The sequence below is a fragment of the Streptomyces sp. NPDC023541 genome (assembly GCF_055559995.1).
Window position 1 is genome coordinate 108844 of the sequence record NZ_JBVHJO010000005.1, and the last position, 55830, is coordinate 164673.

Consider the following 55830-nt stretch of genomic DNA (forward strand, 5'->3'; position numbering starts at 1 on the left):
ACGGCCCACTACCCGCTGACGCTGCTGACGTCGGCCCCGGCCGGGGCCCGCGATGCGGGGCGGGCGCTGACGGACTACCTGCGCGGCGCCGAGGCGCAGCAGGCGATCACCGGGCAGACCTTCCGCCGCCCGGTGGCGGCGGGGGTGGCCCCGGCGGCCGGGCTGGACCAGGAGAAGCGGCGCGAGCTGCCTTTCCCGGGGTCGCGTGTCGTCGCCGACGGGCTGCTGGCCTCGTACGAGAACGAGCTGCGCAGGCCGTCGCGGACGGTGTACGTGCTGGACACCTCGGGGTCGATGAGCGAGGAGGACCGCATCGGGCGCCTGAGGTCGGCGCTGACCGATCTGACGGGCAGCGGCAGTTCGGGTACGGGGCGGCGCTTCCGGGACCGCGAGGAGGTCACGCTGCTGCCCTTCGGGTCGAAGGTGAAGGGGGTGAACACGCACGTGGTGGAGCCGGGCAATCCGGGGCCTGCCCTGGACGCGATCCGCCGGAACGTGAAGGCGCTGGAGCCGGAGGGCGGTACGGCGATCTACGGCAGCCTGGAGGCGGCGTACCAGCAGCTGGGCAAGGGCGGCGCGGACGCCTTCACCTCGATCGTGCTGATGACGGACGGCGAGAACACCGAGGGCGTCGGGGCCAAGCACTTCGAATCCTTCTACGCGGGGCTGCCCGAGGCGCAGAGGCGGACGCCGGTGTTCGCGGTGCTGTTCGGCGACTCGGACCGCAAGGAGCTCACCCGCATCACCGAACTGACCGGCGGGCGGCTCTTCGACGCCACCGGCACGGGGGTCCCCCCAGCGGTGGCTGGGGGCGGTTCGCTGGCCGGAGCCTTCGAGGAGATCCGTGGCTACCAGTAGGGCGACCGGGGCCTTGCAGTACCTGGAGTCGAAGAAGAACCTGGCCGGCTCCGCCTGCGGCGTGGCCGGCCTGGCCCTCACCCTCGCGGGGGTGGCCGGTGCGTACTGGCCGGTGGTGGTCGCCGGGCTGTACGGGGCGGGCGCGCTGATCGCCCCGCCGGAGCGGACGGCACCGCCGCCGTTCGATCCGCGGGAGGAACTGGGCGTGCTGCGCGAGGACTTCGGGCGGCTGCGGGAGTACGTGGCCGAGGTGGAGGTGCCGTCGGGGGCCGGGGAGGCGCTCGCGGAACTGCTGGAGCTGTACGGGGCGCTGCTGGAGCCGGGGTGGGTGGCCGATGTGCTGGTCACCGATCCGGAGGCGGTGCACGCGGTGTCCCGGGCGGTGCGGCAGGACGTGCCGGAGAGCGTGGACGCGTACAACCGGACCCGTTGGTGGAGCCGGATGGCGCCGGGCGGAGAGTCGCCGGAGCGGCACCTGGAGCGGCAGCTGGCGCTCCTGGACGAGGAGGCGCGACGCGTAACGGCGGGCCTCCACGAGGTGGAGGCCCGCCGTCAGCAGACGCACACGACCTACCTGGAGGAGCGCGGACGCTCCTGACAGGGCGGGTCGGTGCTGCGGTGGGCGCCGCTTGGTCGGGGGCTCCCACAGCGGTGGGACGCCGCTTGGTCGGGGGCTCCCACGTTCATCGGCCCTTCTTCAGGGCGTGTCCTGGCTCAGCCCAGGCGCTCCACGAGTGCGTGGTACTGCTCCCACAGCTCCTTGGGAGTGTGGTCGCCGTAGGTGTTGAGGTGCTCGGGGACCAGGGCGGCCTCTTCGCGCCAGACCTCCTTGTCGACGGTGAGGAGGAAGTCGAGGTCCTCGGCCGGGAGGTCGAGGCCGTCGAGGTCGAGGGACTCCTTGGTCGGCAGGATGCCGATGGGGGTCTCGACGCCCTCGGCGGTGCCGTCGAGGCGGCCGACGATCCACTTCAGGACGCGGCTGTTCTCGCCGAAGCCGGGCCACACGAACTTGCCCGCGTCGTTCTTGCGGAACCAGTTGACGTAGTAGATCTTCGGGAGCTTGGCCTGGTCCTTGTCGGCGGCGACCTTCACCCAGTGGGCCATGTAGTCGCCCATGTTGTAGCCGCAGAACGGCAGCATGGCGAAGGGGTCGCGGCGCAGCTCGCCGACCTTGCCCTCGGCGGCGGCGGTCTTCTCGGAGGCGATGTTCGAGCCGATGAAGACGCCGTGGTTCCAGTCGAAGGACTCGGTGACCAGCGGGACGGCGGAGGCGCGGCGGCCGCCGAAGAGGATCGCGGAGATCGGGACGCCCTTGGGGTCCTCCCACTCGGGGGCGATCGTCGGGCACTGGGAGGCCGGGACGGCGAAGCGGGCGTTGGGGTGGGCGGCGGGGGTCTGCGAGGCCGGAGTCCAGTCGTTGCCCTTCCAGTCGACGAGGTGCGCGGGCGCCTCTTCGGTCATGCCCTCCCACCACACGTCGCCGTCGTCGGTGAGCGCCACGTTGGTGAAGACGGTGTTGGCGTACATGGTCTTCATGGCGTTGGCGTTGGTGTGCTCGCCGGTGCCGGGGGCGACGCCGAAGAAGCCGGCCTCGGGGTTGATCGCGTAGAGGCGGCCGTCCTCGCCGAAGCGCATCCAGGCGATGTCGTCGCCGATGGTCTCGACCGTCCAGCCGGGGATCGTGGGCTCCAGCATGGCGAGGTTGGTCTTGCCGCAGGCGGACGGGAAGGCGGCGGCGACGTACTTCGTCTCGCCCTCGCCGGCCGGCGGGGTGAGCTTGAGGATCAGCATGTGCTCGGCGAGCCAGCCCTCGTCGCGGGCCATGACGGACGCGATGCGCAGGGCGTAGCACTTCTTGCCGAGCAGGGCGTTGCCGCCGTAGCCGGATCCGAAGGACCAGATCTCGCGGGTCTCGGGGAAGTGCGAGATGTACTTGGTGGTGTTGCAGGGCCACGGGACGTCGGCCTGGCCCTCGGCGAGCGGAGCGCCGAGGGTGTGGACGGCCTTGACGAAGAACCCGTCGGTGCCGAGCTCGTCGAGGACGGGCTTGCCCATGCGGGTCATGGTGCGCATGGCGACGGCGACGTAGGCGGAGTCGGTGATCTCGACGCCGATCGCGGAGAGCTCGGAGCCGAGGGGGCCCATGCAGAACGGGACGACGTACATCGTCCGGCCCTTCATGGAGCCGCGGAAGATGCCCTTCTCACCGGCGAAGATCTCCTTCATCTCGGAAGGAGCCTTCCAGTGGTTCGTGGGGCCGGCGTCCTGCTCCTTCTCGGAGCAGATGAAGGTCCGGTCTTCGACGCGCGCGACGTCGGAGGGGTCGGAGGCGGCGTAGTAGGAGTTCGGGCGCTTCGTCTCGTCGAGCTTCTTGAACGTTCCCTTGGCGACGAGCTCCTCGCACAGGCGCTCGTACTCGCCCTCGGAGCCGTCGCACCAGACGACGCGGTCCGGCTGGGTGAGGGCTGCGATCTCGTCCACCCAGGAGATCAGCTCCTGGTGAGTCGTCGGGATGGTGGGAGCCGCGTTGTCGCGCGCCACGATTGCTCCTTGTTGAGGGGTTTGTTTGGTGTAGGCCCCGTGGGGGCTGCGACCCGGACGCTTCGCGCTCCGCTCATCCGGTGTCGACCGCACTCATCTGATCATCCGGTGGATGTGCGCATATGTCCAGAGGGCCTCTCACGTGAGCATTGCCACGTCCGTCAATCTTCCGTAAAGAGGATGAGCGGAAACCTACGGACCCGTAGGTAGCATGGCGCGCATGACTTCTGACGCCGCCGCCGTCCCCGCCGCCGAGGCCGCAGCGACCCGTGAGGCCTCCCCGGTCGTCGAGGCCGCGGAGGCCGTCGAGTCCGCCATCGAGGCCAAGCCCCTGCTGCGCGGCTGGCTCCATCTCGGAATGTTCCCCGCCGTGATCGTCGCGGGCCTGGCACTGATGGCCTTCACCGACTCGACCCGGGCCCGCGTCGCCTGCGGGGTCTACATCCTCACCGCCTGCCTCCTCTTCGGCGTCAGCGCGGTCTACCACCGCGGGACCTGGGGCCCGCGCGGCGAAGCCGTCCTGCGACGGCTCGACCACGCCAACATCTTCCTGATCATCGCGGGCACCTACACCCCGCTGACCGTCCTGCTGCTCCCGCCCTCCACCGGCCGGACCCTGCTGTGGGCGGTGTGGATCGCGGCGGCCGCGGGCATCGCCTTCCGCGTCTTCTGGGTCGGCGCCCCGCGCTGGCTCTACACCCCCTGCTACATCGCCATGGGCTGGGCGGCCGTCTTCTTCCTGCCCGACTTCATGCGCACCGGCGGCATCGCCGTCCTGGTCCTCGTGATCGTCGGCGGTCTCCTCTACAGCGCCGGCGGCGTCATCTACGGCATGAAGCGGCCCAACCCCTCCCCCCGCTTCTTCGGCTTCCACGAGGTCTTCCACTCCCTGACCCTCGCGGCCTTCGTCGCCCACTACGTCGGCATCTCGCTCGCCGCGTACCAGCACTGAGCCCCACCAGGAGGGGCCCGGCCGCACGCTCGCGGCCGGGCCCCTCCTGCGATGGGACGCGTTCAGCAGGCCAACCCGTCACCGTCGGGGTCGAGCCGCAGCGGATCGCTGCGGTTGACCTTCAGGCGCCCGGGGTACTTTGGCGGCACTCCCGTCCCTTCAGGGACGAACCGCACCCAACTGCTCCGCCAGCTCCACCGGGTCCGTCGTAGGCCGCGCGCAGACGAAATGTCGACACACGTACGCCGCCGGAAGGTCACGCACGAGCGTGCGCTCGGCCAGAAGCGGGAACTCCCCCTCGCCACCCTCGCCACCCTCCGCGGAATGCGGCAGCCCGACCGCGACCACCGCACCGGGGGCCGTCCCCAGCAACGCCGCCCGGTGCAGCGCCGCACGCGCCGGATCCTCCGGATGACCGACGACCGCCACCTCACGCGGCCCGTCCAGCAGCGCCTCGGCCACCGCCAGCCCGTGCCCGATGAAGCGCGGCACGCGCGGACCGAGCGCGTGCACCACCCCGAGCGCCCGCTCCGCCGCCGTACGGTGCGCATCGGAACCCGTGTGCGCGGCGTACGACAGCAACGCGCCCGCGGCGGCCGTCCACCCCGACGGCGCCGCCGTGTCGGTCGGATCCTGCGGCCTGCGGATCAGCTTCTCCGCGTCGTGCGCCGTGTCGTACAGCGACCCGTCCTCGGCGGTGAACCGGTCCAGGACCAGGTCCGCGAGGAAACCGGCGAACTCCAGCCAGACCCCCTCACCGGTCACCGCGGCCAGGGCCAGAAACCCCTCCGCGACGTCGCCGTAGTCCTCCAACACCCCGGCGTTGGCCCCCACGTGACCGTCCTTGCTGGTCCGTGCGAGCCGGGGGGCCCGGCCGACGGCCGCGTCGAAGTGCACCCGCACCAGCAGATCGGCGGCCTCGGTCGCCCGCTCCACCAGGTCGGGCCGCTCGAAGTACGCCCCGCACTCGGCCAGCGCGGCAATGGCCAGGCCGTTCCACGCGGCGACGACCTTGTCGTCCCGCCCGGGCGCGGGCCGCTCCGCCCGCGCGGCCAGCAGCCGCGCCTTGATCCCGGCGATCCGCTCGGCCTCCACCGACGGCCCGTCCTGCGGCAACTGGAGCACGGACTTGCCGTGCTCGAAGGTCCCCTCCTCCGTCACCCCGAAGTACCCGGCCGCGAGCGCCCCGTCGTCCTCCCCCAGCACCTCCCGCAACTGGGCGGGCGTCCAGGCGTAGTACGCGCCCTCCACGTGCTCGCCGGTCGCCGGATCCTCGCTGTCGGCGTCGAGGGCGGAGGCGAAGCCGCCCTGACCGGTCCGCAGCTCCCGCACCATGAAGTCGGCGGTCTCCAGCGCGACCCGCCGCGCGAGCTCGGAACCGGTGGACCGCCACAGGTGGGCGTAGACCCGGCAGAGCAGGGCGTTGTCGTAGAGCATCTTCTCGAAGTGCGGCACCACCCACTCCCGGTCCACGGAGTACCGCGCGAACCCGCCGGCGAGCTGGTCGTAGATCCCGCCGCGCGCCATCGCCTCGCAGGTGTCGGCGGCCATCTGCAGCGCGCCCTCGGACCCGGTGCGGGCGTGGTGGCGCAGCAGGAACTCCAGCACCATGGACGGCGGGAACTTCGGCGCCCCGCCGAACCCGCCGCGCGTGGCGTCGTACTCGCGCGTCAGCCCGAGCAGCGCCTGCGCGAGCTCCTCGGGGCCCGGGGTCCCGGCCCTCCCGTAGTCCAGCTGCCGGCCGGCCAGGTCCCGCGTGATGTTCTGCGCGACCTCGGCGACCTCCGCGCGCCGCCCCACCCAGGCGGCCCGCACGCCTTCGAGGACCTGCATGAAGGAGGGCATCCCGTGCCGCGGCTCGGGCGGGAAGTAGGTCCCGAAGTAGAACGGCTCGGCGTCGGCGGTGAGGAAGACCGTCATGGGCCACCCGCCCTGCCCGGTGGCGGCCTGCACGGCCTCCATGTAGACGGCGTCGACATCGGGCCGCTCCTCGCGGTCCACCTTGATGTTGACGAAGTGTTCGTTGAGATAACCGGCCGTCAGTTCATCTTTGAAGCTTTCGACTTCGAATACATGGCACCAGTGGCAGCTTGAATAGCCGACGCTCAGATGGACGGGCACCCCCCGCTCGCGCGCCTCGGCGAAGGCCTCGGGCGACCACGGCCACCAGTCGACGGGGTTGTCCGCATGCTGGAGCAGGTACGGCGAGGTCTCGTTCGCAAGGCGATTCGGCATGGCCCCATCCTGCCGCACCACCCCGTGTACGGCTCGTGACCTGGCCATCAGACCGCCGGTTCGGCGGGCACCAGCCGATCCGCCCACTTCCACACCGGGACGACGCGGGAGTGGTCCCAAGTGCCGACCCCTTTGCGCCCCGGCGTGATCACGAAGTGGGTGAAGACCGAGGCGATCACTTTTCGCTTCTCGTCGAACCCCATCCCGCCCGACTGCCATCGGAACCGCATCGGCTGGGGCAGCCGGACCCGCCCCTGTCCGTCAGCAGGAAAGAGAAGCCGCTCGATCGCGTCCTCCACGAGAGGTCCGCTGATGGCGCAACGACCACAGCCGCGCCCCGACGCGCAGACGTAGTTGTAGGGGCTGCTCCGGCTGTCGGCCTTGGCGCCCCCCATGAGCTGATCGCACGCGCTGCCGTCCTCACGCTCGGTTCCGCAGCGCACGAATCCGGCGGCGAGACACTTGGGACCTCCCCTCCTCCCCGTGAGGCGTGGACTGAGCGGTCCGCGGTGCATGTACAAGCTTCCGGCGGAGAACGTCGCGCAGACTTCCGTCCACTGGTCGGGCGTGACGATGGCCTGCCATGCCCCGACCAGGGGACTTCCGGTATCGGGGTCGATCAGCAGTTGTCCCCGGTTGGCTCGGAAGCCGCACACCCGCGGAGCCGTGATGATCTGTGTGACGGTCTGCGGGTTGGGGCGCCCCCCTCGCGTTCCCGTGATCCCCTGCGCTTCCCACTCACGCGCCACCCGGCCCATGGAGGCCCCGCCGATTCGGTCCTCGATCGCCTTGCGGACGAGTTCCGACTCCACCGGATGCAGGGTCCGGCGGTCCGCCAGCCAGCCGAACGGCCTCGGGCCGCTGTGCGGCAGCCCGTCCATAGCGCGTGACCAGTGCCAGTCCTGGACCCGGCGGCTGCGCATCTGCCCTTCCACGGCGGCACCTTGCAAGCATGCGGCGCCTTGGAGCAGCCCGGCCTCGGTGTACGGATCGCGCAGGCCCTCCCGTGCCACGTAGACACGTCCCGGCGCCGAGGTGAGTGCCGCCATGAAGCGGATGAAGTCTTCGGGTCTGCGGTACAGGCGGTCGTCCGCGACGGCGACGACGCCTTGCAGCGGTCCGGCCGCGAAGGCGTGGCCTCGGTGGAGGTCGGCGAGGAGGTGGTCGAAGGCGGGGCGTTGCCGGTCGTCCTTGGTCGCATTGCGTGCGTTGTCCGTGTAGGTGGCGACGACGGCGCAGCCGTGTTCGAGGGCCGTGCGTTCGTTGATGCGGTGCTGGTGGCGTACGCCGCGTGCGTCGCGTTGTGCGGTGTCCTGCGAGGTGCGGGCGTACGAGGCGACCGGTATCCGTTCCATGGAGCGTTCCCTATCGAGAGTTGGTGCGACGTTCGCTACAACTCGCTAATGAGGCGTCGGGTTACGGCCTGAGTACGGGGGCAAGGTCCTGCAGCCAGGCGTCGCGGGTCGTGGTCCAGGTGTGGGGGCACGGGGTGCGGGGCGGGGTGGCCAGGGCCGGGTGGCGGGTGGGGGCGGCGCCGTAGGTGGCGCAGCGGTGGGATTCTGCGCGGGCGGGGTCGGGGGCGTGTTCGTCTTCGGTGTCCGGTTCGGGATGGGCGGAGGCGGCCAGGTCGTAGGCGCGGGCCGCGGCCAGGAGGGTCTGTTCGCCGTCGGGGCGGCCGTCGCGCAACAGCATCAGCTGGGCGAAGCGGTCGGCGGCGTCCTCTTCGGTGCGGTCGTCGGGTACGGGGAGGCCGAGCGTGTCGATGAGGGCGTGGCCCGCTTCGTGGTAGAGGGTTTCGCGGGCCACGGCGGCGACGGGGTCGTCCGCCGGAGTGTCGCCGGCTTGCTCGAACAGTTCGCGGTCCTCGGTGAGGTCGTCGTAGCAGAGTTCGATGCGTCGGGAGTCGGGGTCGTAGCCGCTGCCTTCGCCCTCGCAGGAGCGGGTGGTGACCTCGATGCGGTGGGGGAGGTCGAGGTAGGTGTTGAGGTCGGCGGTGACGGTCTGCGTGATGCGGTGCCGCTCCAGGAGGGTGGCGGTCTCGCGGTCGGCGGGGGCGGGTTCTTCGCCATGTGGGACGAAACCCCTTGCTGGTGGCGCCTGTTGGCAGGAGGCGAGGGATGCGCTCAGGAGCAGTGCGGCGCAGAGGGCTGCGGCGGCGGGGATCTTGTGCGTCGTCATGGAGCTTTGCCCTTGGGGGAGTTGGGTTCTTCGCCCCGACTGTATGGACGAGTGACCGCTTCCCTCTGAACTAGCTCAGATTCCCTCGCGAACGGGAGTGTCCCGCAGGACACTTGTGGCACGTTGCCGGAGCTCTCTGAGGGGGATGCCGATGCGGGACAGCCATCGCGGTGAGGCCGAGCGCCTGTTGGAGCGGGCTGTGGACGAGGCGGTCCGGCGGGGGGCCGGCCCGGCGGATGCCGCGGGCGGGGCGGTGGACGGGGCGGCGCTGCTGGCGCGCGGCAGGGAGGCCCTGGACGCGCTCGCCGCGAGTGCGGCGCCCGAGTACGAGGCGTACGTGCGGGCGCTGGACGAGGCCGCGGCCGGGGAGCAGTCGCTGGGTGAGGCGTTCCGGCGGGGCGATACATCGACGGCGGTTCTGGTGACGGCGGTGGCGGCGGTGGCCGCCGTCGGGGCGGACCTGTCGCTGGGCGTCGCGGCGGGTACGGCGCTGACGGCGGGTGCGGTCGTGGGGATCGCCGGTGCGGTGGCGACGGTGGCGAAGGTGACGGCCCTGCACGTGCCGGCCGCGAACCGGCGGGCGGGGGAACGGGGGCGGCCCGGCGGGGCGGAGCAGCTGAGGCTGCAGTGGTTGTCGGCGCTGGAGGTGCGCGGGATACGTCCGTTCCTGGAGCAGCAGCGTGCGGTGGCGGCGGCGGCGCGGGCGCCCCGGCCGGTGGCGGTGTCGCCGGTGCGGGCGGCCGGGGATCTGCGCAGGGTGGACCGCAGTGCGGAGGCGAGGCGGCGCAGTGCGCTGGAGCACTCCTTCGGGCAGTTGCCGGACGTGGCGGATCGATTCGCGGGCCGCCGGTCGGAGTTGGCGCGGATCGCGCAGTGGGTGCAGGCGGCCCGGGCGAGTACGGAGACCCGTCCGGTGGTCGTGGTGCTGTACGGGGAGCCGGGGGTGGGGCGGACGGCACTGGCGCTGCGGGCGGCGCACGCGTTGCGGGACCAGTTCCGGGGTGCGTGCGTGGTGGACATGCGGGGTGGTTCGCCGAGTGGTGAGCCCGGCGAGGCGCCGCTGTCGACGCGGGAGGCGCTGCTGCACCTGATGAACCGGTTGGGTGCGCCGCGCGAGCAGTTGTTGTTCCGGGAGGGCGCGTCGGCGGAGCAGCAGGTGCGGCGGCTGGGTGAGCTGTACCACCAGCACCTGCGGGGGTTGCCGGTGACGGTTCTCCTCGATGACGCGGTGGATGCGGCGCAGGTGCGGATGCTGGTGCCGGAGCGTTCGGAGAGCCTGGTGCTGGTGACGGCGCGGGAGCCGTTGGAGTTGCCCGGGGATCTGGCGGCGTGGGTCCACCAGCTGCCGGTGGGGCGGCTCGACGGGGACGAGGCGGCGGAGCTGGTACGGGCGGTGGCGCCGGAGGCTGCGGCCGGGGAAGGAGCCGCCGACGGCGTGGCTTCGGTGGTGGCGGTGGGTGGTGGGCTGCCGCTCGCGTTGCGGATGCTGGCTCCGTTGGTTCAGGGCGGCGCCGTTGCCGCCGCTGACGGGGCCGAAGGCGCCGAAGGGGCTGCAGGCGGGGCGGACGGGGTGCATCCGGTGGAGGCAGCCCTGCGGGCCGCGGATGCCCGCTTGGCCGAGCCCACCCGGCTGCTGTTGCGGCGGTTGCCGCTGGCGGGGCGGGCTTCGCTGGGCGGTGCGGCCGCGGCCGCGCTGGCCGGCGTACCGGAGCAGGCGGCGCTGCGTACGTTGGAGGAGTTGTGGGAGGCGGGTCTGATCGAGCGGGTCCGGGGTCAGCGGTTCCGGATGCATGACGCGGTGCGGGCGTACGCGGCGGCCCGGCTGGCGGCGGACGAGGACCGGGCGCAGGTCGTGGCGGCGCACGAGCGCTTGATCCGCGACTACGCACAGCTCGCGGACTCGGTGATCCGGATGGTCGACGGGAAGATGTCGACGCGGGCGAACCAGTTCGGGGGGCACGGCTTCGTTTCGCTGGACGCCGCGCTGCGGTGGCTGGACGACGAGTCGAGCTTCATCACGGCGGCGCTGCGGCATTCGGAGGGGGTGGATCAGCAGGCGGTGCTGGACCTGCTGGGGGCGTTGTGCGATTTCTGTCTGCTGCGGGGTGACCTGTACCGGCTGGGTGAGATCGACGAGCTGACGCAGGCGGTGGCGGCGGGCGGGCAGGACCAGGCGGTGCAGCAGGGTCGGCTGGTGCGGTCGGTGCAGTGGCGTACGGGTATCGCGGCGCGGCAGCTGGGTGAGCTGGACAAGGCCCGTACGACGCTGACGTCGGTGGTGGACCAGTACATGGAGGCCCGTCAGGAGGCGGGGGCGGCGATGGCGCTGGTCTCGCTCGGGATCACGCTGCACCACCAGGGGAATCTGCCGGAGGCCGCGGTGCGGATCCGGGAGGCGCTGGTGCTGCAGGAGCCGGCGGAGCTGGCGGGTGACCGGGCGTGGGGTCTGCACGCGCTGGCGGCGGTGGAGCGGGACATGGCGCATCTGGCGGAGGCGACGCGGCTGCTGGAGACCTCGCTGGCGCTGCACCGGGAGAGCGAGAGCGTGCACGGGGAGGCGTGGGCGCACTTCCAGCTGGGGCAGGTGCACCTGCGGTACGGCGAGGTGGAGCAGGCGGAGAAGGAGCTGGACCTGGCGCTGCAGCTGTACGGGCGGACGCGGGACGACCGTGGTGAGGCGTGGGCGCTGACGCAGCTGGGCCGGGCGCGGGTGGTGGACGGGGATCCGGGGCCGGCGGTGGAGCGGCTGCGGGAGGCCCTGTCCCGGCACCGGGAGGCGGAGGACGCGCGCGGTGAGGCGTGGACGCAGTACTACCTGGGGCAGGCGCTGGAGGTGGGCGGCGAGCGGGACCGGGCGGTGCGGGAGCTGGAGCGGGCGCGGACGATGTTCTCGCGGATGCGGGACGTGTACGGGCTGGCGCACGCCCGGCACCATTCGGGCCGGGTGACGCGGGACCAGCGGGCGGCGCAGACGGGGAACCTGAAGAACTCGGGCTTCGCCCGGCAGCTGCTGGTGGACGCGCGGGCGGATTTCCAGCGGATCGGGCTGGCGCACGGTGAGGCGTGGACGTGTCTGGAGCTGGCGGTGGTCGACGCGGGCAACGGGCGGCTGTCGCAGGCGCTCGGGCTGTGCGAGGAGGCGGTCCGCTTGTTCATCTCGTACGGGGACCGGCGTGGGGAGGACTGGGCGCGCTTCCTGCGGTGCACGCTGCTGCCGTACGGGGGGCTGGCGGGGCCGGGGGTGCCGGAGGAGGCGCGGGCGGAGCTGGCGCGGCTCGTGGAGGCGCCGCATCCGGCGCGTGACGGCCGGCTGGAGGACTGCCTGGAGACGTACGGGGTGATCCTGGGCCGGGGCGTGGACCCGGCCGAGGGCTGGCAGGCGTGGCGCCTGGGCCTGGTCCCGAACCTGCACTCGCGGGAGGTCATGGGCGTGCCGCGGGCGTGAGCCGCCTGCCCGGGGGCGGCAGCCTCCCCGGCGGCTTCGCCCCGCGGGACCGGGCGCCCGCGCCCGTGCGGCCGGTCCGCGCGAAGCCGCCGCCCCACCGGGCCGGGACGGGCGGGCCCGTCGGGGTTGCCCGGCTGCCACCCGGAGCGCGGCCTTGGGCGGGCCCGCGGAGAGGTGCCCGGGCTCGGCGCGCGCTGCGCGGGGGCGGGCAGTGCGGGCCCGGCAGGATCCGAAAGGCGCGCGCTAGCTGGTCGGCTTCGGCGTGGGGGCGGTGGGGGCGGCCGGGTCCGGGGCTTCCTCGAAGTCCACCCGGCCCATGTGCCGGTTCATGGACTTCATCAGGGCCCACACGCCGACTGCGAGGGCCGCGAACACGATGAAGCCCAGGATTCCGGGGGTCACCTTGTTCTTGTCGAAGGTGTCACCCGCCAGGGGAAGGAGCTGGGTCAGTGCTGCCTGCGTAGCGCTCATGGCTATGCATTCTCCCGGATGCCCGCGAAGAGGTCGGACTCGGGGAGGGAGGTGTCGACGAGCGACTTCGCCAGCTCGTACTCCTCGGTGGGCCAGACCTCCTTCTGGACCTCCATGGGGACGCGGAACCAGCCGCCGTCCGGGTCGATCTGCGTGGCGTGCGCGATGAGCGCCTTGTCACGGATCTCGAAGTAGTCCGCGCAGGGGACGTGGGTGGTCAGGGTCCGCTCCTTGCGCTCGAACTCCTTCCACCGCTCCAGCCACTCGCCGTAGGGGGATTCCAGGCCGCGCGCGAGCATCGCCTCGTGCAGGGCGATGGTGCGCGGCTTGTTGAAGCCCTGGTTGTAGTAGAGCTTCTGCGGCTGGTGGGCGGGGCCGTACTCGGCCTCGGGGTACTTCTCGGTGTCGGCCGCGCCGTCGAAGGCCACCATCGAGATCCTGTGGGTCATGATGTGGTCGGGGTGCGGGTAGCCGCCGTTCTCGTCGTACGTGGTGATGACCTGCGGCTTGAACGCGCGGATCTTCTTGACCAGCTCGCCGGCGGCCTCGTCGACGTCCGCGAGGGCGAAGCAGCCGTCGGGGAGCGGGGGCAGCGGGTCGCCCTCGGGGAGGCCGGAATCGACGTAGCCGAGCCATTCCTGCTCGACACCGAGGATCTGGCGGGCTTCCTCCATCTCCTTGGCGCGGACCTCGTGGATGTTCTCCTCGATGTACTTGTCGCCCTGGAGCTTGGGGTTCAGCACGGAGCCCCGCTCGCCGCCCGTGCAGGTGACGACCATCACGGGGACCCCCTCGGACACGTACTTGGCCATGGTGGCCGCGCCCTTGCTCGACTCGTCGTCGGGGTGGGCGTGGACGGCCATCAGTCGAAGCTGCTCGGTCAAAACAGGATCCTCTGCGATTCGGCGCGACACTCGGCTTCTATAGTGACCGAACTGGGGGACGGAAAATTCCAGGGGTGATCCGGTGACCCGCCCTCCCCAGCGAGAGGAAAAGACCATGAGCGCGGTACGCGAGGGACTGCCCGAGGGCCGGTACGGCCGGTCGGCGGACGAGCGTACGGATCGCAAGCTCAAGGTCGTCGGGGCGGCGCTGGGTGCCGTGCTGCTGGGCGTGATCGGCTGGATCGGCTGGGACTACGTCGCCGGGCGGAGCGTGAGCGCCGAAGTGATCAAGTTCCAGGTGATTTCGGACACCGAGGTGCAGGTGCACCTGGAGGTCCGCAAGGACGCGTCGGTCACCGGTGTCTGCACCATGGTCTCGCAGGACGAGCAGCACGCCGAGGTGGGCCGCGGCGACTTCACCTTCGCCCAGTCCGCGTCGCGGGTCGACGAGGTCGTCTCGCTGAAGACCACCGGCCGCGCCACCATGATCGAGCTGGTCGGCTGCCAGCCCGCGGCTTCCGCCGGCTGAGGCGCGGCGCCGGCTCGGCCGCCCCGCCGGGCGAGGGTGTTCCGCCGGCTGGGCATCCCCGGCCGCGCCACCGCCGCGGGGCTTCGGAGGGTGGCCCACGGGGCAATGGACCTCTGGGGTCCTCCCCCTTTTCTTCCCGAATTGTTAGGCTCGTGGTTTCGTCCGCCGCTGGCGGCCATGTAGTCCCCTGTACCGACGAGGAGCACCCGTGACCCAGACGAGCGAGAGCGTCACCTGGCTGACCCAGGCGGCGTACGACCAGCTGAAGGCGGAGCTGGACTACCTCTCTGGTCCCGCCCGCACGGAGATCGCCGCGAAGATCGCAGCCGCCCGTGAGGAGGGCGACCTGCGCGAGAACGGCGGGTACCACGCGGCCAAGGAGGAGCAGGGCAAGCAGGAGCTCCGGGTCCGCCAGCTCACGCAGCTCCTGGAGAACGCCAAGGTCGGGACCGCACCGGCGTCCGACGGCGTGGTGGCGCCGGGCACCCTGGTGAAGATCGCCTTCGACGGCGACGAGGACGACACGATGGAGTTCCTGCTGGCGTCGCGCGAGTACGCGTCCGGGGACTTCGAGACGTACTCCCCGCAGTCCCCGCTGGGCACGGGCGTCATGGGCAAGTCGATCGGCGAGGACGCCGAGTACGAGCTGCCGAACGGCAAGAAGGCCTCGGTCAAGATCCTGGACGTCAAGCCCTTCACCGGCTGATCACCCCCGATCATCTCGATCGACCCGATCGACCCGATCCTTCGATCACCCTGGATTCGCACGTGATGCCCGGCCGGTTCTCCGGCCGGGCATCACGCGTGTACGGGCGGTACGGGGTACGGGCGGCCCTACGCGGTCGCCGAGCGGTACTTGCGGACCGAGAGGGTCCGGAAGACCACGATGATCAGCAGCGACCAGAGGACCGACGCCGTGACCGGGTGCTGCATGGGCCAGGCGTCCGGGACCGGATAGCCCGGGGGCAGGTTCCCGAAGAGCTCGCGGCACGCCTGGACGGTGGCGCTGAAGGGGTTCCACTCCGCGATGGTCCGCAGGAACGGCGGCATGTTCTCGGAGGGGACGAAGGCGTTCGAGATGAAGGTCAGCGGGAAGAGCCAGATCAGCCCGCCGGAGGTGGCTGCCTCGGGGGTGCGCACCGACAGGCCGATGAGGGCGCCGATCCAGGAGAAGGCGTAGCCGAGCAGGAGCAGCAGGCCGAAGCCGGCGAGCACCTCGCCGGGGCTCGTGTGGGTGCGCCAGCCGACGAGCAGGGCCACGACGGCCAGGACGACGAGGGTCAGCGAGGTCTGGACGAGGTCGGCGAGGGTACGGCCGGTGAGGACCGCTCCGCGGGCCATGGGCAGGGAGCGGAAGCGGTCGATCAGGCCCTTGTGCATGTCGTCGGCGATGCCCGCGCCGGCGCCCGCGGTGGCGAAGGTGACGGTCTGGGCGAAGATGCCGGCCATCAGGAATTCGCGGTAGGCGGCGGGCGAAGTGCTGCCGCCGACGCTGATCGAGCCGCCGAAGACGTAGCTGAAGAGCACGACGAACATGACCGGCTGGATCACGCCGAAGATGATCATCTCGGGGATCCGTGACATCCGGATCAGGTTCCGCTTGGCGATCACCAGGGAGTCGTTGACGCCCTGGGTCAGGCCGCCGCGCGGTCGCGGTGCCGCGAGGTCCCGGTTCGGGGAGGTGAGGGTCACTTCGCCGCCTCCTTCCGGGCCGCCCTGCGGCCCTCGGCGTCGGCGGCGGCCCCGCCGCCGCCGCCGTTCTCCTCCTCCGCCGCCCGTTCCGCCGCGTGGCCGGTCAGGGAGATGAACACGTCGTCGAGGGTGGGTCGGCGCAGGCCGATGTCGTCGATCTCGATGCCGCGGCCGTCCAACTCGCGGATGACCTCGGCGAGCAGCTTGGCGCCGCCGGCCACCGGCACGGTCAGTTTGCGGGTGTGCTCCTCGACCGTGGTCTCGCCCTTGCCGAAGCCGGCGAGCACCTCCCGGGCGGTGGCGATGTGGCCGCGTTCGTGGACGACGACCTCGACGCGCTCGCCGCCGGTGCGGGCCTTGAGCTGGTCGGAAGTGCCGCGGGCGATGACCTTGCCGTGGTCGACCACGCAGATGTCGTCCGCGAGGTGGTCGGCCTCCTCCAGGTACTGGGTGGTCAGCAGCAGGGTGGTGCCGCCGGCGACCAGTTCCTTGATGATGCCCCAGAGCTGCTGGCGGTTGCGGGGGTCGAGTCCGGTGGTGGGCTCGTCCATGAACATGACGGGCGGGCTGACGACGAGCGCTGCCGCGAGGTCGAGGCGCCGTCGCATGCCGCCGGAGTACGTCTTGGCGGAGCGGTCGGCGGCGTCGGCGAGGTTGAAGCGGTCGAGGAGCTCGACGGCCCGCGCCTTGGCCGCCTTGGCCCGCATCTGGTAGAGCTGGCCGACCATCTGGAGGTTCTCGCGGCCGGTCAAGTACTCGTCGACGGCCGCGAACTGGCCCGAGAGGCCGATGGCGCGCCGGACCTCGTTGGGGTGCTTGAGGACGTCGATGCCGGCTACGACGGCCCGGCCGCTGTCGGGGCGCAGGAGGGTGGTCAGGACGCGTACGGTCGTGGTCTTGCCCGCTCCGTTCGGGCCGAGCAGGCCCAGGACGGTGCCTTCCGGGACGTCGAGGTCGACGCCGTCCAGAGCCCGTACGTCGCCGAAGGTCTTGACCAGACCCTCGGCGTAAATAGCGCCTGGCATATGGATTCTCCCCATGTGAATCGGGCCAGTGGGATCAAGCTATTCAGGGCATTTATGCGCAAATCCTATGGGCGGCGGGCGGGGCCCGCTCGGCCGGACGAGTGATGGACCGCGACGGGAGCGGGCGGCGTGGGCCGTGGAGCCGAGGGGAGAGGGGCGTGGGGCACGTCCGCCAGGGCGGCCCAGCTAGCCCATCACCTTGTATCCCGCGCCGTGCAGCGTCCGTGCGACCTCCGCGCAGTGCTCCGGCCCCTTGGTCTCCAGGTGCAGCTCCACCTCCACCTCCGTGAGCCCGAGCATCGGGTCGGTCCGTACGTGGCTCACGTCCAACACGTTCGCATCCACCACTGACAACACCCCCAGGAGCCCGGCCAGCGCCCCGGGCCGGTCGGCGACGCGCAGCCGCAGCGACAGGTAACGGCCCGCCGCCGCCATGCCGTGCCGCAGGATCCGCTGGAGCAGGAGCGGGTCGACGTTCCCGCCGGACAGCACGGCCACCACCGGGCCCGAACCGTAGAGCTCGGGCTCGCTCAACAGGGCCGCCACCGTACTGCACCCGGCGGGCTCGACGACGAGTTTCGCCCGTTCCAGGCACAGCAGCAGGGCGCTGGAGAGGGCGTCCTCGGAGACCGTGCGCACGTCGTCGAGGAGTTCGCCGATGATCCTGAACGGGACGTCGCCGGGCCGCCCGACCTTGATGCCGTCGGCCATGGTGTTCGGGTCGTCGATCGACACCGGGTGGCCGGCCCTGAGGGAGGGCGGGTAAGCGGCCGCGCCCGCCGCCTGCACCCCGACGACCCGTACGTCGGGCCGCAGCGCCTTCACCGCGACCGCGACACCGGCGGCGAGACCGCCGCCGCCGATGCCGACGAGGATGGTGCGCACCTCCGGGCACTGCTCCAGGATCTCCAGGCCGACCGTGCCCTGGCCCGCGATGATGTCGCGGTGGTCGAAGGGGTGGATGAACACCGCGCCGGTGCGGTCCGCGTACTCCTGGGCGGCCAGGAAGGTCTCGTCGACGACCTGCCCGTGCAGGCGCACGTCGGCCCCGTACTCCTGGGTCGCGGCGACCTTCGGCAGCGGCGCCCCGACCGGCATGAACACGGTGGAGCGGACCCCGAGGAGCGAGGAGGCCAGCGCCACGCCCTGGGCGTGGTTGCCGGCGCTGGCGGCCACGACGCCGGCGGCGCGCTGCTCGGGGCGCAGGCCCGCGATGCGCACGTAGGCTCCGCGCAGCTTGAAGGATCCGGTGCGCTGGAGGTTCTCGCACTTGAAGTGGACCGGCGAGCCGGTGAGTGCGGAGAGGTGCCTGCTGCCTTCCATCGGCGTGACCCGGGAGACGCCGGAGAGCATCTTCTGAGCCCCCCGTACGTCGTCGAGGATGACCTGCGGGACGGGCTGGGGCACACGGTAGTTCATGCCGTCAGTCTCGCAGCCCGGGCGCGACCGGGCCCGGAGCGTCCACGAGGGCCGAGAAGGAGGGGGCTACGGGCGAGTACGGGAAGGACTGCGGCGAGGGGTACGGACGGTACGGCGGCGAGGGGCGAAATCTCGCCATCCGGGACGGCCGTGGGACGCCCGCCCGCGCGGGCCGTATCAGTTCTCGTACGAGGCGTACGAGCCGCCGCAGGGCCGCGTACTCTGTCCCCCATCCTTGTCGGACCCACGCGAAGAGAGCCCACGGCCATGCCTTCCTCCCCGGCCAATTCCGATCTGCCCGTGCCGGCCGATGCGCCTGCCGGAGCCGGTCTCCTCGACGCGCTCCAGCACCAGGTGGCGGTTTTCGCCCGCCGCGCCGAGCAGACCCGTCTGGGCGGCGTGGGCCAGGCCCGCAACTCGATGGACCGCGCCGCCTACCTGCTGCTCAACCGGCTCGACCTGGAAGGCCCGATGGGCGTCAAGGCGCTCGCCGGAGGCATGGGTATCGACTCCTCCACGGTGACCCGGCAGGTCGCGCCGCTGGTCGACGGCGGTCTGGTCAAGCGGACCTCGCACCCCGAGGACGGGCGGGCCGTGGTCCTCGCGCTGTCCCCGCGGGGGCTGGCGCGGCTGGAGGAGGTGCGCTCCTCGCGGCGCGAGCTCATGGCCCGGGTGACGGAGGGCTGGAGCGAGGACGAACGCGAGTCCTTCACCGGTCTGCTGACGCGCTTCAACCTGTCGCTGTCGGAGCTGATGGCGGCCGTGGCGGAAGCCGGGCCCGCCTCCTGAGCGGAGTATGTCCGTCCTCTTGACCTGACCGGTCCCCCCGGCCGCACTATGTGAATATGCGGGCGGTTGATCAACAGGCGGGCTCCTACGGGGAGTTCGAAGCCTTCGTCGCGGGTGCGGCCGGGCGGCTCCTGCATGTCGCGGTACTGCTGACCGGTGAACCCGAGTCGGCACGCCGGCTGCTCGCGGGCGCGCTGGCGCGTACGTACGCGAACTGGCGGCGGCTGCGCGCGGACGACCCCTACGACTTCACGCGCCACGAGCTGTGCGCGGCCTTCGCGCGGACCGGCTGGCGCCACCACGGCGGGGCCGGGGTGCTGGCGCGGCTGAGTCCGCCGGAGCGGCTGGTGCTGGTCCTGCGGCTCTACGAGGGGGTCGCGGAGGAGGTCACGGCGGCGCAGCTCGGGATGCCGGCCGAGCGGGTCCGGGTGCTCTGCAACCGGGCCGTGTCCCTGCTGAGGGCCCGGGAGGCGGCGTGAGCGGGCTCCCGGACCGGAAGGAAGCCCAGGTCAAGCAGCTCCTGGCGGGCCCGTACCCGGTGGTGCCGACGGGTCTGGCCGCGGGCGCGGCGGCCCGCGGGGACCGCCTGCTGCGCCGGCGCCGGGCGTTGCGCAGGTTCGGCTGGGCGGTGCTGTTCGCCGCGGCGGTGGCCTTCACGGTCTGGGCGTCCCTGACCCGCCCCTGGGCGGGCCCCCCGAGCGGCATCTCCCCACCGCTGGAGGGCTGGTAGCCGAACGGCGGATCTGTGGGCCGCGACACCCGCACCCGTGCGGCCGCGCCCGGCAGAATCCAGCCTCGCCGGGGGGGGGGGGGGGGGGGGGGGGGGGGGGGGGGGCGGGCCGCCCCCCCCCCCCCCCGGGCCCGCCCCCCGCCCCCCCCCCCCCCCCCCCCCCCCCCGCGGGGGCCCCCCCCCCCGGGCGTGTGAGGCGCGGGGTCTGGGGCGGCGCCCCGGGAAACCCGGCTCCGCCGTGCACCGGGCCCCGTCCGGACCCGCGCCTCACACGCCGGCCGGGCTGGAACAGCCCGGCGAGGCCGGCAGGCCCCACCGGGCCCGGGCGGAGCCCGGCGGGGGTGCGGCGGTGGGTCAGCCCAGCGCCTGCGTCAGGTCCGCGATCAGGTCGTCGGCGTTCTCGATGCCGACCGAGACGCGGATCAGGTCCGCGGGGACCTCCAGCGCCGAGCCGGCCACCGACGCGTGCGTCATGCGGCCCGGGTGCTCGATGAGGGACTCCACGCCGCCCAGGGACTCGGCCAGCGTGAAGATCTTGGTGCGGCCGCAGACCGCGACGGCCTCTTCCTCGCCGCCGGCCACCTGGAAGGACAGCATGCCGCCGAAGTTGCGCATCTGCTTGGCGGCGACCTCGTGGCCCGGGTGCTCGGGCAGGCCCGGGTACAGCACCTTGGTGACCTTCGGGTGCCGCTTGAGCACATCGACGATCTTGGCCGCGTTCTCCGCGTGCCGGTCCATGCGCACGGCGAGGGTCTTGATGCCCCGCAGCACGACCCACGAGTCGAACGGTCCGGCCACCGCGCCCATCGCGTTCTGGTGGTAGGCCAGTTCCTCGCCCAGCGCCTCGTCGGCGGTGACCAGCGCGCCGCCGACCACGTCGGAGTGCCCGCCCATGTACTTGGTCAGCGAGTGCACCACCACGTCCGCGCCCAGCGCCAGCGGCTGCTGGAGGTACGGCGAGGCGAAGGTGTTGTCCACGACCAGCTTGGCGCCGGCCGTCCGCGCGATGTCGGCGACGACGGCGATGTCGGTGATGCCGAGCAGCGGGTTGGAGGGGGTCTCGACCCAGATGACCTTCGTCTTCGGGGTGAGTGCGGCCCGTACGGAATCGGCGTCGGAGGTGTCGGCCACCGACCACTCCACACCCCAGCGGGAGACGACCTTCGCGAAGAGGCGGAAGGTTCCGCCGTAGGCGTCGTTCGGGATGACCACGTGGTCGCCCGGGGAGAGCAGCGTGCGCAGCAGGCAGTCCTCGGCGGCCAGGCCGGACGCGAAGGCGAGGCCGCGCCGACCGCCCTCCAGCGCCGCGAGGTTCTCCTCCAGCGCGGTGCGGGTCGGGTTGGCGCTGCGGCTGTACTCGTAACCGCCGCGCAGGCCGCCGACGCCGTCCTGCTTGTATGTGGAGACCTGGTAGATCGGGGGCACGACCGCGCCGGTCAGCGGGTCCGCCGTGTTGCCCGCGTGGATCGCGCGGGTCTCGAAGCTCTGGTGCTCGTGGCTGTCGTCGCTCATGGTCAGATGCTATGCCCAGGCCCGGTGTGCACCCCCCCTATTGGCCTGTCGCCCCCTCGGTCTGGTTCGCTGGAGGCATGGAGATTCTGTGGTTCCTGTTCGCGGTGCTCATGATCGTGTTCATCGTCGGCCCGTTCGTCCGGCGCAGGCGTGGCGGCATCCGTCTGGTCGCGCCCGGCAGCCCTGACGCCGCCGACCCGGCGAACTACGGATTCGACCGGCAGGAAGACCTCGACATCCGCGTCCCCGGGCCGGACCAGGACCTGATGGACGCCCTCGACAACGTGCGGCGCACCGGGCAGTGGCAGGCGGCCTCGCAGCTGCTCGCCGGGACCCCGCGGGAGGGCGAGCGGCGCTGGCAGCGCGTACAGGCCTTCGGCGGCGCGGCGGCGCTGGAGCTCGTGGCCCAGCCGGGTGTGGGCGCGCAGTGGCTGAAGGCGTGGCGGCTGGAGGCGGACAAGGACGCGGGCGGCGCGCAGGTGCACGCGGAGCTGCTGGTGCAGCAGGCATGGCGGCACTCGGGCGGCGTCGGGTCCGAGGACCACCGGATCATCTTGGAGGAGGCCCGGGAGGCGTGCCGCAAGGCCGCGCTGCTGGCGCCGGGGGACCCGGTCCCGTACATCACGGAGCTGGCGATCGCGCGCGGGCTGGCGTACCCGGAGGCGCAGTTCGACGAGCTGTGGGCGAAGGTCATCGACCGGGCGCCGGAGCACATGGGCGCGCACCTGGCGGCGTTGCACTACTGGTGCGCGAAGTGGCACGGCTCGCGGGAGAAGGCCGACGCCTTCTCGCACGCGGCCGCGGCGCGTGCCCCGCGGGGCTCGCTGCTGGCGGCGCTCCCGCTGTTCGCGCTGTACGAGAACCTGCCGGACGTGATCCTGAGCAGCGGTTTCTACCGCAGTGAGGCCGTGACGCGGGCGGTGGAGGGCGCGCTGTACGCGGTGAACACGGCCCGGCAGGACGACCCGATGCTGGCGCACGTACGGCACCTGCTGCTGCTGTTCCTGGTCAACATGGAGCGGTGGGCCGAGGCGATGGAGCAGGTCCGCCACGTGGACGGGTACGTGGGCGCGCTGCCGTGGTCGGCGGCGCAGGACCCGGCGGCCCAGTACGCGGTGTACCGGGCCCTGGCGGTCGCCGGCTACGAAGCGAACGGCGGGTCCCCGGCCACGCTCCCCCAGTAGCGGGCGGTCGCCCTCGGTGCGGATCCGCGCCGGGGGCGGCACCGTCCGCAGCCACCCCGCCGGTCCACCTACCCACGGGTACCCCCCACGACCAGCGGCGACGAGCGGCGAATAGGGTTGCCGTCAACAATCTCTGAGCCGCATCATGCGGCGTGGCGGCCATCGGCCCTCGCCACGCACCTCAGCACCGCTTTCATCCCGTGGGGGGATCTGTCCATATGGGCGCTTCTCTGCGTGCCGTGCGCGCGCTCGTCCTGCTCGCAGGCTTCTACCTGCTCGGCGTCGTCCTGCTCGCCGCCCTCGTCGGCGTCGACTTCGCCGTCGTCACCTGGCTGCACGGCCCGGTCGCTTTCAAGATCATAATCGTATCGGTCGTCCTCTCCGTCCCGATCGTCCGGGGCCTGTTCATGCTCCGCACCCCCAAGGGCGAGCCGCCGGCCGGCATCACCGTCACCGAGGCGCAGGAGCCCCTGCTGTGGCAGACCGTGCGCGAGATCGCGCAGCAGGTCGGCACCCGCGCACCCGACGAGATCGTGCTGATCGACGAGGTGAACGCGGCCGTCGCCGAGGACGCCGGGCTGCTGGGCCTGCGGGCCGGAACCCGCCGCCTCTACCTCGGCCTGCCCCTGATGACGGGCCTGGACGAGATGCAGCTGCGCGCGGTGCTCGCCCACGAGATGGGCCACTACGCCAACTTCGACACCCGCCTCACCCCGCTGATCGCCCGCGGCCGCGCCCAGCTGATCCGTACGATCGGCCACTTCCACGAACGCGCCGACAAGAAGGTCGCCAAGGAGCGGGCCCGCCAGGAGAAGCGGGACGAGAAGCGGGTCGCCAAGGGCAAGGGCGCCAAGGGGGTCGACACCGCCGGCGAGGGGGCGACGTACCGCGCCATGGCCAAGATCTACATGGCGTACGGCAACTTCTACATGCGTGCCACCCGCACCACCTCCCGCCGCCAGGAGCTCGCCGCCGACCTCGCCTCGGTGCGCGTCGCCGGCCGCGACTCCGCCGCGTCCGCACTGCGCGAACTCAACGCCCTGGACTCCGCGCACGACTTCTACATGAGCTCCTACGCCACCCTCGGCGTCGGCGCCGGCCTGCTGCCCCGCCCCGGCGAGGTCTTCGGCGGCCTGCGCAAGCTCCTCGACGCCCGCGCGGAGGACCTGGACGACCTGCGCCGGGAGCTGTCGACCGAGCCCGCCTCCCCGTACGACTCCCACCCCCCGCTCGCCGAGCGCGTCGCCCGTATCGAGGCCCTGCCCGACGACGGCCGCGCCGGGCAGAGCGCCCGTCCCGCCCTGGAGCTGCTGTCCGACGCGGACGCCGCGCTGGCCGCGCTGGAGCAGGTCGTCCTCACCCCGGAGGCCCTCGCGCTCAAGCGGGTCGACTGGGAGGACCTCGTCCACGAGTCGATGACGCAGTACGTCGGCCAGGGCGCGGAGGAGATCCGCGAGGCCTTCGCCGCCGAGGGCGCCGGCCCGGGGCTGCCCGCCCTGCTCGACGCGGTCGACGCGGACCCGGCGGTGCTCTGGCGCATCGCCGACCGCTTCCCGAAGTCGGAGGAGGCGGCGGCCGCCACCGGTCGCACGGCCCGCGAGTTCGCCCGCCCGGTCGTCCGGCGCGCCCTGAGCCAGCTGGTGACCGTGGAACTGACGGGCCGCGGCGCCGCCCGCTGGCAGCTGTCCTGGTCCGACTCGGCGTCCCTGCGCTACCCGGCCGACGGCTTCGAGGAGCAGCTGCGCCTCGCCCTGGACTCGGCCGTCGCCGACCTGCCCGACACCGAACCCCTGCGAAAGCTGGTGTCTGCCCCGTGATCGGCCTCTACATCCTGGGCGCCGTGCTGCTGTTCGGCGCCTTCAAGCTCCTGCGCGGCGTCTACTACATCCGCAAGGCGAAGCGGCTGGAGGCGGAGGTCACCGCCATCGAGGCACGGACCGAAGCCCTGAACGCCGAGACGGCCGGCATCAAGTCCGAGCGGAAGGCGCAGCAGGCCGCGGCGGTCGTCGCGCTGGGCTTCGTACCGGAGGCCGAGCTCGACACGGACAACGCGCGGCCCGTGTCGCCCGAGCAGACCGCCGCCGTCGCGGCGGTCAAGGCCGGCGACTGGGAAGCGGGCGCGGCCTATCTCGACGCGGCCGGGCAGGACTGGGAGGAGCGCTGGCAGCGCCTGCGCCCCCTGTCCGAGCTCGCTGCCGAGGACGACGCCTGGCTGCTGGCCTGGCGCAGGGCCAGGCCGTCCGACCCGTCCGCGGCGCTGGTGAACGCGGACACGGGCGTCCTGGTGGCGTGGAACGTGCGGGGCTCCGCGCGGGCCAGCCACACCACCCAGGAGCAGTTCCGGATCTTCCGCGAGCTGCTGCTCAAGGCGCAGGAGCAGGCGCGCGAGGCGCAGCGGCTGGCGGATCCCGCGGACCCGGTTCCGTACATGGTGGAGCAGTCCATCAGCCAGGGCCTGGGCTATTCGCACGAGGAGTACCGGCAGCTGTGGTCGCAGATCGTGGAGCGCGACCCGAAGAACCTGTCGGCCCACACGAGCGCCATGCAGTACTGGAGCCAGAAGTGGCGCGGCTCCCACGAGCTGGCGCTCGCCTTCGCACACGAGTGCGCCGCCAAGGCCGAGCCGGGTGAGCTGCTGTCCCTGCTGCCGCTCATCGCCTACGTCGAGCAGGAACTGCACGAGTCGGACCTGAAGCCGGAGACCTTCTTCAAGGAGCCGGAGGTCCTCGCGGCGGTGGAGAGCGCCCTGGCCGACCTCGCGGCGGCCGACCCGGACGACTGGCGGTCGATCCGGCTGCGCCACATGCTGGCGTGGTTCCTGTTCTGGCAGGACCGGGACGCGGAGGCGGTCGAGCAGTTCCGCCACATCGACGGGTACATCGGGGCGATGCCCTGGTACTACTGGTCGCCGTCGCGCTACGTGTACGCGCGGGACTGGGCGGTGCGCGAGGTCACGCCGGGCCTGTGAGGCGCTGAACGGGGCAGGTCGGAGCGGACCGGGGCGGGTCGAGGGGAATCCCGGCCCGCCCTCCGTGCGTTGTCACTCCCACAAGGAGGGAATCCATGTTCTCGTACCGCCGCACGCCCGAGCTCCCCACCCGCGAGGAGGCCCTGACGGGCCGCGCGGAGCCGCTGTTCGATCTTCCCGAGAAGCACACCGTGCTGGGCAACCCGCTGGCCGGCCCGTATCCGGCCCACCTGGAGGTCGCCGACTTCGGCCTGGGCTGTTTCTGGGGCGCGGAGCGCAAGTTCTGGCAGACCCCAGGGGTGTGGACCACGCTGGCCGGCTACCAGGGCGGTTTCACCGAGAATCCGACGTACGAGGAGGTGTGCTCGGGCCTGACGGGCCACACGGAGGTCGTCCGCGTGGTCTTCGACCCCGCGCAGGTCTCCTACGCCACCCTCCTGAAGCTCTTCTGGGAGTCACACGACCCCACCCAGGGCTTCCGCCAGGGCAACGACGTCGGCACCCAGTACCGCTCGGCGGTCTACACCCACTCCCCCGCCCAGCAGGCGACGGCCGAGGCCTCCCGCACGGCCTACCAGCAGGTCCTGGCCTCCTCGGGCTACGGCCCCATCACCACGGCCGTCCTCCCGGCGGCGGAACGCCCCTTCTGGCCGGCCGAGGCCCACCACCAGCAGTACCTGGACAAGAACCCGGGCGGCTACTGCGGCATCGGCGGCACGGGCGTGGCCTGCCCGATCGGCGTGGCCCCGGCCCCCGCCGAGTGACCGTCCCGCTCGCCGACCCGGCGCACGAACGGCTGACCCGGCTCTGGGGGGGCCCACAGGCCTCCCGGGCCGATTCTGCCTGTGCCCGGGAACGGAAGAGGGTGCAGGAGGGGTTTGACCTGGGCCGCGCTGGAGGCGTTGCCGGCGAGCAGCCGCTGTTCCGGCTGGGCCGGCTGGAGGTCGTAGCCGCGCAGGTCCACCAGGAGCACCCCGCTCCTGCCGTTGCGCTTGTTGCCCTTGCTGCCCTTGGCCCCCACCGGATCCGCCCCCGTCGGTCAGTTGAAGGTGTTGTGCTGCGTTCCGCTGCCCAGCACGGCGGACTTCTCGAACGTCGAGCCGCTGAAGTCGTTGTGCACGGAAGGCTGCTTCCCGCTCCGCCTCCGGCAGCTCCTCCAGCAGCATCTCCAGCCGGCTCTGCCACACCGCGGCCTGCGCCGTCCGGGACAGCTCGGCCTCGCCGCCGGCCGCGGCGGCCAGCACGGCCCGCGTCCGGTCCAGCCGTTCGAACTCGCCGTGTTCCCGGGCTTCCTCGCCCCGGCCCAGCACCCGTGCGACACCGCCGCGCAGGCCGTTCCAGGCGTCCGTACCCGCCGCCTGCACGATGGCGCCGCCACCCGCCGCCGCCAACGCCACCAAAGCCTCTACCAGCATCGCGTCCCCCTTGACGGTCTCTCAGTGAGGAGCACCAGCCCAGGACTTCCCCCACGGAGCCGGGTGCCACAAGGCAAAAGAGACCCCGACGGGGATCAGATCGTCGACGTGTCGATCACGAAGCGGTAGCGGACGTCGCTCGCCAGGACGCGGGCGTAGGCCTCGTTGATCCGGTCGGCTTCGATCAGTTCGATCTCCGAGCCCAGGCCGTGCGCCGCGCAGAAGTCCAGCATCTCCTGGGTCTCGGCGATCCCGCCGATCATCGATCCGGCGAGGGTCTTGCGGCCGCCGATGAGGGAGAAGAGGTTGAGCGAGACCGGCTCCTCCGGCGCGCCCACGTTCACGAGCGCCCCGTCGACCTTCAGCAGGCCCAGGTACTTGTCCAGGGCCAGCGGGGCCGAGACGGTGGACAGGATCAGGTCGAAGGTCCCGGCGAGCGTCTCGAAGGCGGCCTCGTCGCCGGTGGCGTGGAAGTGGGTGGCGCCCAGCCGTCGGCCGTCGGCCTCCTTGCGGAGGGTCTGCGACAGTACGGTGACCTCCGCGCCCATCGCGTGCGCCATCTTCACGCCCATGTGGCCGAGGCCCCCGAGGCCGACGACCGCGACCTTCCTGCCCGGACCCGCCTGCCAGTGCCTGAGCGGCGAGTAGAGGGTGATGCCGGCGCACAGCAGCGGGGCGGCCTCGTCCAGGGCGAGGCCGTCGGGGATGCGGACGGTGTAGTTCTCGTCGACGACGAGATGGGTCGAATAGCCGCCGTACGTGGGCTCGCCGGCCCGGTCGAGGGCGTTGTAGGTGCCGGTCATGCCCTGCACGCAGTGCTGTTCCCGGCCGTTCAGGCAGTGCTCGCACTCGCGGCAGGAGTCGACCATGCAGCCGACGCCCACCCGGTCCCCGACGGTGAACCGGGTGACGTCCGCGCCGACCCCGGTGACGATCCCGGCGATCTCGTGGCCGGGAACCATGGGGTAGATGCCCTCGCCCCATCCGTCGCGCGCCTGGTGGATGTCGGAGTGGCAGATGCCCGCGTACTTGATGTCGATGAGGACGTCGTGGGGGCCTACGGGGCGGCGCAGGACGGTGGTGCGCTCCAGCGGGGCGCCCGCGGCGGGGGCGGCGTACGCGGCGACCCGGGTGGACGCGGTGGACGCCGTGGACCCGGTGGACGCGGTGGTGGTGACGGACATGGTGGTGCTCCTCGAAGCGGTGGTGTCTGCGGTGCGCACCAGGCTGCCCCGCACGGCGACCGGTACCCAGCCCCCTGCGTTTCCTAGGACCGGCGAACCTACTACTGGCGGGGTCAGGCTGACGCCCTCCCGGCCGCACCGCACCCGGCGATACTGGGCGGCATGGACCAGCTTGATCAGCGAGCCTGCCTGGGCGAGTTCCTCCGCTCCCGCCGCGCACGTCTGCGCCCGGAGGACGTGGGCATGACGGACTACGGGCGCCGGCGGCGCGTGCCGGGCCTGCGCCGGGAGGAACTGGCCCAGCTGGCAGGGGTGTCGGTCGCGTACTACACGCGGCTGGAGCAGCGCGACGGGCACAACGTGTCGGTGGAGGTGCTGGACGCCATCGCCCGGGCCCTGAGGCTCGACGGGACCGAGCGGGCGCACCTGATGGACCTGGCACGGCCCAAGGCGCGCCGGCGCCGCCAGAGCCGGCGGCCCCAGCAGGTGCGTCCGGCGCTGCGCACGCTGATGGACGCGATGGACGGCGTGCCGGCCTACCTCGTGGGGCACCGTCAGGACGTCATCGGCTGGAACCGGCTGGCGGCGGCGGTCTTCGGGGACTTCGGGGCGCTTCCCGCGGCGGAGCGGAACCTGGTCCGGCTGATGTTCCTGGATCCGGCGACCGCGGAGCTGTACGGGGAGTGGGAGTGCCAGGCGTGCTGGGTCGTCAGCAACCTGCGGCTGTACGCCGGCCAGCACCCGGACGACGAGCGGTTGTCGGCGCTGGTCGGGGAGTTGTCGGTGAAGAACGAGGAGTTCCGGCGGCTGTGGGCGGCGCACACGGTGGCGGACAAGACGCACGGGGTGAAGCTGCTGCGGCACCCGCTGGTGGGCGAGATGCGCCTGACGTTCGAGACGCTGACGCTCCCCGACGACCCGGCACAGTCCCTGGTCACGTTCCACGCGGAGCCGGGCTCGGCCTCCGAGGACGCCCTGCGCCTGCTGGCCTCCTGGGACGCGCAGGGGACGGCCGGGCGGGCAGCCGAGCGGCCTGCGGAGGCCGCCCGCTTCCCGGGTGCGGCTACAGCTTGATCTGGAAGATGCCGAGGCCGCGCTCGCGCCGGTAGCCGAGCGCCTCGTTCACCGCCCGCATCGGGCCGTTCTCGTCCGCCACCGTGGTGGCGATGCGGCGCAGCCGCGGGTGGCGGGCGGCGGCCTGCGCGACCATGTGCTGTTTCACGGCGCGTCCGAGGCCGTGCCCGCGGTGGGCGGGTACGACCACCGTGTCGTACTGGACGGCGCTCGTGCCCGCAGGATCCGGCAGCACGATCTCCGTGTACGCCGCGACCTCGCCCTCGGGGGTCACCGCCGCGACGGTGCTCAGGTCGCCGCCCCTGTCGAGGATCAGCTGCTGGAGGGTGTGCAGCCGCCGGGCCGTCCACGTCTGGATCCGCTGGTCCATGTCTCCGGTCGGCGCGTCCTCCATGGCTGCGTGGGCGGCGGCCGCGGCGGGCGCCCAGGCGTCGGGGACGAGGCCGTGCCAGGTCAGCAACTCGTAGCCGGGCGTCTGCGGCCCCCGCACCGGGTCGGCGGCGGCCGGGTCGGCGGCAGACCGGCCCGCGGCAGGCCGGCCCGCGGACGGGACCTCCTGCGCGTACCAGGCCATCGGCAGGACGTTCTCGAAGCCCATCGCCTCCGCGAAGGCCTGGCCGGGACCGCCGAGGTCCACCATGGCCGCGACCGAGGTCCGGCCCTGCGCCATCAGCTCCTCGCGGACCCGCTCCCACAGGGCGGTGCCGACGCCCCGGCGCCGCTCCTCGGGGCGCACCGTCAGCACGTCCAGGAACGCGGTGTGCGTGTTGCCCTCCTCGGTGAACAGGAGCAGGGCCGCCACGCCCGCGCCCTCGCCGGCCGCCCACAGTACGGGCCGGCCGCGCACCGGCGTCACGCACAGCCGCCCGGCGACCTCCACCCGGGAGGGCGGGGGCAGCCGCGGCAGGTCGGCCGCCGCGGCGGCCGTCAGGACCGCCAGCCAGGCGTCCACCTCGGCGTCGGACGGGGGCAGAGCGAGGGAGTGGATCATCATGCTCCGACCCTAGAGCGCCCCCGGAAGCGCCACCCCGGGGTTTTCGGCCACCGCAGCACGAGGCCGCCTCCCCTGCCGTACCTCTGGTTGCCGTACCTCTGCCGGGCGACGTCGAACGGGACGGCGGGGAACCCGTGAGGTTCCCCGCCGTCCCGTTCGTGCGAGCCGCGTCCGGTGTCAGGCGGCCGCGCCGGCCTTCCAGTCGGCCCAGCTCATGTTCCAGCCGTTGAGGCCGTTGTCCGGCTTGATGGTCTTGTCCGGGGAGTTGACCACCGTGACGACGTCGCCGATGAGCGAGTTGTCGTAGAACCAGGCGGCCGGCTGGTTCGGGTCGCCCGCGCCCTTGACGTCGTTCAGGCCGACACAGCCGTGGCTGGTGTTGACGCTGCCGAAGATCGAGTCGGCGCCCCAGTAGTTGCCGTGGAGGAACGTACCGGAGTTCGACAGGCGCATCGCGTGCGGGACGTCCTTGATGTCGTACTCGCCCTTGCCGTCGGCGTCGGTGAAGCCGACCGTGGCGCCGTTCATCCGGGTCTCCTTGAACTTCTCGGAGATCACCATCTGGCCGTTGTAGGTCGGGTTGGCCGGGGCGCCCGCGGAGATCGGGATGGTCTTGATGACCGCGCCGTCCCGGGTGACCGTCATCTTCTTCGTCTTCGCGTCGACCGTGGAGACCTGGCTGCGGCCGATCTTGAAGGTGACGGTCTTGCTCTGGACGCCCTGGACGCCGGGAGCGCCCGAGACGCCTTCCAGCGCCAGCTTCAGCGTGACAGTGGAGCCCGCCTGCCAGTACTGCTCGGGGCGGAAGTCCAGGCGCTGGGCGCTGAACCAGTGGCCGACGACCTCCTGGCCGCTGCTGGAGGAGACCGAGATGCCCGCCTGGACGGCCTTCTTGTCCTTGATCGCCTTGTTGAAGGTGATCGAGACCGGCATGCCGACGCCGACGGTCTGGCCCTCCTCCGGCACGAACGACGCCACGAAGCTGTTCTCCGGGGAGACGGTCGTGAAGGAGGCGTTCTCGTGCGCCTCCTTGCCGTCGGCGTCCTTGGCGGTCGCCGACAGGGCGTACTTCGTGGAGCGCTTCAGGGCGCCCTTGGGCTTCCAGCTCTTTCCGTCGGCGGATATGTCGCCGGCGACGGCCGAGCCCTCGCTCGTCTTCAGCTCGACCTGGGTGAGCGTGCCGTCGCTGACGGCGACGTTCGCCGAGTCGTTGAGGCCGACGTTGGTCGCGCCGTCCTTCGGCGTGATGGTGATCTTGGCCTTCGAGGCGTCCTTGGCCGCTGCCGCGTCCACGTCCGCCTGGGACTTGCTGGCCTCCCCGTTGCCCTTCGGGTCGCCGCCGCCCTCGTCGTTGCACGCCGAGAGCACCAGTACGCCGCCGAGCACGACGGATATGGCCGCCAGGGCCCTTCTCCGCCGCTTGCTGTCCGTCCTCACACGCCACTCCATCGTTGCCGGATACCCCGAGACCGCCGTCCCGGGGTTGGCCCGGCAGGGGGCCCGGCCCCCTGCCTGGTCCTGACAACGCGTTAACGGCGCCGGCCGGTTCCACATTCCGTTGGGATGTGGGCAACCGCACGGTCAGGCGTTGTCGGGTTCTTCGTCGAAGTCCCCATCTTCCTCGTCGAGGTCCCACTCCATCGACTCGGGGTCGTATTCGACGGGCTCGCTGCTCCAGGAGGCCTGTGCCAGTTCCACCCCGGGAATGTCGACGACCAGGTCAGTGGGGTCGACGAGGTAGGCGAGGGCTTCCGATTCGTCTTCCCGGACGGCGGCCTCCGCATGGCTGCGCTCCTCGTCCGGCATGAACTCGTCGGCCTTGATGTGCTCGAGCGCGGCTCCGGTGAGTGCCTGGGCGTCCGGCACTTCGAGCACCAGATCCACCCGAAGCCGTACATATCGTGATGTCTCAGAAGGATTCATACGACGGAGAGTAAGCCCGCGGAAGCCCTGACTTTCCCACGACCCGCCCCTTTCCGTAGCATCACCGCACACGGCCAATTCGCTGCTGCCACAAGGGGGATCGCACCGTGTCCGCACGCCGACCGCTGCTCACCGCTCTCGGAGCGACCACCCTCCTCGCCGCCCTGTGGTTCGTGCCCTCGGCGGGCGCGACCGCTCCGGAGGCGGCGGGGAGCTCCTCCGGCGTGCCCGGGGGCGCGAACACCGCGGAAGCGGCCGACGGGGCGGCGCGCACCGGAACGATCTCGGGCTCGGCACCTTCCGCTTCCGGCCCGCGGGCGCAGTCCCTCTCGCTCGCCGACACCGGGTCCGTCGACACCACCCCCTACCTCCTGGGCGGCACCTTCTGCCTCGGTGTGGGGGCCGCCTTCGTCACCTACTCGGTACGCCGCCGCCCCGGGGTGTGATCCACGACGGCGAGGGCCGCTCCGGGATCCCTCCCGGGGCGGCCCTCGGCCGTGCGGCAGCGCGGCTGTGCGGCAGTACGGCGGCTGACGACCCGCGTCAGGCGAGCGGACCCGTCACCGGCTCCACCGCGGCGAGCAGCCCGCCGGTACGGACGAACTCGTCGGCGGCGGCCAGGTCGGGGGCGAGGAAGCGGTCCGGCCCGGGACCCTGCACGCCCGCCGCACGGGCGGCGGCGATCGCGGCGAGGCTGGCCGGGGCGGCCGTCAGCCCGTGGCGCAGCTCGATGGCGCGGGTGGCGGCGTACAGCTCGATGGCGATGATCCGCGTCAGGTTGTCGACGGCGGTACGCAGCTTGCGCGCGGCCGACCAGCCCATCGAGACGTGGTCCTCCTGCATGGCGGAGGAGGGGATCGAGTCGGCCGAGGCCGGCACCGCGAGCCGCTTCATCTCGCTGACCAGGGCGGCCTGGGTGTACTGGGCGATCATCAGGCCGGAGTCCACGCCGGCGTCGTCCGCGAGGAACGGCGGCAGGCCGTGGCTGCGGTTCTTGTCGAGCAGCCGGTCGGTGCGCCGCTCGGCGATGGAGCCGAGGTCGGCGGCCGCGATGGCGAGGAAGTCCAGCACGTAGGCGACCGGGGCGCCGTGGAAGTTGCCGTTGGACTCCACGCGGCCGTCGGGCAGCACCACCGGGTTGTCCACGGCGGAGGCCAGCTCGCGCGAGGCGACCAGGGCGGCGTGCGCCATGGTGTCGCGGCCCGCGCCGGCGACCTGCGGGGCGCAGCGCACGGAGTAGGCGTCCTGCACGCGCGGCGCGGACTCCTCCTGGAAGTGCCCGGTCAGCCCGGAACCCTTCAGCACGGCGGCCATGTTGGCGGCGGAGGCGCCCTGGCCGGGGTGTGGGCGGATGGCGTGCAGCTCGGGCTGGAGGACCTTCTCGGTGCCGAGCAGCGCCTCCAGGGTGAGGGCGGCGGTGATGTCGGCGGACTTGTAGAGCCTGTCGAGGTCGGCGAGGGCCATGACCAGCATGCCGAGCATGCCGTCGGTGCCGTTGAGGAGGGCGAGGCCCTCCTTCTCGCGGAGTTCGACCGGCTCGATACCGTGCTCGGCGAGCAGTTCGCCGGCGGGGCGGACGGTGCCGTCGGGGCCCTCGGCGTCGCCCTCGCCCATGAGCGCGAGCGCGCAGTGGGACAGGGGTGCGAGGTCGCCGGAGCAGCCGAGGGAGCCGTACTCGTGGACGACGGGGGTGATCCCGGCGTTGAGCACGGCGGCCATGGTCTGCGCCACGGAGGGGCGCACGCCGGTGTGGCCGGAGGCGACGGTCTTGAGCCGGAGGAACATCAGCGCGCGGACCACCTCGCGCTCGACGCGCGGGCCCATGCCGGCGGCGTGCGAGCGGACGATGTTGCGCTGGAGCTGGGCGCGCAGCTCGGGACTGATGTGCCGGGAGGCGAGGGCGCCGAACCCGGTGGACACCCCGTAGACCGGCTCGGGCTTGGCGGCCAGCGCGTCGACGATCTCGCGGGCGCGGGCGAGCGCGTCGAGCGCCTCGCCGGACAGCTCGACCCGTGCGTTGCCGCGGGCAACGGCGATGACGTCCTCGGCGGTGGTACCGGACGTCCCCACCACGACAGTGTGCATATCCATATTCAGCACCCTACGGATTGAATCGCTGTATGTCACTAGCTGGAACTGTCACGATCGCGCAGCCTCTGGACCCCTTACGGATTGACCTGCCGGGCAGGCGGGGACGCGGGTCACTGCCGCCCCCGGAAACGCCGCCGCTCCCCCGGGGCCTCCTGGGCGGCGGCGTCCGCCAGCCGCACCACCGCCGTGTCCCGGCCCGCCACCACCGGCGCGGCCGAACGCGCCGCCTTCGCCTTGTACTGGGCGGCGTCCGCGAGGCGGAACAGCCGACGGGAGGACTTCAGCGGCCCGATCGGGTCCCCGGTGGAGGCCACGCCGCAGGCGACGCCCTCACCCAGCTCCAGTTCGGCGGCGCGCGTGCACAGCTCCTCGCTGACCCGGACGACGTCGTCCGCCGACGGGCCGACCCCGACCAGGCAGAACTCGTCGCCGCCCAGGCGCGCCACCAGGGCCCCCGGCAGCATGGCCCCGCACAGGCTCAGCACCGACCCGAACCGCTCCAGCAGCCGGTCGCCCATCGCGTGCCCGAGGGTGTCGTTGACCTTCTTCAGCCCGTTCAGGTCGCAGACGACGAGACTCACGACGACACCGGTCCGCCGGTGCTCCTCCAAGGCCTCGTCGAGGCGCATGTCGACCGCCCGGCGGTTGGCGAGCCCCGTCAGCGGATCGGTGAAGGCGAGCCGTCGCGCCTCCTCCAGCCGCTCGTTCTGCGCGAGGCCGGCCGCGACCACGGCGGCGAGCACGGTGGCGAACTCCGCGTCGTCCTCGTCGAAGTCGGGCAGCCCCTCGTCCCGGGCCACGTACAGCTCACCCCAGGCCCGCCCGCTGAGGACCACGGGCGCGACCACGCACGTACCGCGGCCCCGCCGGCGCAGGGACTCGCCGCGCCGCCCCGGCCGGTCGCCGACGGCGTTCTCGACCCAGGCGTGCGGGCCGCCGCCGCCCACCCACCGCTCGTGCAGGAACTCGGTGACCTCGGGGAAGTCGTGCACCGGGTAGGACTCGTCCTCGGGGAACTCCTCCTCGCCCGCCCGCCGCTCGCCCTCGTTGACGAGGACGCGCAGGCACCCGCGCTCCCGCTCCCACGCGGAGATCGCGGCGAACGAGCCGTCCATCGCCAGGCGCGCGCCCCGCGCGGCCGCACGCACACTGTCGCGCGGCGTGCTCGCCGCGGCCATCGCCTGGGCGAGGCCCACCACGGCTCGCAGCCGCCCGTCAGCTCCCATCACCCCAGGTTAGGGAGTTTTGTCGGATTTTGAGATAATTGGCGCGATTTTCAGCGCGGCCAAGATCACCAGCGGGGACGGCCGGGCGCACGCGGTGGCCGGCCGCGATCCGGCCCCGCCCCCGGCCCGGCCACTACTCCCCCGGCCAGTTCGGCTTGCGCTTCTCGTTGAAGGCCGCCACGCCCTCCGCGCGGTCACCGGAGAAGGCGACCGTCCGCCAGGCGGCGTCCTCGATCTCCAGACCGGCCGCCAGGTCCATCCCGTGCCCCAGCCGCAGCGCGCGCTTGGCGGCCCGCAGCCCCACCGGCGAGTTCGCGGCCATCCGCGACGCCAGCGCCAGCGCCTCCGCCGTGTCCCGGCCGGCCGGGACGACGGAGTCCACCAGGCCCAGGGAGAGCGCCTCGGCGGCCTCCACCCGGCGCGCGGTGAAGATCAGCTCGGCGGCCCGCGCCGCACCCACGCGGCGCGGCAGCAGCTGCGTACCGCCGCCGCCCGGGATCACGCCCACCGAGACCTCGGGCAGTCCGACCACCGCGGTCTCGTCGGCGACGATCACGTCGCAGGCCAGGGCCAGCTCGAAGCCGCCGCCCAGCGCGAAACCGTGCACGGCCGCGACGGTGGGCATCGGCAGCTCCAGCACGCCCCCGTACGCCCCGCGCGTGGTCGGCCGCTGCCGCACCAGCTCGGCGTCCGACAGCGAGTTGCGCTCCTTGAGGTCGGCCCCGACGCAGAAGGCCCGCTCCGCCGTGGAGGAGAGCACGACCACCCGTACGGTGCGGTCCGCGGCCAGCGCGGCGCAGGCCGCGCCGATGGCGCGGGCCATGTCGGTCGACACCGCGTTCATGGCCTTGGGGCGGTCGAGGACCAGCTCCGCGACCCCGCCCTCGTGGCGGCGTACCGCCACGAACTCCGACTCGAACTCGGACGCCATAGGACCCTCCCGGTTAACGAACGTTACCCCGGGATATTAGGGGGTGTCCCACCGGTCGGGACGGGCCCGTGGCGCATTGCGGTCCGGTCGTGATGTCGGTAAGCGCGACGGCCGCACGGTCGGGGCCACGCCCGCCGGGGTCACCGGGCCCGCCGGGGCCGCGCCGGGTCAGCGGCGCTTGCGCCGGGTCAGCGACCAGGGCTCCACGACGCCCAGGCCGCGCACCGGCCGCTGCCACATCGGCTGGAGGGCGAACCGGTAGGCCGCGCCCTCGTCGGGCTCCGTCTCCGCCTCCTTCTCCGACACCGGCGCGGCGCCGGTCCGGGACAGCTCCTCCGCCATCGCCCCGTCCACCAGTACGGCGTCCTTGGGGGCTATGGACGTCAGCCGGCTCGCGAGGTTCACCGTGGTCCCGAAGACGTCGCCCATCCGGGTCGTCACCGTGCCGAAGGCGATCCCGACCCGCAGCTCGGGCATCTGCGGGTCCGCCTCCATCGTCTCGATGAGCCGCAGCGCGATCTCCGCCGCCGTGGCCGCGTCGTCGGCGCAGTACAGCACCTCGTCACCCAGCGTCTTGATCAGCCGGCCGCCGTACGCGGCCACCAGGTCCGCCGCGGTCGTCTCGAAGGACTCGACCAGCTCGCCGAGCTCCTCCTCCTCCAGCCGGCGCGTCAGACGGGTGAAGCCCACCAGGTCGGCGAAGCCCACCGCGAGCCGCCGGTCGACCATCTCCTCGTCGTCCGCGACCTGCACCACGCGTCCGGTGGCCGCCGCCAGCTGGCGGCGCCACACGTACACGAGGAATTCCTCCAGCTCCGGCAGGAGCAGCTCGACCAGGGGGTAGGTGACCTCCGTACGGGTCATCCCCGGCTCCGGCGGCTCCGTGAGCCCCTCCAGGAACGAGTCGATCTGCCATTCCGCCAGCCGCGCCGTGGTCTGCCCGGTGGACCGCGCCACCTGCACCGCCATGGGCTCGGACAGCAGTCCGGCCTCCACCAGGCCGGCGAGCCGCCGCAGGGCCAGTACGTCGGCCTCCGTCAGCGCCCGGGCCTGGCCGATGTCGGCGAAGCCCATGGCCCGCCAGAAGCGGGAGGCGAGCTCCATCGACACCCCGGCGCTACGGGCGGCCTGGAACGGCGTGTACCGGCGCTCGGCACCGAGGATCAGCTGCTCCAGGCGGATCGCGAGGGGGTCCGCCGTCGGCTGCACGGTGTGGTCGACCTCGTGGTGCGGAGTGTGCTGGTCGCGCCCGATCGGGGTGCCCGGACCGCTGGGCCCCGGGGCGGACGTGCCGGAAGCAGAGTCGTCGACGGTCAAGGGCCGCCTCCTGTCCATTCCGTGCGCACTGCCCTGCCGAACCGGTTGATCACCACGAGCAGCGGGATCGCCTAAACCATACGGCAGGTGTGCCGTAGCTCACTCCCCTCCCCGGCTTCGATCCGGGTACGGCCCGGGCTCCTCGCGGCGGCGCATGGGGCCGTACGCACCCGAAACGCAGCGATCCGCGCATTTCGCCGCACGCCCGGCCCCGCCCCCGTCAGTGCACGGATCGCAGGTGGACGACGTCGCCCGCCCCCACCGCCTCGTGGGTCCCTTCGGCCGTACGGATCACCAGGCGGCCATCGGTGTCGACGGCTTCGGCCGTTCCGGTGAGGGTGCGCCCGCCCGGGAGTTCCGCACGCACGTGCCGGCCGAGGGTGGAGCAGCCCGCCGCATAGGTCTCCTGGAGGCCGCTGGCCGCCGGGTCGCCGCCGGCGGCGCGCCAGTTCCCGTACCACTCCTCCAGGGACCGCAGCACAGCCCTCAGCAGGGGGTCGCGGTCGGTCACGGTGGCCTTGGCCAGCGCCAGCGATCCGGCGGCGGGCACCGGGAGCTCCTCCTCGGTGAGGGTGACGTTGAGGCCGATCCCGACGACGACGCCGTCCGCGACCCGCTCGGCGAGGATGCCGCCGGTCTTGCGCTCCTCGCCCTCGACGGTGACCAGCAGGTCGTTGGGCCATTTGAGGGCGGTGTCCACGCCGGCGGCCCGGGACAGCCCGGTCGCGGTGGCCACGCCGGCCAGCAGGGTCAGCCACCCCCACTGCTCCTGCGGGACCGCGTCGCCCGGCTTGAACAGGACGGAGAAGAACAGCCCGGACCGGGCGGGAGCCACCCAGCTGCGGTCGAGCCGGCCGCGCCCGGCACTCTGCTCCTCGGCGACGAGCACGGCCCCCTCGGGCAGCTCCGGCGCCCGCGTGGCAAGGTCGGTATTGGTGGACCCGGTGGAGGCGACCACCTCCAGGGAGGTCCACAACCCGTCCCCGGTGACGAGGGCCCGCCGCAGCCCGGCGGCATTGAGCGGCGGCCGCTCCAGGCTCGACCAACGACCTGCGGAAGTTCCGGCTGATGCATCTGATGGCGTCATGCAACCCAATGTAGGTGTGTCAAACGCCGCACTGCCGAGCGCCATGCCCGCCGATACGCTACGCACCAGTAGCCAGCAGTAGTCAATCAATTGACCAGGCAGTTGACACCACGCAGGGAGCCGCGACCCCGATGTCACATCCGTCAGAGCCGATCGACATGCACACCACCGCGGGCAAGATCGCGGATCTGCAGCGCCGCATCGACGAAGCCACCCACGCCGGTTCCGCCCGTGCCGTGGAGAAGCAGCACGCCAAGGGCAAGCTGACGGCGCGTGAGCGGGTTGCCCTACTGCTGGACGAGGGATCCTTCGTCGAGCTGGACGAGTTCGCCCGCCACCGCTCCACCAACTTCGGGCTGGAGAAGACCCGGCCCTACGGCGACGGCGTCGTCACGGGCTACGGCACGGTCGACGGACGCCCCGTCGCCGTGTTCTCGCAGGACTTCACCGTCTTCGGCGGGGCCCTCGGCGAGACCTTCGGCCAGAAGATCATGAAGGTCATGGACTTCGCGCTGAAGACCGGCTGCCCGCTCGTCGGCATCAACGACTCCGGCGGCGCCCGCATCCAGGAGGGCGTCAGCGCGCTGGGCATGTACGGCGAGATCTTCCGCCGCAACGTCCACGCCTCGGGCGTGATCCCGCAGATCAGCCTGGTCGTCGGGCCCTGCGCCGGCGGCGCCGTGTACTCGCCCGCGATCACCGACTTCACGGTGATGGTCGACCAGACCTCGCACATGTTCATCACCGGCCCGGACGTCATCAAGACGGTCACCGGCGAGGACGTCGGCTTCGAGGAGCTGGGCGGTGCGCGCACGCACAACAGCACGTCCGGCGTCGCCCACCACATGGCGGGCGACGAGAAGGACGCCATCGAGTACGTGAAGTCGCTCCTGTCGTACCTCCCGTCGAACAACCTCTCCGAGCCCCCCGCGTTCCCGGAGGAGGCCGACACGGAGGTCTCCGACACCGACCGCGAGCTCGACGTGCTGATCCCGGACAGCGCGAACCAGCCGTACGACATGCACACCGTGATCGAGCACGTGCTGGACGACGCGGAGTTCCTGGAGACGCAGTCGCTCTTCGCGCCGAACATCCTGACCGGCTTCGGCCGCGTCGAGGGCCACCCGGTGGGCGTCGTCGCCAACCAGCCGATGCAGTTCGCCGGCTGCCTGGACATCGACGCCTCCGAGAAGGCGGCCCGCTTCGTGCGGACCTGCGACGCCTTCAACATCCCGGTGCTGACCTTCGTCGACGTTCCGGGCTTCCTCCCGGGCACCGACCAGGAGTACAACGGAATCATCCGGCGCGGCGCCAAGCTGATCTACGCGTACGCCGAGGCCACCGTCCCTCTGATCACCGTCATCACCCGCAAGGCCTTCGGCGGCGCCTACGACGTGATGGGCTCCAAGCACCTCGGCGCGGACCTGAACCTGGCCTGGCCGACCGCGCAGATCGCCGTCATGGGCGCGCAGGGCGCGGTGAACATCCTGCACCGCCGCACGCTCGCCGAGGCCGCTCCCGAGGAGGTGGAGGAGACCCGGACCCGGCTCATCGCCGAGTACGAGGACGCGCTGCTCAACCCGTACACGGCGGCCGAGCGCGGCTACATCGACGCGGTGGCCATGCCGTCCGAGACCCGCGCGCACGTGGTGAAGGGGCTGCGGCAGCTGCGCACCAAGCGGGAGTCCCTGCCGCCGAAGAAGCACGGCAACATCCCCCTCTAGTCCCTCCAGGAGGTCACCGTGGTGATCAAGGTCGTCAAGGGCAATCCGACCCCGGAGGAGCTGGCCGCCGCACTGGCGGTGGTCCAGGCGCGCGCGGCGCTGCTGGCCTCGTCGCAGCCGTCGGGCGCCCCGCAGGTCACGGACGAGTGGTCGACGCCGGCCCGGGTGGCACGGCGGCGGCTGCCGCACCCCGGGCCGCGGGCCTGGGGCCGCACGTACTGGCCCGGGTAGCCGGCATGGGGTGAACGCGGGGCGGCGCTTGAGTACCCGTACTCAGGCGCCGGACCCGCCCCCGGGGCCAGGATCGGAACATGCTCTGGTCCGACCCGAAGAACGAGCCGCCCAAGGACATGCGCGACGCGCAGGCGATGATCCGGCGGCTCACCGTGGTGCTCGCCCTCGCCATGCTCGTGGTGGTCTACGTCCTCGGCGTGAGCCACTTCTGAGCCGCGCCCGGCCCCGCCTACGATGGCGGGCATGACTGCCACGCCCCAGCCCTCGAACGCGCGGGGGCTCGTCCTCGCCTCCGCATCCCCCGCCCGGCTGAACCTGCTGCGGCAGGCCGGCCTCGCCCCGCACGTGATCGTCAGCGGCTTCGACGAGGACACCCTGGACCACGACGAGCCGGCCCAGCTGGCGCTCGCGCTGGCCGAGGCGAAGGCGGCCGTCGTGGCCGGCCTGGACGAGGCCGCGGGCGCCCTGGTGATCGGCTGCGACTCGGTACTGGAGCTGGACGGCGAGGCGCTGGGCAAACCCGCGGACGCCGCAGAGGCCACCGCGCGCTGGAAGGCGATGCGCGGCCGGGCGGGCGTGCTGCGCACCGGGCACTGCGTGATCGACACGGCGACCGGGCGGCAGGTCTCGGCCACGGCGTCGACGACGGTCCGCTTCGGCGAGCCGACGGACGCGGAGGTCGCGGCGTACGTGGCGAGCGGCGAGCCGCTGCACGTGGCGGGTGCGTTCACCCTGGACGGGCTGTCTGCGCCGTTCATCGACGGCATCGACGGGGATCACGGCAACGTGATCGGCCTGTCCATGCCGCTGCTGCGCTCCCTGCTGGGCGAACTGGGCGTGTCCATCACGGACTTGTGGGCTTGAGCTCCCCGATCGGCGGCGGTGGCGGTGCGTCCTCGACCGGACCGCCGCCGTCACCCTCGCCGCCCTGCCGGGCTGCGGCGGGGTAGAGGGTCAGGATCAGTACGAGCAGACACAGGATCAGCATCAGCGTCGCGAAGGCGGCCCAGCCGACCAGGCCGACGGCGAGCATGCCGAGCACCGCGTGGGTGACGGCGGCGCTGATGAGGACGACGCGGGCGAAGCGGCCCGGCGGGCGGTCGCGCAGCGCTGCGACGGCGGCGAACACGGCGCACAGCACCAGGAAGGCGCCCATGCCGGCGCCCATGGCGTAGGTGGCCTTGGACATGACGTCCGGATCGCTGCCCGCGATGGACATCGACTGGTTGGCCGTGGTCCGGCCCAGCACGATGTGGACGAGCACGAGCACCGCCGCCTCCGCGACGAGCACGATCGCGGCCAGTCCGGCCACGAGTCTTCGCAGCACGATGCGCCCACCCCCCACGTGTCACAAGCCTGTTCGACGCCTGGAGGCTACTAACGGGTAGCGAGTTGGACAAGACATCGGCACATCCCGGTTGCCGCCGGCCGGCGGCCGGCCTGGCCGGCAGGGAACCCCCTATGCTTCGCGCCGGAGCAGATCCAGTCGGTACGTCTCGCCGTAGCGGCTCGCGTCCCGGCCGGCGACCTGGACGATCCCCGGAACGGCGCGGAAGACCTCGTGGACCCCCCGTCCCGTCATGACCCCTTCGGGGCCCTCGTGGACCCAGTGCGCGAGCAGCAGATGGCCGCCGGGCCGCAGCCGGGCGCCGATCCGCCGGGCCGCGAGCCGCAGGTCGGCGTCCGACAGGTAGTAGCCCACCTCGGACATGACGACGAGGTCGAGGTCCGCCTGCCCCTCGACCAGGTCCTCGGGCACCCGCAGCGTCGCGAACGAGACGCCGTCCAGGTCCGCGCAGTGTCCGCGGGCCTGTTCGATCGCCGCTCCGGAGCAGTCGGTGGCGAGCAGCGCGTCGCAGTGCGGCGCCAGGAGCCGGGTCAGGGCGCCCACGCCGCAGCCGATCTCCAGTGCGGAGCCGAAGCGCCCGGCGGGCAGCAGGGACGCGGTGTCGGCGAACTTCTCCCGCTCGTAGGCCTTGTGGAGGGTTCCCCAGGGGTCGGTCCTGGCGCGGTAGGCCTTGTCGAAGTGTGCGGTGGACACCGAGGTGCGGCGGGTGGCGGGCATCAGGGCTCCCGGAGGTGTGCGGTGGCGTCCCCGAGCGGCTCCAGCTCCCAGACCAGCTCGGCCTGCAGGGGGCCGGGCTTGCGCAGGAAGGGGCCGTGGCCGACGGCCACCGGGGCGATTTGCGAGCTGTGGCAGACGATGGCCGCGCGCTTGGCGGCCCATTCGGTGTCGTCGAGGCGGACGTCGTAGGCCACCCGCATCCGGTGACGGGCCGCGGTCTCGCGCAGCGCGGCCCCGTACCGGGGGTCACCGGTCAGGCGTTCGACCGCCGCGTCCGTACCCCACCGGCGCACGGCGCCCGTGTAGGGCAGGTCGGCGTACACGTACGGCCGGGGGCCCGCCGGGTCGGTGAGGGCGGCGAGGGCCTGGTCGCGGACGGCCGCGTGGTCCGGCTGGTCGGTGCCGAGCGGTACCAGCACCTTGGTGTCGGGGTGCAGCTCCCGCAGGAGTTCGCTCAGCCCGGTGAGGGGGCCACCGCTCCGGTACGGGCTGTCGGCGTTGGGCAGGGTCAGCTGATCCACCCCCATCAGGGCACAGGCCCGCGCGTCCTCCTCCAGGCGCGTGCGGTGGGCCTCCGCTGCCGTGGCGAATCCGCAGCCCGCGTCCCACCAGGAGACGGGCGCCCCCGCGGGCGGGGCGCCGCCGTGGACGGTGACCACGGCGGCGGGGCCGTCCAGCCGGCCGATCAGGCCGGCGACGGAGAGGGCCGCGTCGTCGAAGTGCGGGGAGAGGACCAGCGTGCTCCAGCGCAGCGCTGTCACCGCTCGCCGGCCCCGGGCTGCCGGTCGCCCTCGTGCGTACGGTCCCGGTCGTGCTCCGCGGGGGCGACGCCCGCGGCGGCGAGCAGGAGTCCTGTCGAGGTCTTGCCGAAGGGGCTGGCGATGTACTCGGCGAGGAGCCGGCGGGCCTGTGCCTTGTCCTCCTCGGGGATGGCGTCCGGCAGCGAGAAGGTGGCGTCGGTGCGCTTGAGCTCCTCGACCGCCGCGTAGTACTCGTGGCGCAGCAGTCCCCACACCGCGCCGTCGTGGTGGCGGCCGTCGAGGTAGAAGTACTCGCGCAGGATGCCCTCGAGGGTGAAGCCGACGCCGGTCACCAGGCGGAGCACGTTCTTGTTGTAGAGCGCCGTGGTGAACTGCACGCGGTGGGCGTTGCGGGCGTGGAAGAGGTGGTCGATCAGGAGGTCGAAGGCCTCGGCGCCCAGGCCGCGGCGCCACAGTTCGCGATCTCCGATCGCGCCGCCGAGGACGTATCCGCCGACCGGGCCCTGGGGCTTGAAGTGGACGGCGCCCACGGTGCGGTCCTCGGCGTCGCGGACGGCGAACTGGCGCAGGCCGCCGCTCTGGTCGAGCCGGCGGAACTCCTCGGCGGTGACGACGTCTCCGTCGGTGGCGGCCATGACGGCGGCGGGGGCGTCGGGCCCGAACCACCGTGCCATCAGCTCGTAGTCCTCGTCCCTGGGCCGTTCGAGCCTGACGAGTTTGCCCTGCATGGCGACTCCCTGAGTGAAGGTGCTGGATGGATGGACGGGGGGGTGGGGGGTGGTCAGGTGCCGTGCGCGGCGGACGCGACGAGCAGTTCCAGGCGGTCGGCGGCCTCGGGGGCGGCGCCCGCGGAGTGCAGCTCCTCCTGCATCCGCGCGGCGTTGGCGCGGATGCGGGGGTCGTCCATGACGCGCACGAGGGCTTCGCGCAGGGTGTGCGCGGTCAGCTGCTCGCGGTCGAGGCGGACGCCGAGACCCAGTTGGCCGATGCGCTCGGCGACGGCGGCCTGTTCCCGGGTCTGCGGGACGGCCACCATCGGGGTCCCGTGGAGGAGGGCTTCCATCGTGCTGCCCATGCCCGCGTGGGTGACGAAGGCGTCGGCATGGCGCAGGACGGCGAGCTGGGGGACGTACGGCCGGGCGTCGACGTGTTCGGGCAGTGTGCCGAGGGCGTCGGGGTCGAGCCCGGGGCCGTAGGCCATGACGACCTGCCAGGGCAGGTCCGCGACGGCCTCGCCGCACATCCGGAAGAACTCGGGCCATTCGTAGCAGGCGGTGCCCAGAGCGATCAGCAGCACCGGCCTGCGGTCCCCGGCGGGGTGCCAGTCGCCCTGGAACCCGCGGTCGCCGGCGCAGGGCCCGACGAAGGCGAAGCGGTCGTCGAAGGTCTCCCCGCGGTACTGGAAGGAGCGCGGCAGGAAGACCAGGCGCAGCGGCTCGGTGTGGCCGAGGAAGTCGCCGGCGGATGTCGCGGGCAGGCCGTGCGCGGTCAGGAAGCGGGTCAGTTCGCGGACGAACCGCAGGACTCCGGGGTGCAGTGGCTGGTCCGCCAGGAACTCCGCCTCCAGGGAGAAGTGTTCGTTGGAGACGAAGGAGGGCCACATCTCGGCGGCCGGGACGTGCCACTTGGCGGCGAGGACCCGTCCGGCCCAGGCGATCCCGTCGTAGGCGATGACGTCGGGCCGGTCGGTGGCCCAGGCCTCGGTCAGCACGGGCAGGGCGGCGTCGGCCTCGCGGAGGAAGTCCGTCGGCGAGATGTCCAGGCCGTCGTCGGTCAGGGCGTCGTCGACCGGGTTCCGGTAGACGACGGGCTCCGCGCCGACGGCTCGTACCGTCTCGGCGAAGGCCTCGGTGACCGCGTACGAGACCCGGTGGCCCCGTCGCACCAGCTCTTCGACCAGGCCGAGGGTGGGGTTCACATGACCGTGCCACGCGATCCCGACGAATCCGACGTGGAGCGGCATGACTCGCCTTTCGTTTCGTTGACAAAGCTTGACTACCGACTGAGCATATTCGACAGATCATGACTTGCGGTAGAGGGGTTGGGATGACGACAGGAACCAGAAGGCCCGTCGCGGTGCGGTGGCACCGGGCGCTTGCCGGGACCGACGAGGCCCGGGTGGCCGCCGTCCCGGTGCCGGTGGCGGCGCCCTCCGTGCACCGCAAGCCGGCGGAGGCGGCCTCCGCGGCCCTCGGCGCCGCCTTCGGCGCGCTGCCCGAGGACGAGCGGGCGACGGCCGCGCTGTACGTCCTGTGCCACGACTACGGCACGTGGGCGGCCCGGCGCTTCGTCGCCCGCTGCCACGACCCCGCCCGCCGGCTGCGGCCCTCCGACTCCGTCGGAATGGAGACCTCCGAACTCGTGCGCCCCTATCTGACCGCCTCGGAACACCGGGGGGACTGCTACCTGCTGGCGCACCTGCCGGCGTCCGACGCCGAGTTCACCCCTCCGGTCACCGCCGCCCGCCCGGCCGCCGTCGTACTGGACCTGATCGTGTTCCCCGGCGAGGACCCGCGTGACGCGGACTGCCTCGCCCTCGCCACCACCTGGAAGGCGGCCGGCCTGTGAGCGACATCGTCATCAGCGGACTCGGCCTGGTCACCCCCTTCGGCCGCGGCGTGGAGCCCTACTGGCGGGGCCTGCTCGGCGGACGCTCCGCCCTGGGGCCCGCCCGGCGCTTCACGGCGCCGCCCTACCGGGGCGAACCGGTCGGTGAGGTACCCGAGGCGGGACCGCAGCCGGACGCGGGTCCCCGCAAGAGCGCCTACGCCCGGGCCGCCCTGCAGGAGGCGCTGCACGCCGCGAACCTCGCCCGGCTCCCGGACGGCTCCGTCGTGATCCTCGTCGGCCAGGCCGTCCTCCCCCGGCCCGACCGGGGCCGTGCCCGGCCGACCGCCGGCGAGCGGGAGTTCATGGGCCCCGACCCCGCCGAGGTCCTCGGGGTGCGCCCGGACGTGCGGTACGTGCACCTCTCGCACGCCTGCGCATCCGCCGTCTTCGCCGTCGGGTACGCCCGCGAGCTGCTGCGCGCGGGAGCCGCGCCCGTGGCCGCGGTGGTGGGCTCGTCGGCGCTCAACCGGTACGAGTACGCCAGCATGGACGTCGTCCGGGCCGTCGGCCGCACGGCCGCCCGGCCCTTCGACGTCGAACGGGCGGGCATCTCGCTCGGCGAGGGCGGCGGCGCCGTCGTCCTGGAGAGCGCCGCACACGCACGGGCCCGCGGGGCGTCGGCGGACCTCGTCGTCGCGGGCGCGGCCTGCCGGGTCTCCGGCGCCAAGTCCGCCGCCTCGGACACCGGCCGGATCGCCGCCTGCATGCGCGACGCCCTCGACGACGCCTCGGTGCACGGGCTGGACCACGTGCACGCGCACGCGACCGGGACCGGTCAGGGCGACGCGGCGGAACTGGCCGCCGTCGAGGCCGTCGCCGCGGACTGCGGCGCCCGCGCCCTGCCCGTCAGCTCGCACAAGGGCGCCATCGGCCACCTGCTGCACATCTCCGGCGCACCGGCCATCGCCGCGGCCGCCCAGACCCTGCGCAGCGGGATCGTCACGCCCACCGCGGGCCTCACCCGCCCGGAGCCCACCGACCGGCTGGTGCTGCCCACGGCCCCGACGGAGGTCGCCGGCGCCCGGACGGCCGCCGTCAACAGCTTCGGCTTCGGGGGCAACAACGCCTCGCTGGTCCTGCTCCGGCGGTGAACCACAGGTCGCTCCGCCCGCGGGGGTCGGGCGGAGCGACCGGCACCAGGGGTGCGGGCGGATCAGGCGGCTTCCACACCGACCATCTTCCGCAGGGCCGCCGTGTCGGTCTTCCCGTTGGCGCTCAGCGGAAAGCGGTCGACGACGTGGACGGCGTTGGGCTGTTCGTACTCCGCCAGATGCGGGGCCATCCGCCGGCGCCACTGGGCCGGCGAGCCCCCCTCGGGGTCGGCCACGACGAAGTGCAGGGCGCAGCCGCGCCGCAGGTCCTCCACCGCCAGCGCCTTGACCTGCCGGCCGCACGCCTCGGCCTTGCGCTCCAGGCTCTCCGGGTAGAGCGTGAAGCCCGACCGGTGCACGGCCTGGTTGCGCCCCACCACGTACAGATGGCCCTCGGGGTCGAGGTGCCCGAGGTCGGCCGTGCGGTACCAGGAGCCCTGGGGCACGGGGGCGAGGGTGCCGTCGTCGAGCAGGTGGCCCTCCATCAGCCCGGGCGAGAGCACCTCGATCTCGCCGAGCTCGCCGGGGGCGGCCGGCCCGCCGTCCGGGCGCACGACCCGTACCTCGATGCCCGGCAGCGGCCTGCCGCAGCCGATGGGCACGTCGGGGGTGGCCAGCGCGACGTTCCCGAGCTCGGTGAGTCCGTACCCGTCGAGGAGGGGCCGGCCCAGGGCCGCCGGGAAGGCCGCCGCGAGCGGCGCGGGCAGCGGGGCGCCGCCGACGCCCCAGACGCGTACGCGGCTCAGCGCGGCGCGCAGCTCGGGGCGGCGGCGCACGACGCCGAGCAGGGAGTGGTAGGTGGACGGGGCGGCGTCCACGGCCGTGACCCCGTGCCCGGCGGCCTGGGCGAGGGCCACGTCGAGCCGCTGGTAGGGCGTGACGGCCAGCGTGCAGCCGGCCAGCCACCACAGCAGCACCACGGACAGCCCGTACTGGTGGGAGAAGGGCAGCAGCGGGGCGAGCACGTCGTCCGCGCGGTACCCCATGGCCGCGATGGTGCGCAGGGTGTTGTCGTGGAGCGCGCGCCCGGACTTCACGATTCCCTTGGGCGGGCCGGTCGTTCCCGAGGACCACAGCACCACGGCGTCGGCGCGGGCGAACCACGCGGACAGGTCGACTTCGCCGTCGAGCGGGGCGTGGCCCGCGCCCAGGCCGGGATAGGCCAGCACGCGCTCGCCGGGGAGGTCGTCGGCGGCCGCTTCACGGGTCAGCAGCCATCGCGCCCGCGCCCGGCGGGCCGCGAACCGTCCGTCCGCCGCCGACTGGCGGTGGTCCACCGGCACCAGCGAGGCGTCCAGGTGCATCAGGGCGAGCAGGGCCACGACGTAGTCGACGCAGTTGTCGCCCTTGACCAGGACCCGGTCGCCCGGTCCGACGCCGCGCCCGCGCAGCTCCCCCGCGGCGGCGAGCACCCGGCGGGTGAGCGCGGCCCCGGTGAGCGTGCCGGCCGCGTCGGCGAGTCCGGGTGCGGCGGCGGGGGCGCCGGCCGGCAGGGCCGGGGGTGCCGTCCGTACCGCCTGTGCCGCCTGTGCCGCCTGTGCCGTAGGTTCCTCGGTCCTCGTCACGGTCACCGGTGTGCTCCTTCTTGCGTTTCCCGTTCCAGCAGCGGGGTGCGCGGATCCCACCGCGTGCCCAGGGCCCGGTCGCGGCGCCGCCGGGCGATGCCGGTCAGTGCCTCCAGGACGACGCGGTTGCCCAGGTAGGCGGTGATGTCGGCGTGGTCGTAGGGGGGCGCCACCTCGACGACCTCGACGCCGACCACGGGAAGCTCGTAGGCGATCCGGCGCACCGCGTCCAGCAGCTCACGGGAGGTCAGACCGCCCGGTTCCGGAGTGCCGGTGCCCGGCGCCTGGCCGGGGTCCACCACGTCCACGTCGACCGACAGGAACACCCCGTCGCAGTCGTCCATGGCGACGGCGAAGGCCTCGGTGAGACAGGCCGGCAGGCCGCGCGAGGTGATCTCGGACATCTCGTAGGAGCGCATGCCCTCGCCCGCCATCCAGCGCAGGGTGTCCGGGCCGGGCCAGTAGCCGCGCAGCCCGATCTGGAGGAAGCGGTCGCCGCGCACCGCGCCCGACTCGATGAGCTGGCGCATCGGCTTGCCGTGGCCGTACAGCGGGCCGTCCTCCACCTCGCCGGTGTCGGCGTGGGCGTCGAAGTGCAGCATCGCGATGCGTCCGAAGCCGTGGTGGCGGGCCAGCCCGCGCATGTCGGGGAGCGCGATCGTGTGGTCGCCGCCGAGCACGACGGGGATCGCCCCGAGCGCGGCCGTCATCCGCACCGCCTGCTCGATGCTCCGGATGCTCTGCTCGATGTCGCCGGAGTAGCAGGGGACGTCGCCGGCGTCGTACACCTTCAGTTCCGTGAGCGGGTCCACGCCCATGGCCAGGCTGCGGCGGGCGCCGTTCTGCGGCAGGTAACAGGCCTGGCGCATCGCGGACGGACCGAAGCGGGCGCCGGGCCGGTGCGAGGTGCCGCCGTCGAAGGGGGCGCCGAGGATGACCACGTCGGCGTCCTGGGGCGGGTCGGACAGGTCGAGCCGCGGAACGCCGAGGAAGGTGATGTCGGGCCCGTGGGCCGATCCCAGGTGGTGCACGTCAGCTCCCGATCATGTGGTGGCCGCCGTCCGCGTGGACGATCTCTCCCGTGGTGGCGGGAAGCCAGTTCGACAGCAGTGCCAGGCAGGTACGGGCGACGGGGGTCGCGTCGGCGGAGTCCCAGCCGAGGGGGGCGCGCGTCGCCCACCCGGTCTCGAAGGCCGGTCCGTCGCCGCCGATGCCACGCGCGGCCAGGGTGCGCAGGGGGCCGGCCGCGACCAGGTTGACCCTGATGCCGTCGGGGCCGAGCTCGCGGGCGAGGTAGCGGCTGCACGCCTCCAGTCCCGCCTTGGCCACGCCCATCCAGTCGTAGCCGGGCCAGGCCCGGGAGGCGTCGAAGTCCACGCCCACGACGGACGCGCCGGGGCGGAGCAGGGGCCGGCAGGCCACCACGAGGGCCTGGAGCGAGTAGGTGGAGGTGTGCAGGGCGGCGGAGACCTGCGGCCACCCGGCGGTCATGAAGCCGCCGTCGAGGCATTCGGCCGGGGCGTGCGCGATCGAGTGGAGCACGCCGTCGACGCCGTCGAGGTGCTCACCGACGCGGTCCGCGAGCGTGGCCAGCTGGTCGGGCGCGGTGACGTCGAGATCCACGACCGGGGGTTCGTGGGGCAGCCGGCGGGCGAGCCGCCGCACCAGCGAGGCGCGTCCGTACGCGGTCAGGACGATGTGCGCGCCCTCCTGCTGGGCGAGGCGTGCCACCGCGTAGGCGATCGAACTCTCGAAGATCACACCGGTGATGACGAGTCTCTTGCCGTCGAGCAGGCCGCTCATACGGGTCTCTCCCTCAGGGTCCTTCGGGGCGCCGGTGCGACTCGGCGCGCAGAACGCGCAGAGCGCGCGGAACACGTGGAAAACATGGAAACCGTGGAAACCGTGGAAATGGACGAGCTCCGGGGCCCGCCCGGAAGGGCGGGCACCGGAGCTGCTCAGCTCGTTCAGCAGTGGTTGCTGGCGGTGCTGGCGACGCGCGTGGTCTCCTCGGCGGGGACCTCAAGGCCCTGCAGGTCGAGAACGATCGACATGATGTTTCCTCCTCTCCGATGTATCGGGGTCAGTGGACAACCGGTCGGCTGATGCCGTCCGGAGCTCAGGGGGCGTGGTGGTCCACGCCGGTGGGGCGGTCCGTGCGCGGCGCCAGGAAGGGCAGGAAGTCCCGCCGTCCGTCGAGTGCCGCGGTGAGGGCCAGCAGGATGCCGGGGCTGCCGGTGGCCAGGTCCATCGAGAGCCTGCGCAGCTGCTCGCCGGGGAAGGCGAGGTGGCCGCGGTAGGACAGCGCGTGCCAGTGGAGTCGCGACAGGTGCCGCGCCACGGCCGTCCCGGGTGCCGTTCCCGCGCTGCGGGTGCGCAGCGAGGCGAGCGTCGCCAGCAGGCCGGCCCGGCCGCCGAACAGGTGCGGCTCGACGGTGAACTCGGGCTCGGCCGCCCGCACCAGGAGCGGCAGTGCCCGCTCCAGCCGGGCGTCCCGGCGGTGGGCGAGGACCTGGTCCGCGACCAGTGCGATGCCCGCGCTGCCCACTTCCAGGTACGGCAGCGAACGGAATCCGCCGTCGACCTGGAGCGAGCCGTCCTCGGCCGGCGCACACAGGTCGAGGTCGTGGTGGAGTGCCCGGACCGCCAGGTCGAGGTGGGCCGTGTCCGCCGTGTCCTCGTACAGCCGCAGGAAGAACAGGGCGGGCCCGGACCAGCCGCGCAGCAGCCCGGCCCGGCTGCCCCGGCCGGGGCCGGCCGTGATGCCCGGGGCGGTGCCCAGGGCGATCGCGTCGGCCATCCGGTCGGCCAGGCCCAGGGCGCGGCGGAAGTGGTCGCCTCCGCCCGTGCGGGCGGCGGCCTCCAGCAGGTCGAGGCCGATGCCGGCGGTGCCGCGCTGCAGGCTCAGGTCGCGCAGCGGCCCGATGGCCTGCGCACTTCGTGCCAGCAGTCGCTCGGCCGCGTCCAGGTGGCCGAACTCCCGCAGGACGTGGGCGACTCCGTGCGCCCCGTCGTAGAGGCCCGGCCGCGACGGCGGCCGCCGGTCGGCGGCCTTGATCAGCCACTCCTCGTGCTCGGGGAAGCGCCCCGCGCCCGAGGTGTGCAGCGCCCACAGGACGCCCGCCGCACCGTGGGCGAGGCCCAGTCCGTCGGTGAGGAACTGCCGTACGTCGCCGGGGAAGAGCCGGTCGCCGCGCTCGGGGGTGGCCGAGAGCAGGACGGCTTCCGCCAGGGACTTCCGTACGGCAGCCCAGTCCGGCCGCGTCTCGTCGAGCTCCACGCTCAGCGCCTCGCGGAGCACGGGCGGCACCCGGTCGCGTGCCTGCTCGCCGGGGGCCAGTTCACGGCGTACGGCGTCCAGGCTGCCGGCGGGCAGGGCGAACCGCTTCTCGGCGATGTCCGCCTGCCGCACGCCGCGTCCCGGGTCGAGCTCGTTCAGCCCGGTGAGCGGGAACAGCAGCCACAGGCGCAGGGCGGCCAGGGCGTGCCGGTCGATGTCGAAGCCGGTGCGTCCGGCTCCGGCGAATCCGGGGTGGCCGAGGCCGAGCCGGTCCGCCTCCTCGACGGGGACGGCGAGTTCGAAGTCCACCAGTGCGACGCGGTCCTCGTCGTCGATGAGGATGTTCGCCGGGTGCAGGTCGCCGAAGATCATGCCGCGGGCGTGCACCTGGGCCACGAGCCGCTCGATGCGGTCGGCCACGGCCTGCGCCCGGTGGGCGTAGGCGGTGAGGTCGTCGTCGGTCGGTCCGGCCTTGGTCATTGGGTAGTGCCGGGCCAGCCAGCCCTGCAGGGTGTCGCCCTCCAGGTGCTCCACGGCGAGGAAGTGGTGCTCCCACACGACGCGGTGCTCGTACAGGGCCGGGATGCCGGGGATGCCGGCGAGGTGTTCCATGGCCCGGCGCTCCCGCGCCAGACGGGTCACCGCGTCCCTGCCGCGGCCGTCGAGGCCCGCGTGGGGGCGGCCCTCCTTGAGGACGACCTGCCGCCCTTCGGCGTCCTTCGCCAGGTAGACGCCACCGCCGTTGGAGAAGTGCAGGGCGCGCTCGACCCGGTAGGGGAAGTCCGAGGCGGAGCCGCTCGCCTCGCGGGCCGCGAGCTGCTCGGCCAGGAAGGAGGGCAGCTGGATCCACTCGGGCACCTCGAACACGGGACGGCGCCGGTCGGGGACCAGGGTGCCGTCGGGGCGTTCGATCGCCGCGACGGGAGAGCCGTCCTCGTCGGTGCACCACCGGGCGACGAAGCCGCCGTAGCGCACGTGCAGCGGCCCGGCGTTCCAGCGCAGGTCGGTGAGGATGTAGGGGCCCGCCTCACCGTCGAGGAGGCCGCCCAGCTCTTCCAGGGCGCGGCGCAGCTGGTGCTCGTCGCTCGGGTAGATCGTCACCAGCTTGCCGCTGGAGGAGCGCGGGGCGTACTTGAGGCTGTGGGTGGTCAGCACGTCGACGCTGCGCAGGAACTTGAACGGCAGTCCCTCGCGGGTGCAGTAGTCCCAGGCGGCGTCCACGATGCGCCGGGCGTTGTCCGGCAGCCCGGAGATGTGGATCTTCCAGCCCTGCTGCGGCATGACGTGGCCGACCGGCGTGTGCACGATCCACACGTCCATCTCGCGGCGCTCGAAGCCCTCGTGGGCCGGGGCGCCGGTCTGGGTGAACCAGGAGGTGTCGTCCTCGTTGTGGCGGCCGGCGATGTCGTAGAAGACGCGGCTGGCCTGGCAGTACTCCTCGGGCTGCGGCCTCGTGCTGGTCATCGCTCTCCTCCCTGGGGCTCCGGCATCGACGGGGACTGCGACGGCGGCCGGGACTGGCCGGAGGGGGCCCGGAGCACGAGCACGGCGTTGTGCCCGCCGAATCCGAACGAGTTGCTGAGGACGGTGCGCACGGCGTGGGGACGCGCGGTGTGGGGCACGTAGTCCAGCTCCGTGTCCTCGGGGTCGTCGCAGTTCACGGTCGGCGGCACGATCCCGTCGCGGATCGTGTGGACCGCGGCGATCAGCTCGACCGCACCCGCGGCGCCGATCATGTGGCCGGTCATCGACTTGAGCGAGCTGATGGGGACGCGCAGGGCGTGGCGCCCGAACACGGCGCGGATCGAGGCGCTCTCGATGCGGTCGTTGAGCTGGGTGCCGGTGCCGTGGGCGGAGATGTGGTCGATGTCCTCGGGCCGCACTCCCGCGTCGTCCAGGGCATCGGTCATGGCCTGCCGGGCGGCGAGGCCCTCGGGGTGGGGATGGGTCGAGTGGTAGGCGTCGGTGGTCGCGCCGTAGCCCGCCAGTTCGGCCAGTACGGTGGCGCCGCGGCGGTGGGCGTGCTCGGCGGATTCCAGGACGACGATGCCCGCGCCGGCGCCCATGACGAACCCGTCCCGGGCCCGGTCGAAGGGACGGCTGGCACGGCCGGGGTCGTCGTCGCGGCGGGAGAGCGCACCGGCGTTGGCGGCGGCGGCGAGGTCGAGCGGGTTGACCGCGTCGTCGGCCCCGCCGGCGATGACGACGTCCGCGTAGCCGTGGCGGATCATGCGCATCGCGTCACCGATGCAGGTGGCGCCGGTCGCGCAGGCGGTGGCGGTTGCGCCGGAGGGGCCCCGTGCGCCGAGCCGGAAGGCGATCTCGCCCGCCGCGCTGTCCAGCGAACCGCTGGAGGCGAGGTACGGGGTCATCCGGCGCCGCCCGTGGTCGCGCAGATCGTGGATGGCCGACTGCATGAGCTGGCCCGGGCCGTAGCCGGAGCCCACCAGGACGGCGGTCCGGACGGCGAGTTCCCCGTCGACCTCCAGCCCGGCCTGCCGCACCGCCTGGAGGGCGGCGGCGAGGGCGAACTGGGCGTACCGGTCGAGTCGGCGGCCCTGCTTGTTGGGCATGTACGGCTTCGGATCGAAGTCCACGACCTCGCCGGCGAACCGGGTCGGAAGGGTGTCCCCGTCATAACGGGTGATGGTGCGGATCCCGCTGCGCCCGGCGGTGGCCGCGGCCCAGAACTCCTCGGTGGTGCAACCGATGGGGGAGACGACGCCGCTGCCGGTGATCACCACGCGGCGTTCCAGGGCACGAGCCCGTGTCTGCGTCATGTCCGCCTCCCTCCCTGATTGCCGTGAGCTTCAACCACCCTTCTGCGGGGGCCTGTTGGGCGGCCCGCCGGGGCGATGACCAAACATTGACACACTCTCGACTCGCGAGTCAAGAAACATGACTGAGCGAATCTCAGGGACTCCACCCCGGCCACTCATCCGCGTTGACGATGCGCCATGCATGCTGTTCACTGTCGAATTCATGGATAGTCATGAACTTGACTCAAGAGTCATGGAGAGTTGATATGCCGCGCTGGAGCACACTGTTGCTCGACGACGCCTCGCTCGGCGAGATGCCGAAGCTCCCTCTGCAGGACGTCCTTCGGCACGCCGACCTCGTCACCGAACAGCAGCCACAGCCACAGGCTCTCTACGAGCGCTGGGAGAAGCAGCAGTGGTCGGCCCAGGCCATCGAACTCGGCCCGGACCGCGAGGACTTCGACAAGCGGCTCCCGAAGGCCGCGCGCAGGATGATCGAGGAGTCCATCGCCACCTTCATCATCGGCGAGTACACCGGTCTCGACCTCCTGGGGCCGATCCTCACCGGAGCCCCCGAGGAGCGCGACCACCTCTACCTCGGTACGCAGATCGCCGACGAGACCCGCCACACGCAGCTGATGCTGCGCCTCGGCGAAGAGCTCCTCGGCCTGGACCCCGACCCCAAGCGGATGCTGGTGCAGGCGTGGAACATGGTCACGCCGGCCCACCAGGAACTCAGCCGCGTCGAGACCGAGATCATCCGGGAGCTGCAGCAGCACCCCTCGGACTACCGTCGCTGGCTGCGCGCGGTGGCTCTCTTCCACCTGATCACCGAGGGCGTCCTGGCCCTCGTCGGCCAGCGGGCCATCGTGAACTCCCTGCACGGCATCCCGCTGCTCGCCGGACTGAAGGCCGGCTTCACGGCGATGTGCCGCGACGAGTCCCGGCACGTCAGCTTCGGCCTGCACGCGCTGCGCCAGGGCGTGCAGGAGGGCTACGGCGACGACATCCGCGAGATCATCGAGCTCGCCGCGCCGATCGCCCTCAACATCGAGGAGGGCGGCGAGGCGGACTCGGCCCCGCAGGG

The 55830-nt window shown here is 72.7% G+C and carries 52 protein-coding genes (2 of these 52 cut by a window edge); 22 read left to right on the forward strand and 30 right to left on the reverse strand.

Annotated elements, in window-relative coordinates; translation table 11 throughout:
• Together ACZ3X1_RS14030 and ACZ3X1_RS14035 are read left to right on the forward strand one after the other, a co-directional pair.
• Positions 1 to 858, forward strand: the 3' portion of a protein-coding gene (locus ACZ3X1_RS14030) for a substrate-binding and vWA domain-containing protein (RefSeq protein ID WP_362625314.1). Its footprint begins 780 nt before the window's first position; 858 of the gene's 1638 nt are visible here — the last part of the coding sequence; its start codon lies off the left edge, out of view; the stop codon is at positions 856 to 858.
• The gene (locus tag ACZ3X1_RS14035) at positions 845 to 1456 is read left to right on the forward strand and encodes a hypothetical protein (protein ID WP_356813030.1); all 612 of its coding nucleotides are present in this window, start codon (positions 845 to 847) and stop codon (positions 1454 to 1456) included. Before ACZ3X1_RS14030 ends, ACZ3X1_RS14035 begins: the two co-directional genes overlap by 14 nt.
• Positions 1457 to 1572: 116 nt before the next feature.
• On the opposite strand, the gene ACZ3X1_RS14040 is transcribed toward ACZ3X1_RS14035, so the two are convergent.
• A complete protein-coding gene (locus ACZ3X1_RS14040; RefSeq protein WP_356813032.1) occupies positions 1573 to 3399 on the reverse strand; it encodes a phosphoenolpyruvate carboxykinase (GTP) in 1827 nt (608 codons plus the stop codon).
• 220 nt (positions 3400 to 3619) lie between these two features.
• Between ACZ3X1_RS14040 and trhA the strand changes: the two genes are divergently transcribed.
• Complete coding sequence (gene trhA / locus ACZ3X1_RS14045) at positions 3620 to 4351, forward strand: PAQR family membrane homeostasis protein TrhA (protein WP_467279766.1); 732 nt, start codon at positions 3620 to 3622, stop codon at positions 4349 to 4351.
• A 159-nt stretch (positions 4352 to 4510) separates the two neighbouring features.
• Here trhA and ACZ3X1_RS14050 read toward each other — a convergent pair whose 3' ends face one another.
• From ACZ3X1_RS14050 to ACZ3X1_RS14060, 3 genes are all read right to left on the reverse strand, one after another.
• Positions 4511 to 6586 (reverse strand): thioredoxin domain-containing protein, encoded by a 2076-nt coding sequence (locus ACZ3X1_RS14050; protein ID WP_467279768.1) that lies wholly within the window; start codon positions 6584 to 6586, stop codon positions 4511 to 4513.
• A gap of 47 nt (positions 6587 to 6633) precedes the next feature.
• The gene (locus ACZ3X1_RS14055) at positions 6634 to 7941 is read right to left on the reverse strand and encodes a recombinase family protein (protein WP_467279770.1); all 1308 of its coding nucleotides are present in this window, start codon (positions 7939 to 7941) and stop codon (positions 6634 to 6636) included.
• Between the two features lie 61 nt (positions 7942 to 8002).
• Positions 8003 to 8764 (reverse strand): DUF4344 domain-containing metallopeptidase, encoded by a 762-nt coding sequence (locus tag ACZ3X1_RS14060; protein WP_467279772.1) that lies wholly within the window; start codon positions 8762 to 8764, stop codon positions 8003 to 8005.
• 151 nt (positions 8765 to 8915) lie between these two features.
• Between ACZ3X1_RS14060 and ACZ3X1_RS14065 the strand changes: the two genes are divergently transcribed.
• Positions 8916 to 12209, forward strand: a complete 3294-nt coding sequence (locus tag ACZ3X1_RS14065) for a tetratricopeptide repeat protein (protein WP_467279775.1) — start codon at positions 8916 to 8918, stop codon at positions 12207 to 12209.
• Positions 12210 to 12452: 243 nt separating this feature from the next.
• Here the strand turns inward: ACZ3X1_RS14065 and ACZ3X1_RS14070 are convergent, their stop codons facing one another.
• Positions 12453 to 12680 (reverse strand): hypothetical protein, encoded by a 228-nt coding sequence (locus ACZ3X1_RS14070; RefSeq protein ID WP_356813037.1) that lies wholly within the window; start codon positions 12678 to 12680, stop codon positions 12453 to 12455.
• Positions 12681 to 12682: 2 nt separating this feature from the next.
• Entirely contained in the window at positions 12683 to 13564 is an 882-nt protein-coding gene (gene mca, locus ACZ3X1_RS14075; RefSeq protein WP_356813038.1) for a mycothiol conjugate amidase Mca, read from the reverse strand.
• A 115-nt stretch (positions 13565 to 13679) separates the two neighbouring features.
• On the opposite strand from mca, the gene ACZ3X1_RS14080 reads away from it, so the two are divergent.
• Both ACZ3X1_RS14080 and greA read left to right on the forward strand, forming a co-directional pair.
• Positions 13680 to 14093 carry a DUF4307 domain-containing protein gene (locus ACZ3X1_RS14080; protein WP_356813039.1) on the forward strand — a complete coding sequence of 138 codons (414 nt, stop codon included), beginning with the start codon at positions 13680 to 13682 and terminating at the stop codon, positions 14091 to 14093.
• Between the two features lie 208 nt (positions 14094 to 14301).
• The gene (gene greA, locus ACZ3X1_RS14085) at positions 14302 to 14799 is read left to right on the forward strand and encodes a transcription elongation factor GreA (protein WP_030823019.1); all 498 of its coding nucleotides are present in this window, start codon (positions 14302 to 14304) and stop codon (positions 14797 to 14799) included.
• A gap of 128 nt (positions 14800 to 14927) precedes the next feature.
• Here greA and ACZ3X1_RS14090 read toward each other — a convergent pair whose 3' ends face one another.
• The 3 genes from ACZ3X1_RS14090 to ilvA all read right to left on the reverse strand — a co-directional run bounded on the left by ACZ3X1_RS14090 (position 14928) and on the right by ilvA (position 18229).
• On the reverse strand, positions 14928 to 15785 hold the full coding sequence (locus tag ACZ3X1_RS14090) for an ABC transporter permease (RefSeq protein ID WP_356813040.1): 858 nt from the start codon (positions 15783 to 15785) through the stop codon (positions 14928 to 14930).
• Positions 15782 to 16810, reverse strand: a complete 1029-nt coding sequence (locus ACZ3X1_RS14095; RefSeq protein WP_467279781.1) for an ATP-binding cassette domain-containing protein — start codon at positions 16808 to 16810, stop codon at positions 15782 to 15784. The genes ACZ3X1_RS14090 and ACZ3X1_RS14095 overlap by 4 nt, the downstream gene beginning before the upstream one ends.
• Positions 16811 to 16996: 186 nt before the next feature.
• Positions 16997 to 18229, reverse strand: coding sequence for a threonine ammonia-lyase (gene ilvA / locus ACZ3X1_RS14100; protein WP_356813042.1), 1233 nt, complete (start codon positions 18227 to 18229; stop codon positions 16997 to 16999).
• Between the two features lie 267 nt (positions 18230 to 18496).
• On the opposite strand from ilvA, the gene ACZ3X1_RS14105 reads away from it, so the two are divergent.
• Genes ACZ3X1_RS14105 through ACZ3X1_RS14115 form a run of 3 tightly spaced genes read left to right on the forward strand, consistent with a single transcriptional unit; the run spans position 18497 to position 19748 of the window.
• Entirely contained in the window at positions 18497 to 19018 is a 522-nt protein-coding gene (locus ACZ3X1_RS14105) for a MarR family winged helix-turn-helix transcriptional regulator (protein ID WP_356813043.1), read from the forward strand.
• Between the two features lie 56 nt (positions 19019 to 19074).
• Positions 19075 to 19497: a sigma factor-like helix-turn-helix DNA-binding protein gene (locus ACZ3X1_RS14110; RefSeq protein WP_467279788.1), complete on the forward strand. Its 423-nt coding sequence runs from the start codon at positions 19075 to 19077 to the stop codon at positions 19495 to 19497.
• Positions 19494 to 19748 carry a hypothetical protein gene (locus ACZ3X1_RS14115; RefSeq protein WP_467279791.1) on the forward strand — a complete coding sequence of 85 codons (255 nt, stop codon included), beginning with the start codon at positions 19494 to 19496 and terminating at the stop codon, positions 19746 to 19748. The genes ACZ3X1_RS14110 and ACZ3X1_RS14115 overlap by 4 nt, the downstream gene beginning before the upstream one ends.
• Positions 19749 to 20102: 354 nt before the next feature.
• Here the strand turns inward: ACZ3X1_RS14115 and ACZ3X1_RS14120 are convergent, their stop codons facing one another.
• The gene (locus tag ACZ3X1_RS14120; protein WP_356812487.1) at positions 20103 to 21260 is read right to left on the reverse strand and encodes a cystathionine gamma-synthase; all 1158 of its coding nucleotides are present in this window, start codon (positions 21258 to 21260) and stop codon (positions 20103 to 20105) included.
• 77 nt (positions 21261 to 21337) lie between these two features.
• On the opposite strand from ACZ3X1_RS14120, the gene ACZ3X1_RS14125 reads away from it, so the two are divergent.
• From ACZ3X1_RS14125 to msrA, 4 genes are all read left to right on the forward strand, one after another.
• The gene (locus tag ACZ3X1_RS14125) at positions 21338 to 22444 is read left to right on the forward strand and encodes a hypothetical protein (protein WP_467279795.1); all 1107 of its coding nucleotides are present in this window, start codon (positions 21338 to 21340) and stop codon (positions 22442 to 22444) included.
• Positions 22445 to 22662: 218 nt separating this feature from the next.
• The gene (locus tag ACZ3X1_RS14130) at positions 22663 to 24261 is read left to right on the forward strand and encodes a M48 family metallopeptidase (protein WP_467279797.1); all 1599 of its coding nucleotides are present in this window, start codon (positions 22663 to 22665) and stop codon (positions 24259 to 24261) included.
• Positions 24258 to 25412: a hypothetical protein gene (locus tag ACZ3X1_RS14135; RefSeq protein WP_467279799.1), complete on the forward strand. Its 1155-nt coding sequence runs from the start codon at positions 24258 to 24260 to the stop codon at positions 25410 to 25412. The genes ACZ3X1_RS14130 and ACZ3X1_RS14135 overlap by 4 nt, the downstream gene beginning before the upstream one ends.
• A gap of 95 nt (positions 25413 to 25507) precedes the next feature.
• Positions 25508 to 26176 carry a peptide-methionine (S)-S-oxide reductase MsrA gene (gene msrA / locus ACZ3X1_RS14140; RefSeq protein WP_467279802.1) on the forward strand — a complete coding sequence of 223 codons (669 nt, stop codon included), beginning with the start codon at positions 25508 to 25510 and terminating at the stop codon, positions 26174 to 26176.
• Here the strand turns inward: msrA and ACZ3X1_RS14145 are convergent.
• Positions 26110 to 26433: a hypothetical protein gene (locus ACZ3X1_RS14145; RefSeq protein WP_467279805.1), complete on the reverse strand. Its 324-nt coding sequence runs from the start codon at positions 26431 to 26433 to the stop codon at positions 26110 to 26112. The two genes, msrA and ACZ3X1_RS14145, sit on opposite strands and share 67 nt — an antisense overlap.
• 489 nt (positions 26434 to 26922) lie before the next feature.
• Positions 26923 to 28011 carry an NAD(P)-dependent alcohol dehydrogenase gene (locus ACZ3X1_RS14150; RefSeq protein WP_467279808.1) on the reverse strand — a complete coding sequence of 363 codons (1089 nt, stop codon included), beginning with the start codon at positions 28009 to 28011 and terminating at the stop codon, positions 26923 to 26925.
• Positions 28012 to 28173: 162 nt separating this feature from the next.
• On the opposite strand from ACZ3X1_RS14150, the gene ACZ3X1_RS14155 reads away from it, so the two are divergent.
• Positions 28174 to 29085: a helix-turn-helix transcriptional regulator gene (locus ACZ3X1_RS14155; protein ID WP_356812480.1), complete on the forward strand. Its 912-nt coding sequence runs from the start codon at positions 28174 to 28176 to the stop codon at positions 29083 to 29085.
• Here ACZ3X1_RS14155 and ACZ3X1_RS14160 read toward each other — a convergent pair.
• The 3 genes from ACZ3X1_RS14160 to ACZ3X1_RS14170 form a co-directional block, all read right to left on the reverse strand.
• Positions 29075 to 30079, reverse strand: a complete 1005-nt coding sequence (locus ACZ3X1_RS14160; protein WP_467279812.1) for a GNAT family N-acetyltransferase — start codon at positions 30077 to 30079, stop codon at positions 29075 to 29077. The genes ACZ3X1_RS14155 and ACZ3X1_RS14160 overlap by 11 nt on opposite strands.
• A 177-nt stretch (positions 30080 to 30256) precedes the next feature.
• On the reverse strand, positions 30257 to 31528 hold the full coding sequence (locus tag ACZ3X1_RS14165; RefSeq protein ID WP_356812478.1) for a L,D-transpeptidase: 1272 nt from the start codon (positions 31526 to 31528) through the stop codon (positions 30257 to 30259).
• Between the two features lie 132 nt (positions 31529 to 31660).
• Positions 31661 to 31954, reverse strand: a complete 294-nt coding sequence (locus ACZ3X1_RS14170) for a hypothetical protein (RefSeq protein ID WP_030661679.1) — start codon at positions 31952 to 31954, stop codon at positions 31661 to 31663.
• A 155-nt stretch (positions 31955 to 32109) separates the two neighbouring features.
• On the opposite strand from ACZ3X1_RS14170, the gene ACZ3X1_RS14175 reads away from it, so the two are divergent.
• The gene (locus ACZ3X1_RS14175) at positions 32110 to 32448 is read left to right on the forward strand and encodes a hypothetical protein (RefSeq protein WP_362625277.1); all 339 of its coding nucleotides are present in this window, start codon (positions 32110 to 32112) and stop codon (positions 32446 to 32448) included.
• 97 nt (positions 32449 to 32545) lie between these two features.
• Here ACZ3X1_RS14175 and hutH read toward each other — a convergent pair whose 3' ends face one another.
• From hutH to ACZ3X1_RS14200, 5 genes are all read right to left on the reverse strand, one after another.
• On the reverse strand, positions 32546 to 34087 hold the full coding sequence (hutH, locus tag ACZ3X1_RS14180; RefSeq protein WP_030822968.1) for a histidine ammonia-lyase: 1542 nt from the start codon (positions 34085 to 34087) through the stop codon (positions 32546 to 32548).
• 116 nt (positions 34088 to 34203) lie between these two features.
• Positions 34204 to 35319 carry a GGDEF domain-containing protein gene (locus tag ACZ3X1_RS14185; RefSeq protein ID WP_356812476.1) on the reverse strand — a complete coding sequence of 372 codons (1116 nt, stop codon included), beginning with the start codon at positions 35317 to 35319 and terminating at the stop codon, positions 34204 to 34206.
• Positions 35320 to 35452: 133 nt separating this feature from the next.
• The gene (locus tag ACZ3X1_RS14190) at positions 35453 to 36250 is read right to left on the reverse strand and encodes an enoyl-CoA hydratase/isomerase family protein (RefSeq protein ID WP_356812475.1); all 798 of its coding nucleotides are present in this window, start codon (positions 36248 to 36250) and stop codon (positions 35453 to 35455) included.
• A 168-nt stretch (positions 36251 to 36418) separates the two neighbouring features.
• A complete protein-coding gene (locus ACZ3X1_RS14195; RefSeq protein WP_356812474.1) occupies positions 36419 to 37567 on the reverse strand; it encodes an adenylate/guanylate cyclase domain-containing protein in 1149 nt (382 codons plus the stop codon).
• 220 nt (positions 37568 to 37787) lie between these two features.
• Positions 37788 to 38654, reverse strand: coding sequence for a biotin--[acetyl-CoA-carboxylase] ligase (locus tag ACZ3X1_RS14200; protein WP_467279823.1), 867 nt, complete (start codon positions 38652 to 38654; stop codon positions 37788 to 37790).
• Positions 38655 to 38785: 131 nt separating this feature from the next.
• Between ACZ3X1_RS14200 and ACZ3X1_RS14205 the strand changes: the two genes are divergently transcribed.
• The 4 genes from ACZ3X1_RS14205 (at position 38786) to ACZ3X1_RS14220 (ending at position 41476) form a co-directional block, all read left to right on the forward strand.
• On the forward strand, positions 38786 to 40378 hold the full coding sequence (locus ACZ3X1_RS14205) for an acyl-CoA carboxylase subunit beta (protein ID WP_356812472.1): 1593 nt from the start codon (positions 38786 to 38788) through the stop codon (positions 40376 to 40378).
• Between the two features lie 18 nt (positions 40379 to 40396).
• Positions 40397 to 40609, forward strand: coding sequence for an acyl-CoA carboxylase epsilon subunit (locus ACZ3X1_RS14210; protein ID WP_356812471.1), 213 nt, complete (start codon positions 40397 to 40399; stop codon positions 40607 to 40609).
• An 80-nt stretch (positions 40610 to 40689) separates the two neighbouring features.
• Positions 40690 to 40824 carry a morphogenic membrane protein MmpB gene (gene mmpB, locus ACZ3X1_RS14215; RefSeq protein ID WP_257856429.1) on the forward strand — a complete coding sequence of 45 codons (135 nt, stop codon included), beginning with the start codon at positions 40690 to 40692 and terminating at the stop codon, positions 40822 to 40824.
• Positions 40825 to 40846: 22 nt separating this feature from the next.
• Positions 40847 to 41476, forward strand: coding sequence for a Maf family protein (locus ACZ3X1_RS14220; protein ID WP_467279827.1), 630 nt, complete (start codon positions 40847 to 40849; stop codon positions 41474 to 41476).
• Here the strand turns inward: ACZ3X1_RS14220 and ACZ3X1_RS14225 are convergent.
• The 5 genes from ACZ3X1_RS14225 to ACZ3X1_RS14245 all read right to left on the reverse strand — a co-directional run bounded on the left by ACZ3X1_RS14225 (position 41457) and on the right by ACZ3X1_RS14245 (position 45401).
• The gene (locus tag ACZ3X1_RS14225) at positions 41457 to 41939 is read right to left on the reverse strand and encodes a hypothetical protein (RefSeq protein WP_362625270.1); all 483 of its coding nucleotides are present in this window, start codon (positions 41937 to 41939) and stop codon (positions 41457 to 41459) included. The two genes, ACZ3X1_RS14220 and ACZ3X1_RS14225, sit on opposite strands and share 20 nt — an antisense overlap.
• Before the next feature lie 132 nt (positions 41940 to 42071).
• Positions 42072 to 42677: a class I SAM-dependent DNA methyltransferase gene (locus ACZ3X1_RS14230; protein WP_467279832.1), complete on the reverse strand. Its 606-nt coding sequence runs from the start codon at positions 42675 to 42677 to the stop codon at positions 42072 to 42074.
• Positions 42677 to 43438, reverse strand: a complete 762-nt coding sequence (locus ACZ3X1_RS14235) for a PIG-L deacetylase family protein (protein ID WP_356812467.1) — start codon at positions 43436 to 43438, stop codon at positions 42677 to 42679. Before ACZ3X1_RS14235 ends, ACZ3X1_RS14230 begins: the two co-directional genes overlap by 1 nt.
• Positions 43435 to 44166 (reverse strand): GNAT family N-acetyltransferase, encoded by a 732-nt coding sequence (locus ACZ3X1_RS14240; RefSeq protein WP_356812466.1) that lies wholly within the window; start codon positions 44164 to 44166, stop codon positions 43435 to 43437. The genes ACZ3X1_RS14235 and ACZ3X1_RS14240 overlap by 4 nt, the downstream gene beginning before the upstream one ends.
• A gap of 53 nt (positions 44167 to 44219) precedes the next feature.
• Positions 44220 to 45401, reverse strand: coding sequence for a macrolide family glycosyltransferase (locus tag ACZ3X1_RS14245; RefSeq protein WP_467279836.1), 1182 nt, complete (start codon positions 45399 to 45401; stop codon positions 44220 to 44222).
• Positions 45402 to 45484: 83 nt separating this feature from the next.
• On the opposite strand from ACZ3X1_RS14245, the gene ACZ3X1_RS14250 reads away from it, so the two are divergent.
• Together ACZ3X1_RS14250 and ACZ3X1_RS14255 are read left to right on the forward strand one after the other, a co-directional pair.
• Positions 45485 to 46006: a hypothetical protein gene (locus tag ACZ3X1_RS14250; RefSeq protein WP_362625263.1), complete on the forward strand. Its 522-nt coding sequence runs from the start codon at positions 45485 to 45487 to the stop codon at positions 46004 to 46006.
• Positions 46003 to 47139, forward strand: coding sequence for a beta-ketoacyl synthase N-terminal-like domain-containing protein (locus ACZ3X1_RS14255; RefSeq protein WP_467279838.1), 1137 nt, complete (start codon positions 46003 to 46005; stop codon positions 47137 to 47139). Before ACZ3X1_RS14250 ends, ACZ3X1_RS14255 begins: the two co-directional genes overlap by 4 nt.
• Before the next feature lie 62 nt (positions 47140 to 47201).
• Here the strand turns inward: ACZ3X1_RS14255 and ACZ3X1_RS14260 are convergent, their stop codons facing one another.
• From ACZ3X1_RS14260 to fabF, 5 genes are all read right to left on the reverse strand, one after another.
• A complete protein-coding gene (locus tag ACZ3X1_RS14260; RefSeq protein ID WP_467279840.1) occupies positions 47202 to 48710 on the reverse strand; it encodes a class I adenylate-forming enzyme family protein in 1509 nt (502 codons plus the stop codon).
• A complete protein-coding gene (gene speB, locus ACZ3X1_RS14265; RefSeq protein ID WP_356812461.1) occupies positions 48707 to 49735 on the reverse strand; it encodes an agmatinase in 1029 nt (342 codons plus the stop codon). Before speB ends, ACZ3X1_RS14260 begins: the two co-directional genes overlap by 4 nt.
• A 1-nt stretch (position 49736) precedes the next feature.
• Positions 49737 to 50507, reverse strand: coding sequence for an enoyl-ACP reductase FabI (gene fabI / locus ACZ3X1_RS14270; RefSeq protein ID WP_467279843.1), 771 nt, complete (start codon positions 50505 to 50507; stop codon positions 49737 to 49739).
• A 316-nt stretch (positions 50508 to 50823) separates the two neighbouring features.
• Entirely contained in the window at positions 50824 to 53448 is a 2625-nt protein-coding gene (lanKC, locus tag ACZ3X1_RS14275; protein WP_467279845.1) for a class III lanthionine synthetase LanKC, read from the reverse strand.
• Complete coding sequence (gene fabF / locus ACZ3X1_RS14280; RefSeq protein WP_356812457.1) at positions 53445 to 54764, reverse strand: beta-ketoacyl-ACP synthase II; 1320 nt, start codon at positions 54762 to 54764, stop codon at positions 53445 to 53447. Before fabF ends, lanKC begins: the two co-directional genes overlap by 4 nt.
• A gap of 245 nt (positions 54765 to 55009) precedes the next feature.
• Between fabF and ACZ3X1_RS14285 the strand changes: the two genes are divergently transcribed.
• Positions 55010 to 55830, forward strand: partial view of a ribonucleotide-diphosphate reductase subunit beta gene (locus ACZ3X1_RS14285; RefSeq protein WP_356812456.1) — the 5' portion only. 130 nt of this gene lie beyond the right edge of the window; only the first 821 of its 951 coding nucleotides appear in the window; its start codon is at positions 55010 to 55012; the stop codon falls past the right edge of the window.

Coding starts and splice junctions, on each gene's coding strand:
- trhA (WP_467279766.1), top strand. CDS start 3,620: ATGACTTCTGACGCCGCCGCCGTCCCCGCCGCCGAGGCCGCAGCGACC.
- ACZ3X1_RS14050 (WP_467279768.1), bottom strand. CDS start 6,586: ATGCCGAATCGCCTTGCGAACGAGACCTCGCCGTACCTGCTCCAGCAT.
- ACZ3X1_RS14055 (WP_467279770.1), bottom strand. CDS start 7,941: ATGGAACGGATACCGGTCGCCTCGTACGCCCGCACCTCGCAGGACACC.
- ACZ3X1_RS14060 (WP_467279772.1), bottom strand. CDS start 8,764: ATGACGACGCACAAGATCCCCGCCGCCGCAGCCCTCTGCGCCGCACTG.
- ACZ3X1_RS14065 (WP_467279775.1), top strand. CDS start 8,916: ATGCGGGACAGCCATCGCGGTGAGGCCGAGCGCCTGTTGGAGCGGGCT.
- ACZ3X1_RS14070 (WP_356813037.1), bottom strand. CDS start 12,680: ATGAGCGCTACGCAGGCAGCACTGACCCAGCTCCTTCCCCTGGCGGGT.
- ACZ3X1_RS14080 (WP_356813039.1), top strand. CDS start 13,680: ATGAGCGCGGTACGCGAGGGACTGCCCGAGGGCCGGTACGGCCGGTCG.
- ACZ3X1_RS14095 (WP_467279781.1), bottom strand. CDS start 16,810: ATGCCAGGCGCTATTTACGCCGAGGGTCTGGTCAAGACCTTCGGCGAC.
- ilvA (WP_356813042.1), bottom strand. CDS start 18,229: ATGAACTACCGTGTGCCCCAGCCCGTCCCGCAGGTCATCCTCGACGAC.
- ACZ3X1_RS14105 (WP_356813043.1), top strand. CDS start 18,497: ATGCCTTCCTCCCCGGCCAATTCCGATCTGCCCGTGCCGGCCGATGCG.
- ACZ3X1_RS14110 (WP_467279788.1), top strand. CDS start 19,075: ATGCGGGCGGTTGATCAACAGGCGGGCTCCTACGGGGAGTTCGAAGCC.
- ACZ3X1_RS14120 (WP_356812487.1), bottom strand. CDS start 21,260: ATGAGCGACGACAGCCACGAGCACCAGAGCTTCGAGACCCGCGCGATC.
- ACZ3X1_RS14125 (WP_467279795.1), top strand. CDS start 21,338: ATGGAGATTCTGTGGTTCCTGTTCGCGGTGCTCATGATCGTGTTCATC.
- ACZ3X1_RS14130 (WP_467279797.1), top strand. CDS start 22,663: ATGGGCGCTTCTCTGCGTGCCGTGCGCGCGCTCGTCCTGCTCGCAGGC.
- msrA (WP_467279802.1), top strand. CDS start 25,508: ATGTTCTCGTACCGCCGCACGCCCGAGCTCCCCACCCGCGAGGAGGCC.
- ACZ3X1_RS14150 (WP_467279808.1), bottom strand. CDS start 28,011: ATGTCCGTCACCACCACCGCGTCCACCGGGTCCACGGCGTCCACCGCG.
- ACZ3X1_RS14155 (WP_356812480.1), top strand. CDS start 28,174: ATGGACCAGCTTGATCAGCGAGCCTGCCTGGGCGAGTTCCTCCGCTCC.
- ACZ3X1_RS14160 (WP_467279812.1), bottom strand. CDS start 30,079: ATGATGATCCACTCCCTCGCTCTGCCCCCGTCCGACGCCGAGGTGGAC.
- ACZ3X1_RS14165 (WP_356812478.1), bottom strand. CDS start 31,528: ATGGAGTGGCGTGTGAGGACGGACAGCAAGCGGCGGAGAAGGGCCCTG.
- hutH (WP_030822968.1), bottom strand. CDS start 34,087: ATGCACACTGTCGTGGTGGGGACGTCCGGTACCACCGCCGAGGACGTC.
- ACZ3X1_RS14185 (WP_356812476.1), bottom strand. CDS start 35,319: ATGGGAGCTGACGGGCGGCTGCGAGCCGTGGTGGGCCTCGCCCAGGCG.
- ACZ3X1_RS14190 (WP_356812475.1), bottom strand. CDS start 36,250: ATGGCGTCCGAGTTCGAGTCGGAGTTCGTGGCGGTACGCCGCCACGAG.
- ACZ3X1_RS14200 (WP_467279823.1), bottom strand. CDS start 38,654: ATGACGCCATCAGATGCATCAGCCGGAACTTCCGCAGGTCGTTGGTCG.
- ACZ3X1_RS14205 (WP_356812472.1), top strand. CDS start 38,786: ATGTCACATCCGTCAGAGCCGATCGACATGCACACCACCGCGGGCAAG.
- mmpB (WP_257856429.1), top strand. CDS start 40,690: ATGCTCTGGTCCGACCCGAAGAACGAGCCGCCCAAGGACATGCGCGAC.
- ACZ3X1_RS14220 (WP_467279827.1), top strand. CDS start 40,847: ATGGCGGGCATGACTGCCACGCCCCAGCCCTCGAACGCGCGGGGGCTC.
- ACZ3X1_RS14230 (WP_467279832.1), bottom strand. CDS start 42,677: ATGCCCGCCACCCGCCGCACCTCGGTGTCCACCGCACACTTCGACAAG.
- ACZ3X1_RS14240 (WP_356812466.1), bottom strand. CDS start 44,166: ATGCAGGGCAAACTCGTCAGGCTCGAACGGCCCAGGGACGAGGACTAC.
- ACZ3X1_RS14245 (WP_467279836.1), bottom strand. CDS start 45,401: ATGCCGCTCCACGTCGGATTCGTCGGGATCGCGTGGCACGGTCATGTG.
- ACZ3X1_RS14250 (WP_362625263.1), top strand. CDS start 45,485: ATGACGACAGGAACCAGAAGGCCCGTCGCGGTGCGGTGGCACCGGGCG.
- fabI (WP_467279843.1), bottom strand. CDS start 50,507: ATGAGCGGCCTGCTCGACGGCAAGAGACTCGTCATCACCGGTGTGATC.
- lanKC (WP_467279845.1), bottom strand. CDS start 53,448: ATGACCAGCACGAGGCCGCAGCCCGAGGAGTACTGCCAGGCCAGCCGC.
- fabF (WP_356812457.1), bottom strand. CDS start 54,764: ATGACGCAGACACGGGCTCGTGCCCTGGAACGCCGCGTGGTGATCACC.